Genomic DNA, 55,917 nt, shown 5'->3' with positions numbered 1-55,917 from the left:
CCTTGCCCAGCGGGCTGAAGGGGACGAAGCCGATGCCGAGCTCGGCGAGCGTGGGGAGCACCTCGGCTTCCGGGTCCCTTGTCCAGAGCGAGTACTCGGACTGGACCGCGGTGACAGGGAAGACGGCGTGAGCGCGGCGGATCGTCGCCGCTCCCGCCTCGGAGAGTCCGAAGTGACGGACCTTCCCCTCGGCGACGAGCTCGCCGACGGTGCCGGCGACGTCCTCGATGGGGACGTCAGGGTCGACGCGGTGCTGGTAGAACAGGTCAATAGTCTCCACCTTGAGCCGCTGCAGAGAGGCGTCGGCCACGCGTCGAATCTGTTCGGGCCGGGAGTCGGTGCCGCGCATACGGCCGTCGACGATGTTCCAGCCGAACTTGGTGGCGACGACGACCTGGTCGCGGACCGGCGCGATCGCGTCGCCGACGAGTTCCTCGTTCTCGTAGGGTCCGTAGACCTCCGCGGTGTCGATGAACGTGACGCCGTGCTCGACGGCGTAGCGCAGCACGCCGATCATGTCGTCCCTGTCGCCGGGGTTCGGCCCGTAGGACATGGACATGCCCATCGCCCCGAGCCCGATGGCGGAGACCTCAAGGCCTTGTCCGAGCGTCCTTCTGTGCATGGCTATCTCCTCCGTCAGGTGTGTGATGAGGAAACACTAGGCCCGACGGCGCAGGCTTTCGGCGTACTGCCAGTACACCGAAAGCCTGCCAGCGCCTCGGCCCTCACCGGTCGGCGACGGAGAGGGGCGTCGACGCGTAGTCGGAGAGCGGGAGGAGCCGGAGGCCAGCCGGATCGTCGACGACGGCGTAGATCCGGGCCGTCTCGTCGTCGCCTGGTTCCGCGCGGCCGATCGTGCCGAGGAGGACGTCGCGCACGGCGCCCGTCTCGGCGGGCGTGAGGAGACGCGGCGCCGACGCCTGCTCGGCGGTGGCGAGGACGACGAGCAGCAGGCCGCGGAGCCGCTCCATGCCCTCGCGGAGCGGCGGCTCGTAGTAGGGCATGTCGAGCACGGTCGCGCGGCGGCGCGCGTAGAACGCGAGACGTCGCTCCGGGTCCCCATGCTGCGGGTGCGCGGAGAACACGTCGGGTCGCTCGACCTCGCCGAGGACGACGGCGACGCCGTCCCTGCCGATCCAGCGGGCGAGCCCGGCGTCGAGGAGCAGGCCGCCGACGCCGCCGCCCCGCGTGCCGCCGCCGACGGCGAGCCAGTTCACAAGCACCCCGGAACCGTGCTGCGCGCCGACGATCACGCCCTGAATGCCGTCGTCGTCGGCGCGGGCCACGAGGACATCCAGGTCCTGGGCGGCGCCGGCCGCGACGAACTCGTCGCGCGTCACGAGTTCCGTGGGCGGAAAGCTCGGCTCAAGAACGTCGTCGTACACGCGCCCCAACTCGGTCGCGTCGGTCACAGCCTCGATCATGGCTCCCACAGTAGCCCGCCTGATGCGACCAACTCGGGCAGGCGAGCCAGCGTGGCTTTCGGTGCGCGCAGAGGGACTCGAACCCCCGACCCCCTCCTTGTAAGGGAGGTGCTCTAACCAACTGAGCTATGCGCGCGAGCGGACACAGGCTAGTTCATCGACGCGGTCGCGGGCCACTCGTCCGCGCCACTACTCGCCAAGGACGGCGAGGGCGTAGGCGTCCTCGACGTCGCCGGCGCGGGTGCGGTGGTTGCCGTCCGCCGCGCGGTAGGTGACGACCCAGCCGTCGGGCTGCTGCTCCAAAGCCACGAAATGCTCGCCCAGGAGGCTCCGCAGTTGGTCCTCGCGGGGGAGCCACAGCACGTCGTCCTTGGGGAGCGAGTCCAGCGCCCACTCCGTCGTCCCGTTGAACTTGACGGTCTCGACGCCGTGGTGGGTGTGCACCTCGACCGTCATCTCCGCGATGTGGAAGACCTCGTCGTCCATCTCCTTGTTGGGAATGAAGAACCGGTCACCGGGGGAGGGACGCCAAGCGACAGCGTCGCGCAACCGCTCGGCCAGGGCGTGAGAGAGCATCAGCCCAGCCGGGACCGGACGAGCGCCGCGATCTGCTTGCCCTCCGCGCGGCCCTCGGCGTTAACGCCCACGGCCTTCACGACAGCGCCCATGTGCTTCATCGTCGGCGGCTCGCCCAGCGCGGCGATGGCCTCGTCGACGAGCGCCACCAGTTCGTCCTCGGTGAGGGGAGTGGGGAGGTACTGGGAGATGAAGTCCGCCTCTGCGGTCTCCTTCTCGGCGAGGTCGGTCCGTCCGGCCTCCGCGTAGACGGCGGCGGCGTCGCGGCGCTGCCGCATCTCCTTGGTGACGACGGCGATCTCCTCGGCGTCGCTCAATTCACGGGCGGTGGCGCCGGCGACCTCGGCAACGGTGATGGCGCCCATCATCATCCGGATGTTCGTCTTGGCGGGCTCGTCCTTGGCGCGCAGCGCAGCCGCCAGGTCTCGCTTCAGCCGATCCTTCGTCGCAGCCATCTCAGGTCCTCTCACCCGTCACGCGATCGTGCGTGAACTCACACAGGGTACCGCCCGAGGTAGACTGCCCGACTGTGGCTAACGAAGACCTGACCGCTCGTATCTCGGACCTCGGCCGATCCCTCGATTCGATCGAGGCCGTCGCCGACCTCGCAAAACTCCGTGCCGAGATCGCCGAGCTGGAGGACCAGGTCGCCGCGCCGAATCTGTGGGACGACCAGGACAACGCCCAGCGCGTCACGTCCCAGCTGTCGTTCAAGCAGGGTGAGGTCGACAGGCTCGTCGGGCTGCGGTCCCGACTTGAGGACGCCGAGGTCATGCTCGAGCTCGCCGAGGAGGAGGGCGACGCCGACGCGCGCGCCGAGGTTAGCCGCGAACTGGAGAAGCTGGGTTCCGACGTCTCGGCGCTCGAGGTCCGCACGCTGCTCTCGGGCGAGTACGACCCGCGCGACGCGCTGATGACCATCCGCGCCGAGGCGGGTGGCGTCGACGCCGCCGACTTCGCCGAGATGCTCATGCGCATGTACATGCGCTGGGCCGACCGTCACGGCTATCCGGTCGAGGTCTACGACACGTCCTACGCGGAAGAGGCGGGCCTCAAGTCCGCAACGTTCGCCATCAAGGCGCCGTTCGCCTACGGCACGCTGTCGGTCGAGCAGGGCACGCACCGCCTGGTGCGCATCTCGCCGTTCGACAACCAGGGCCGCCGCCAGACGTCGTTCGCCGGCGTTGAGGTGCTGCCCGTCACGGAGGAGACCGATCACATCGACATCCCCGAGGGTGAGCTGCGCATCGACGTCTTCCGTTCGTCCGGACCCGGCGGCCAGTCGGTCAACACCACCGACTCCGCCGTCCGCATCACGCACCTGCCGACGGGGATCGTCGTCAGCTGCCAGAACGAGAAGTCGCAGCTGCAGAACAAGGCCGCGGCCCTCCGCGTGCTCCAGGCCCGCCTCCTTGAGAAGGCCCGCCAGGATCGCGAGAAGGAGATGAACGCGCTCAAGGGCGACGGCGGCAACTCGTGGGGCGCGCAGATGCGGTCCTACGTGATGAACCCGTACCAGATGGTCAAGGACCTGCGCACCGAGCACGAGGTCGGCAACCCGGAGGCCGTGTTCCAGGGCGACATTGACGGCTTCATCGACGCCGGCATCCGCTGGCGCAAGAAGAGCGAATCCGCCGCGTAAGCCTCACGGCCAGCCGCCTCGGCGACCGGCGCCCTGTAGGCGTGTCGGGTTGGGGGTCGCAGGGTCGTCGCATAGACTCGTCCGGTCTGAGAGTTTCTCAGATTCTTCCCCCACCCGTCGGAGCATCAGTGATCACGTTCGAGGACGTCACCAAGTTCTATCCAGGACAGGAGCGCGCCGCGTTGCGCAACATCAACCTGGAGATTGAGAAGGGCGAATTCGTCTTCCTCGTCGGCCAGTCAGGCTCCGGCAAGTCGACGTTCCTCCGCCTGATCCTGCGCGAGTACCGGCCCACGAAGGGCACGCTGTACGTGGCGGGGAAGAACCTCACGACTATGAACCAGTGGAAGGTGCCGCAGCTGCGCCGCCAGATCGGCACCGTGTTCCAGGACTTCCGGCTGCTGCCGGGCAAGACGGTCTACGAGAACGTGGCGTTCGCGCTGCAGGTGATCGGGACGCCCGCGAAGCAGATCAAGCGCATCGTGCCGGACACGTTGGAGCTCGTCGGGCTCTCCGGCAAGGAGGAGCGCCCCTGTGAGGAGCTCTCCGGCGGCGAGCAGCAGCGCGTGGCCATCGCGCGCGCGTTCGTCAACCGTCCCAAGATCCTCATCGCCGACGAACCCACCGGCAACCTCGATCCCGAGACCTCCGTCGGCATCATGAAGCTTCTCGACCGGATCAACCGGGCCGACACCACGGTCATCATGGCCACGCACGACTCGTCCATCGTCGATCAGATGCGCCGCCGGGTGCTTGAGCTGCGCTCCGGCGAGCTCGTGCGCGACCAGGCCAAGGGCGTCTACGGCACGGCGTAGGACAGGAGAACTCACGAACATGCGGCATTCACTGCGCGAAACCTGGTCCGGCCTTCGCCGGAACTTGGCCATGACCATCGCGGTCGTCGTCACCATGGGCGTCTCGCTCACCCTGCTCGGCGCCGGGTTCCTGACGGCGATGGAGGTCGGCCTCGCCAAGCGCGACCTCTACAGCAAGATCCAGATCTCGGTGTACCTCTGCACGGCCAACACCACCGGCGGCCTCTGCGAAGAGGGCAAGGACGCCACCGACGCCCAACGTGACACCATCCGCACCACCCTGGAGAACAACCCAGAGGTGAGCGAGGTCATCTACGTCTCGAAGCAGGACCAGTTCGAGGAGTTCCAGCGCGTGTTCGCGGACTCTCCTGCCCTGGCGTCGCGTACCGCCGATGACATGCAGGACTCGTTCAGCGTGAAGCTGGTGAACCCGGAGAACTTCGCCGGCGTCGTCAGCGAGGCCAAGGGGCTTCAGGGCGTCCAGAAGGTGCAGGACCTGCACACCATCCTTGAGCCGATGTTCAAGTGGTTGGGCGCTTTGCAGTGGGCGACGCTCACGATGAGCGCCCTCCTCCTACTGGCCGGCGCGCTCCAGATCGCGAACACGATCCGGATGGCGGCTTTCGCCCGACGACGTGAGATCGGCATCATGCGGCTCGTCGGCGCGTCGAACATCTACATCCTGCTGCCGTTCCTGCTGGAGTCGCTTGTCGCCGGCCTGATCGGCATCGGAATTGCCGCCATAGCCTTGACAGCGGGCTACTGGTTCGTCATCGTTGAGAACGCCAAACCCTCGATCTCTTCTTTACCCTGGATTGGGTGGGGAGACCTGGCAACTGCCATTCTGGCCGTCACGGCGGTCGGAATAGCCCTTGCGGTGATCCCCACGCTGCTGGCAACACGGAAGTACTTGAAGATCTAGGCGCCCAGGAGGACTCGAGAGTGAATCGGGAACCATCGCGCACGTCCCAGCGTCGGGGCGTGGCCTTGAAGTACGCACGGGGCATCGTCGCCGCAGCGCTCACCGTCGGACTTCTGGGAACCTGGCAACCGGCTCACGCCGACAAGCTGGACGACAAGAAGGACCAGCTGCAGCAGCAGATCGAGAAGCAGGAGTCCGTCGTTGACGCCGCGGTCGCCGAGCACGACGACGCCGTCGCGGCCGCGGAACGGGCAGAGGCCGACCTGGAGGCCGCCGAGCAGCGACTGGCCGCCGCCGAGCGGGAGCGCGAGGCCGCCGAAAAGCGAGACAAGAAGGCTGCGGCCGAGCTGGAGGCAGCGGAAGCCAAGCTGGCCCAGGCACAGGCGGATGTCGCCGCCGCGCAGGCCGCGCTCGACTCAACGAACCGCAGGCTCAACGAAGAGATCCTGGTCACGACCCAGAACACCGACGGCCTGATGAACCTGGCGCTGCTGTTCCACGACGTCGATACCAGCAACCTCAACGCCCGCGCCCAGCTCGCCGAGACCCTCTTCACGTCGTCGGCCAAGCAGTTGGACGAGCTGGAGGAGCGTCGGCTGGCGCTGGAGGCCGCGGAGGCGGTCGCGGCGGAGGCCGAGGCGGAGGCCACGAGGCTCCGTGAGGCGGCCGCGAAGCAGCTTAAGGAGCGCGAGGCGGCCGAGCGCTGGGCCGACGCGGCGCGCGACGACGTCGCCGACCTGCTCGCCGAGCGGCAGGAGATGGAACAGCGCGCGGCCAGCGTCGTGTCGGAGGCCGAGAAGGTTCAGGCCGACCTCGAGGCCGACGCCGCAGACGTCGAGCGCCGCATCAAGGACCGCATCGCTAGAGAGAACAAGCGCCAGGCGAAGCTGGAGGCCGACCGCAAGGCGGCCCAAGAGAAGGCCGACCGCGCCGCCCGACAGTCCAAGAGCAAGAAGTCGAACAAGAAGTCGTCGAGTTCCTCGAAGAGTTCGCGGGGCTCGTCGTCCAAGAGCTCATCGTCGAGCAGCTCGTCCGGCCGCTTCATCTACCCCGCGGGTGGCAGGATCACGTCGCAGTACGGCATGCGTCTGCATCCCGTCCTTGGGTACTGGAAGCTCCACGACGGCACCGACTTCGGTGCCGCGTGCGGCGCCCCGATCAAGGCGGCGGCGTCCGGTGTCGTGAGCGACCGCTACTACAACGCGGGCTACGGCAACCGGCTCATGATCGATCACGGCAAGGTCAACGGCCACTACGTGACGACCGGCTACAACCACGCGTCCAAGTACGTCGTGAGCGTTGGCCAGCGGGTCTCGCAGGGCCAGACCATCGGCTACGTGGGCAGCACCGGGTACTCGACGGGATGCCACCTGCACCTCATGGTGTGGGACAACGGCAGCCTGGTGAACCCGATGGCGAAGTGGTTCCGCTGATCCTCGGGTGACATACTGGACCGATGCCCAGGGAACAAGGACGAAAGCTCGTCGCGCAGAACAGGCGCGCGCGGCATGACTATGCCATCGAGGACGTCTACGAGGCCGGGCTGGTCCTGACAGGCACCGAAGTCAAGACCCTCCGCAACGGAAGGGCGACCTTGGGCGACGCCTACGCATCGATCGATGACAGCGGTGAGGCCTGGTTGATCAACGCCCACATCCCGGAGTATGAGTTCGGTACCTGGCGCAACCACTCGGCGCGCAGGTCGCGCAAGCTCCTCCTGAATCGTAGGGAGATCGCCAAGATCTCCCGGGCGTTGGAGGGCGCGGGCCGCACGCTGATTCCGCTGTCGCTGTACTTCAAGGACGGGTATGCGAAGGTCGAGATCGCCGTCGCCACCGGCAAGAAGGACTGGGACAAGCGCCGCGACATCGCCGATCGGGATGCGAAGCGAGAGGCTGAGCGCGCGCTCGCCACCCGGAACCGGTACAACCGTCGCTGAGTCCCAATCAAGGGTCTGATCAGGGGCTTTCCCGGTTGGCGCGCCGTCGGGGCGCGGACACACTTGTGGGTATGAGCCAGCCGTATCAGCCGCAACACACCCCGTACCTGATCTCCGACGACCAGCGCGAGCGCGCGGTCAATCACCTGCAGGCGCAGTACGCGAGCGGGACGATCGGGGAGGCCGAGTTGGACCGTCGCCTCGACCTTGCCCTCAACGCGCACGACCGGGTGCAGCTCAATCGGTCGCTGCAGGGCCTGGCGCGCATAGCTCCGGTGATGTTGCGGCCGACGGCGCCCGGGCAGCCCAGTCCCGCCGAAAATGTCGGCGGTGGCCTCGTTCAGCTGAGCGGGCTGCTCACGTCGTTCATCGCCCCGGCGATCGTGAAGGCGTCGACGCGCCCCGGCTCTGCGCTGTGGTGGGAGGCGTCGCGGGCGCTCAGCCTGCAGTTGACAGCGCTCGTGGCCGCGGTCGGCGCGCTGATCCTTTCGCAGCTGCTCGGGATCGGCGGCATCATGTTCATCGGCTGGCTGGCGTGGCTCACCGCGACGATCTGGGCTGGCGTGCGTGCTTTCAACGGCCAGCCCGGCACCCAGCCGTTCGAGGGGCTGCTGCTGTTCCGTCCGAAGCGCAGCGATGTTCGGCAGCTGGCCCGGACGCGCTAGACTGGGTGACTGACAACTCAACAGGGGGTGACTGGTTTCGACTTGGGGCGGTAGTCCCAGGGGAAGCGGGTCGAGGATCCACGTTTATCTCGTTAACGCTGCGTGGAAACCAATAAGTGCCAACAACAACCGCACTGACTTCGCTCTGGCTGCCTGATCAGCTAACGAAGGGTCAGCTCGGACGAGCCTTCCGTCCGACTCCTGGCCTCATCTAGAAGGCTTGCTGAGTAGCCCGCGTTTCAGGGGCTCCTCGGGACTTTACTGGAACTGGGTCCGTTTGCGACATGCCGACGTGAGTGCAAGGACCGAGTAAAACGCGCAGTCGGCTGCACCCGGAGAAGCCCTGGTTCATCCTTCAAGGACGCGGGTTCAATTCCCGCCACCTCCACGCCCTAGGGGTCGTCAGTTCGCTGACGGCCCCTTTTCCCTTGTCAGAGCCATATTGAGCGGTGAGCGCTAGTCGCACAACAGGGCCCAGATGGGCACTTCTATGCAGAAAAACGGTACCTGGGTACCGCAGGTTTCCAGGTACCGTTGGGTATCAGCAGGAGCCGAGGGGTGCGCATGGTGGCAGAGCAACTACCGAGAGGCGTATCGATCGTCCACCGCAGGCGCGGCGATCGAGACGTGATGCTGTACCAGGTCCGAGTCACCTGGGACGGCTCCCGCGAGCTGGTCGGACGCTTCGACACTCTGCGTGACGCACGAGCGGCGCTCGTCATCGCTCAGGCCGACGTACTGCGGGGCGTCTTCGTTCCCCCGTCGGCCGTCCGCGCTGAGCGCCGGCAGCGGGAAGCCCTCGAGCGCGGCGCCAAGCTGGACCGGTACAACGTCCGCGCCCTCGCCGCAGACTACTTGGAGCATGTCCGCCGCATGGGCCGCAAGCAGTCAACGCTCTACGACTACGGTCGCCGCATCGAGACTCACATCCTGCCCGCGTTCGCGATGCGCCCCATCGATGCCGTGACGCCGGAGGAGGTTCAGCAGTGGTTCGACCGCCTGGCCGCCGATCATGGAAACGGTGCCGCACGTGGTGCGTACATGGTGCTGGGCGGAATGTTCAACTTCGCCACAGGCCAACTGAAGGGGCTTCCCGCGGGCTTCAAGTCCAAGCTTGACCGGTCCCCCTGCCAAGTCGTCGGGGGCACGCAACACCGGCCCACCAGACGGCGAGAAGCCGGCGACCAGGTGGTGACGCGTGAGCAGATCAGCGCCATCGCTCGCGAGATGCCCCCCGGAGAGAAGCTCGCCGTTCTCCTGTCCGGATGGACGGCCTTGAGAATCGGCGAGGTCCTCGGCCTGCAGCGTCGCGACGTGCGGGGGGAGTGGCTGAGCATCGCGCGCGCCTTGCAGAGCCGCGGGAACGGTCTGGTCCTCGACACTCCCAAGACCAAGGCCGGGATACGACAGCTGCCTCTTGCCCCCGATCTTGAACTGACCGAAGCATTGGAGCAGCAACTCCGGCTGCGTGTGGCAACAGACCCTGAGGCTCCTCTCTTCCCCAGAGCCCCCCTGAGCCTCCAGTACCTGCACCCCAATGTCCTGCGGCGGCACTTCGGCCTGGCCATCGACAGGGCAAATGAGAAGCTGGCCGCCGCCGAACTGCCGCTGATAGCGGACGGATTCGTCTGGCATGGTCTCCGGCACTCGGCGCTCACCATGATCGCCGAGGCAGGGGCCACGACCGAGGAGCTGCTGACCTTCGGCGGGCACAGCGACGTACAGGTCGCCCAGCGCTACCAGCACGCGACCAAGACCAGATTGCATTCCCTGGTCTCGAAGCTATCGGCCGGCCGCCAGGTCGGCGGCTAACGACGGCTTTGCGCCGTGGCCAGCACTCACAGGGGTTACTACATGCAGACCAAGACGAAGGAGTTTGACATGTCGGCACCAGCCCAAGTACCTGAGCCCCAGTGGCTGTCCCTGCAACAGGCCGCCCAGGTCTACGGGGTCAGCGTCGACACGCTTCGTCGAAGCATTGCCGCGGGGGTCCTGCCGGCGGCTCGGTTCGGTGCACGGATCATCAGGGTGCGGGTCAAGGATCTCGAGCGCCAGTTCCGCCCCATCCCAACGGCGGGGGACTGGATGAGGCGAGGCCACCGCTGAACTGCCTGTCGAGCGCAAGCTGGGTAGCGCCGGCTGTCGTGCCATCTCGGAGAGCATACGGGTGTCGATTTCGATACAGGACTTGAACCTTGTTCGAAATAACTCTGACAAGTGTCAATAGCGAATCTACCCGTGATTCTGGCTCTTCGTGCGGCGAACGTGCGACGAAGGATCTGGGGTGGGTTCCCCGGGGGCGGGGTCGGTGGGGCTGAGGTCACGAGGGTTGGACCCATCGTCGGGTGGTGGGGTCCCAGGTGGCGTCCGGGGGGAGTCGAGTGAGGACTGGGTCGATGAACTTGGCGTCGGCCGCGATGATGGCGGTGAACTCATGGGGGAGTGCAAAGCCGATGGGTCCGAGTCCTTTGCGGTAGGCGGTGTAGGTCTCGGCTCGGAGTGCCCCGAGTCCTGCGGTGGCGTGGGCGAGTGGGCTGAGTGTCACGCCGCGGAACTGCGAGGTCGCCTCGACTGCGGCGCGTAGAGGCCCGCATTCCAGGGTCTGTGTGCCGGTGAGGAGGTGGATGTCGACGAAGTCGCGGACGCGGGTGTTGGCTTGGCCCAGTTCGATGGCGGTGACCAGCTTCTCAGCCAGGACTGTTTCGATGGGGTAGCCCAGGATTGAGGTGGGATCAGTGCCGGGGCGCAGGGATGGGAGCTCGACTTGACGCGGTGCGGGGGTGATGGGGTCGCCGAAGTTGATGTCGAGGCGGAGCTTGACCTGCGCGGTCGCTAGCTGCGCGACCATCGTGACGCGGACTCCTGAGTAGAGCGCGTCGTCGCGGATCGCGGCGGTGGTGATCGTCGCGGTGAGGAACTCGACGCCGTCGTTCGGGTCGGGGAGTGAGGCGATCTCGGCAACGCGTGCGGCGACGGTGTCGGCATCGGAGGCCATGTTCCTGGCCAGGGCGTCGGCGTCGACGGTGGGGCGACGGGCGCCGAAGGTTGCGAGCAGCATCCCGCCCTTGAGGACGAAGTCGTCTGCGTAGGGCGATGTGGACAGGCGCGCTAGCCACCGCTCTACGACGTACATGGTCAGCAGTTCCTGGGTACCGCGACGGTCCCGGCGTGCTCGGTTCTGCAGGTCGAGGTAGGCGCGGCCTGCTGGGCTGTCGCGCGTCGGGTTGTTCATCGGGCGTTGGCCACGTCGAGGGCTGTGCGCATGGGGCCGAACACGCCGAGTGCTTCGGCATAGTCCAGCAGTCGGGCCGGGCGGGCGCCGGGGGAGGCCAGATAGCGGTGGAGGGCTGCGTGGGCGACTGGTTCGCCGAGGCGTCGTCTGAATCGCATGAGGTCGACCACGGTGCGCGCCGGGTCGTAGATCCGCACGGGCTCGTCGGGGGCTGCGTCGAAGGAGGTGAGTCCGAGTTCGAAGATCGATTCGGCGAATCGGAAGACGGTCACCGGCGGGTAGTCGATGACGGGGGTGTGGGATCTGGCTGGCACGGCGATCTGCACGGCCGGGGGCATCTCGTCGGTGAGGTCGTGAACTGCTGCGGCCGACACGCAGCACACGATTGCCCGGGGCGTCCGGTACGCCACCGCCAGAGCGTCCGGGTGCGACGCTGGTGGGGCGTCAGCTCGACGGAAGACGCCACGCGAGAGTTCCACCACATGCCCGGCGTTCCGCCAGGCGTACAGGTCGCGTGGATGGACTCCCTGGAGTCTGGCGGTCTCGGTGGTGAATGTCGGAGGGAGGTCGTCACCGAGTTCCTTCATGGATCGAAGTCTTGCATGCCGATAGATAGAATGTGTGGATTCGATCCTCGCGTGTCGAGTGGCCTCTCGCCTGGGTCGTGACGCACCTGTTCAAGGCTTGTCAGCCCAACGAGGTCTTTAGCCTAGTCGGAATCGCATTCGTCAGCCGCTGATCGGGCCTCGTGCCAGATGCGATGTGGGAGTCACCCTGAACGGGCGGTGAGTGGTCATAGCTAGCCAGGCGCCGCCGCCCTCGTGCCGCGCAGGGCCGACATGAACTCGGACTGCGACTCGGGCGTCGAGCTGCCCGAGCCCCGTAGAAGTTGGCGGTGTCGCCTTCCCAAGCTGCAGCCTCAACTCCTCCTGGCCTGACCTTGTACTTCGTCCCAACTGAGTGCCCGCCTGCGTCTATCGAGACGGGTGGGCGTGTATGGGCCCGGTGGATGAGTGACAGCTGGGCGGGGCTTGGCCTGTCGTGTTACGCCACAGGGCGGCTACGGAATCAGGGTGTGAGAGTCGCCACTGCGGGCCCGCCTGCTCACTGGGTGAGCAACGTGTCGACGATGGAGCGGTCCTTCAGCGCCTTGACGTGGGGCGCGATCGGCAGCCCGCTGCCACGCCGGTCCCGGCTCGCTTCCGGCGGCTTGGCGCGCGTCGGCAGTTGCGTCGGCTCCGAGCTGCGCTGTCGAGCGATCGACGGCCGATGTGTGTGACGTTGCGGACATGCCCATGGTCGTGAACTCACGCTCATGCCCATGTCCGATTGTTCGGTGCGTCGCTCGACTCGCTGATCCGGGGACCGCCGTCACGCCCGAGAAATTCGATTGATTGGCGTGATGGGCCGCTCCTAAAGGAGGACATCTTTTCGTTGCCTTTCTGGAACTCGCTAACGGGAATCCAGAGCGTCTCGGTACATGGCGTAGAGGCACTCCTCGAGGTCGTCGATTGAATTGAAGGGCGTAGTAGTCAGATGCTCCAGGGCTGGTGTGTATACATGATATTCTCGATCCTTGCCCTCGATCCAGCCATCAATCCCATAGCTCCCAGGATTGGAGATCCGCGTCCATTCCCCCTCTATAGAAAGAACTAGGGAGCGGTCATGCATCCAGCCGATTACCGTATGCGAGGAGTTATACGCGTCAAACTCCCGACTTCTTCGCCTGATGTAGGTCAACATCCCTTCAACTTCCCCATCGTACAGTCCCCACCTGCGACGCCCGCCTTTCGGTAACTTGGGCTCAACGCGCACTAGTCCAGGATTTCCTGCCTCTCGCATCTCGCGGAGAAATCGTTCTACAGCCCCATGCGCAGAATCCTCGAACTCAGCACGCTTGATCTCAGCCTCCGCTTCACGAACACGTGCAGATTCGCGCTCAGCCGCCAACCGCTCCTCACTTTCCTTACGCTTTGCCTCGCGAGCAGCGGCTTCGCCCCGATACCGATCCGAGTAGTCCATAAGTCCCCCTTAAGACACCCATATTGGGTTTCACCGTTTGACCGACTCATGGCGATCTCCAGCAAGAATATACTCTAAGCCCCATCGTGATAGTTGACCCGTGCCCTCGGTGAGACTGGTGGCCACGGCTGTGGGCGCGAGCACCATCCACCGGCTTGCTCGACCAGCCAGATGCTCGTCACGTCAGGAGGGGCTGGGGTGAGTATGTCAACTGGCGAGGAGCTCCCTGCCTTCGGCCAGCCAGCCGCCGTCTCCGTGGCCTTCAAGAGGGATCTTGTCTTCGACGCAGCGCCCATTCCGTGTGGACGACGCCCGAAAACTGGTCGGTTTCGACTGGGCGAAGACTGGACGGTTCTGTGAGTCGAGAGTAGGGAAGTCTCGGACTCGATCACGTGGCGCCAGTCTGCCGGATCGCTCTTGACCCGTCGGAGCCTCATTCGACGACGTTGATGAAGTTGACGACCATTCGGATCAGCGGCCGCCGATGGCCTCCACGACGGGCTGCTGGCGAGGGCGGCCGATGCGAAGGTGCTGCGCTGTACCCGGGTGTGCGGTTCGACACCAGTGTGGTGCCGTCGAACGTGGCCTACCCGACCGACTCGGGCCTGGTCCGAGCCGGTCCGCAGGATCGCTGTGACCGGGAGAAACGTCCAGGCCGCGGGCGGCACAGCCCGCACCAGCACCGTGATCGGTCCCGGGCGGCTGGACGGCGGGCCCATGATCAGAACAGAGGCTCCGCAGCCGCAGCTCCGAGGGCCGTGACGAGATGCTGGTGCTGGCCCGCCGGAAGAACCCCGAACTGGCCGATCTGTCCGCCAGTGAGGCCCAGCGGCTGCTGAGCAACGCGAACCGAGCGCTGCACCAGGCCAGGAAGGCCGCCGATCTGGCCGCGGTCGGGCGGAAGGATGCGTTGCGGGCCGGCGGCGAGGTCGACTCGCCCGAGCAGACAACGACCTGACAGGACTTCTTGAGACTCGTGTCCTCGCCGGCCAGACCTGTCAACGGGTCGGTGGGGTGAGCCCGGCAGGGGCCACGCGCCGGTCCAGTCTCCGCGATCCCGACGCGCGGCCGATCGCTTGGGGCCGTCTCGGGAAACAGGTCGAGTTCAGCCACAAGGCGCAGGTCTGTGACAACGTCGACGGCGTCATCCTTGATCACGCTGTCCAGCCCGGGACCCCGCCGAAGCCCCACGCCCTGCATCGAGCGCGTCATCCAACGCACGGGCGCCACGTTTCTGAAATAATTAACCAGTAGCGGGTTTTAATTGTCCTCATCCGGGCTGGTCTGTTTGGGTTGATTGTGCCGCATGGCGCGGCGGGTGGCAATGCGGGTCGCGCGGGCGTCGGCTGGGCCGTCGCGGCGGGCCTTGCGGATCGCGTCGCCGCGGCCGTAGTGCTCGTCGGCGGGGGTGACGTAGCCGATGCCCTCGTGGAGTCTGACGTTGTTGTAGTGCTCTCTTCTGGCGTCTAGTTCGGTGCGCATGACGGCGGGGTCGTCGATGGTGTCCAGGTGTGGGTGTTCGGTCTTGAGGTGGCCGAAGAACGACTCGATCCACGCCTGGTCGTTCGGAGTGCCTGGGCGTCCGAAGTGCTGGGCGATGCGGGCGATGGCCATGAACTGCGCGGTGCGGTCGGATCGCATCTGGGGCCCGTTGTCGGAGACAGCAAGCAGCATCGGCACTCGTTCGTCGTTATCTGGGATCTCGCCTAAGGCCAGTTGGTCGACGAACGCCAGATCCTCGAGCAGCCAGCCCTTTCCGTCTGCCTCCAGAGCGTCGATGAACGCGTTCTCGACCTGCACCGATGTCTCCTCCGGGGAGAACACGGTCGCCAGCCAGTAGCGGGACACGACGTCCACGACGGCGAGCGCGCACCAGCCGGGCAGCGCCGAGAAGTGCGTGAAGTCGTAGATGTAGATCACCCCGGGGACCAGCTCGGCCCACTCCGGCCACGGCGTTTTCGGCCGCGGTGGGCGTGGCGGCAGGCCGGGCAGGTGCATCCCGGCCGCGGTCAGCACCCGTAGCACCGTGGACTCGGCCACGAACACCCGCTGAAGATAGGAACCGCGGTGGGCCAGCTTGCGGTGCGAGAGGTCCACCTGCTCCCAGTCCCGGACGATCTGGACGATCTCGTCGCGTTCCCAGTCCAACAGTGCATGCGACGCCTCCCCGGGCAGGGGGCCGGGCTGCGCGTCGGCCAGGTCGCCGCCGTCCGCTGCCCGGGACCGCCAGGTGAGCACCCGGGCGTGGTCCACGCCGAGCTGCCGGCAGGCCCACCGTGTGGAGAAGCCCTCCGCCACAGCATGATCGACCAGTCCAGCAGGGCCTTCTTGACCGGCGCATCCACACGGCTGGGAACGGCGCCGGCGATCATTCCCAACCGTCTTTTCCCTTCTCCAAATGCAGGGCGACGGCCTGCTCACAGATGGTGGCCTTGAGCCGCTCGATCTCCGCCCGGGCATCGTCCAACTCGGCCTGCTCGGCCGTCTTACCGCGCCGACCGGGCACCGCCGCCGCCAACGCGTCCAACGCGCCCTGCTTCGCGGTCGCGCAGATCGAACGGATCGTGGTCCGGTCGATGCCATACTTGTCGGCCAGCTCCCGCTGGGTCGCCGACGAGGTCAAGACCGAGGTGAAGACCTCGTACTTCTGCGACGGCGCGAGCCTCTTACGCTTGCGCCGCGACGCCCTGCCCGACTGGCCCGACTGGCCCGCCACCGATGGCTGCTGTGTAGTCATGATCTGATCTCCTTGTCCGGTTGATCCAACCAGCAAGGACGCGGACATTTAAAACCGGATCCTGGTTAGCGATCTCAGACGCGCAAAGGTCATGGCTGAACATGGTGGAGATCTTCTTCGGCATCATCACTCGTCAAGCCATCCGCCGAGGCACCTTCACCAGCGTCAAGGAACTCATCACCGCGATCGAGACCTTCATCGACGGCTGGAACCAACGCTGCGAACCATTCGTGTGGACCAAGTCCGCAGACGACATCCTCACCAAAGCCCACCGTAAACAGACTTCAAACACGCGACACTAGTGACTTCAATACCTCCGACCATCGGCCACGCGGAACGCTGTTTGGACTAGTAGGTCCGAACAAGGGTGCCTCGGGTGCATGCACCCGTCGGCCTGATTAGGGCTATGCGCGGCGTGTAAACCGCACGTCCAGGTGCGAATCTGACACGATGGGGTCATGGCAACCCCAGGCACACCCGGTGAAGAACCCAAGAGCATCTTCGTTATCTCTCCAATCGGGAAAGTGGACGATGATGGTTTCGATTTCACGAAGTTGTTCCTTGACGAGATCGTCAAACCCGCGGCAAAGGAAGCAGGAGGGTTCAAGGCGCCGGTGCGTGCTGACGAAGTACGGGCTCCTGGGTCGATCACGGCGAAGGTAGTCCGCGACATCGTCCATGCCGACGTATGCATCGCTGACTTGACCGGAAGGAATCCCAACGTCATGTACGAAGTTGCGATCGCACATGCTGCCGACAAACCAGTTATCCTGTTGCAGCAGGAAGCGGGTGGGCCCCCCTTCGACTTCACTGACGAGCGGGTGATTCGGTACTCGACCCGAGCGGACGAAGCCAACCCAGCTCGGGAGGCGCTCACAGACCACCTGATGAACGCCAGGCACGAGGACTCTGACGAACAGTTGAGGAACACTATGCATCCTGTACGCATGGTGTTCCGAGACCTCCAGACCCGCGCAAGTGCAACCGACCCGGAGCAGGCAATCCTAGAGCGGCTAGACGCCGTTACGCGTGGAGTGCAAGTGCTTGAGTCCGTTGTGATGGAGTCTATGGCCCTCTCGGATCGGCGTAGTAGAGAAGAATTGCGTGAGCGAGACCACCGGTACCGGATTGCCAGCCACGGGAAGCTGATCTCGTCACAAGCCGGGTTGATTGAACGTATTGATCAACTAGCGAAGCAACTGCTGGACAGAGGATCTTACGAGTATCTTTCCGGGCATCTCCGGAGCGATGCCAGAGACATGGATGCTCTCGAGCGCCTGTATATGCTCCTAAGGACTGCGGAAACCGAAGTAGACAGGGCGCCTAGTGAGCAGTCGTCGGCCCTTCGCGAGGCTGTAGCTCTGGCGACCTCGCTACCGCCGTTCTAGGCGACCGAAGGTTGGGAATGCCGCTATTGGACTCCTTTGGCGGCCGCCGGAATTACCTTCCTCCAAAGTTACAATCCTGACTTCTTGACGCCAAACTTCTCCTGGCTCGATCGAGCGGAGGAGTTCCGCCGAGGTCTCCCGCGTACGCGAACGGGTGACGCTTCCACGCCGCGAAGCCGCTGCGAATTGGCTTCAGCTTGCCCCGCAGCAACACGTGCTCGCACTCGACCTGTGAAGTCAGTTTCTTCACGCTTATCGTCAGCCAATCGTCCTTGGGGAGAACCTGTGCATCGAAACGGGTCGCCGCCACGTCGCCGGTCCTCAGGTCTATCTGCATTTGCACACTGAACTTGGCGTCTTTGACTGCGAGCGGACTGGCCGCGACCCGCTCGGCGCGTGCTAAGAAATTGGCCACGTTGGTCTTAAGGGCCAGGACAGCTGGGACCGCATGACGGCGCCTTTCACTGCTGGACATGTCGCGAGTCTACGGCCTTGCGCTGCGCGCTAACCCGAGACGAAAGCCGGCCTGTCCATCAAGTAGACCCCGCTGGTCACTGCAATCTGGGCCCCTCGATCCAGAAACCCCGTGTCCCGAATCAGCGAACTTGCACCCAACGTCAGTGCTGGCTGGCAAGATGGAGATAGCCCGGCCAAAGGAGGTGCAGTGGACAGCGACATCGTTCTCACCGTCGACGACGGTCGCGTCGCCGACGCAGCAAGTTTCTTCGCCGCCGGCGTGCACCTCCTGGACCTGCTTGACGACCTCGCGGAGAACGCTTCCGTCAGGTGGAGCGTGGCCGAGCTGCGCCGCGCTTCTGCCGTTTCCGGGCTCGTGGCCGACGGAGACTACCGCGAGGTGGGCGTGGCCGCTGCGCTCAGCGCCGTGCGCGGTCTCGCGGCCATCCGAGAAGGCCGAGGGCTGCCGCAGGACTGGACCCCCGAAGCGCTCACCCATGCCAAGGACCTGGTGCGCAGCTCCGGGGGCAACGCCAAGGTCGAGACCCGCGACAATGTCGTGTGGCTCGACGCCACGCTGCGAACCCGCATCGAAGAGATCGCTCCCTGGATGCGCGAGTACTTCGGCATGGTGCGCGGCCAACTGACCGGCGTCAACGTGACCCGCGGCAACCGAGCGTCTGTCAAGCCCCACGGGGGTGGCCGGGTGGTGCACGTAGGTTTTCCCTCCACCATCGCCCAGAAGTTCGCCGACGGGCTGTTCCAGTTCGTCGAGGTCGAGGGGATAGTCAAGCAGAACGAGGATGGTCGCGTATACCAGGTGACGGCTGAGAACGTGCGCGTGGTCGAAGAGTCCTCCGTCCCCTGGGAGGAGTTGTTCGGATACATGCCCGAGATCACCGACGGGCTATCGGTCGCCGACTACTTGGAGGGCATCCGTGGCGAAGAGTGACCTCAAGCGCGTGCTCTTCGACTCCAGCGCGCTGCTGGCCTTCATCAAGGGCGAACCTGGTGCCGCCCGCCTCATCCCCCTGATGGGTCTGGTCGACCGTGGTGAGGTTCAGGTCGTCGCGTCGGTTCTGACCTTGGCCGAGGTGTACAAGCAGTCCACCGCAACCGACGAGGCCGAACGCAACCGTCAGGATGCGATGTTGAAGACCGTCCGTCTCAAGCTGGAGGCCCGAGAGAGCCTCCTCCTCGACGTCACGATCCCGATCGCCCGGAAGGCCACTGAGTACCGCATCGCGCACGGCATGAAGGTCCCCGACGCCGTCCACCTCGCAACCGCCGTGCTCAACCGGTGCGACTGGCTGGTCACGCTCGACGATGACTTCCCCTCAGTCGTCGAGGGGGTGCAGGTAGTCCGAACCGAGCTGCTGAACGAGGCTGACGCTCTGCCCTGGGAGGGGCAGCCGCTCCAGCCGGACCTGTTCACTGACGATGACGCTGGTAACGTGGTGGCGTTCAAGCCGCGGGCCGTGGCTGAACGTGAGTGAAGCTCGTCCGTGATCTAGATTCCCCAAGAACCTGATGGAACCTGGCCGGTGCGCACCGTCGCCCTTCTTGTCGGGCCCCTCGATAGACCCTCTCGGAACGCTAGATCGGTCGCAGGGAAGCAGGGACCTGGCAGGAACCCCCTCGGCGCAACCGATGGGACTCCCGGCTTTCTTTGCAGGCTCGTGCCGTACCCGTCGGACGGGGCGAAATGCCTGGCAATAGTATCATGATTTCGTTATACTATTGCCATGGTGAGACTCTTGGCGCGCGATGAACTGTGGGAGACCGCGGACGCGCAGCATGGTTTCGTGACCGCTCAGCAAGCTGCTGATGCGGGGATCAGCAAGCAAGCGCTTCAGATGTTGGTGCACCGGGGCACGTTGGAGCGCGCTGCGCATGGGGTCTACCGATTCCCGCAGTATCCCGTTGGCGAGTTCGACCAGCTCATGCTGGCGGTGCTCTGGACGCGGGTGCCTGAGGCGGTGTTGTCGCACGAGACGGCGCTCGACGCTTACGGCATCAGCGACGTCAATCCCAACCGCATCCATGTCACCGTCGGCAAGGACCGCCGGTTCCGTCGTGCGAGCGGGGAGGGCTACGTCGTCCACTATCAGGACCTCACTCCCAAGCAGGTCGGGTGGTGGCAGGAGATCCCGACTGTGACCCCGGTGACGGCGATTGAGCAGTGCCTCGTCTATGGGACACCGACCTATCTGATTCGGCAGGCGATCGAACGCGGGTATGCGCAGGGGTACCTAAAGACGGCCGAGCGCGATGCTCTGGCGGAAGAGCTGGAGACTCGCTATGCCCGATGACCGTGTTGGCTCCAAGTTGGCCGCGCTGCTGAGGACGTTGAAGCCGAAGACGAAGGAGCCGGTCTCGGCCAAGGTCCTCAACACCTGGATCGCTCAAGCAGAAGGTCAGCTCGGTGATGAAGCCAAGGGCGGGCGGCTCGGCTGGTTGATCGCTTCATCGGTGGCCCTCGGCGCGGTCCAGCGTGCGCTGGATGAGGATGGACGCCAGTTGTTCCTACTCAAAGGCGGCACTCTGCTTCAGCACCGGCTCAACGTGACAGCCCGCACCACCAAGGATGTCGATGGTCTGGTCCGCGGTGACATGGATGCGTTCTTCGCGGTGCTTGAAGAGGTGCTTGATGAGCCGTGGGGGCCGCTGACGCTGCGCCGCGGTGAAGTCGAAGTGATCGATGTCCCGACGAAGCTCGTCAAGCCACGCAGGTTCGACATCATCCTCAACCTGCGAGGCGTGACGTGGCGACGTATCCAGTTCGAAGTCTCACCCGACGAGGCCGGTATTGGACGGGCGCGAGAGTTCATTGAGCCGCCTCCGTTGGCAGGCTTCGGGTTGCCCGATCCTGACGTGCTGGTGGGGATCGCGATGCGGTTCCAGATCGCGCAGAAGCTCCATGCCGTCTCCGACCCGCACGAGCCACCGGGATCGATCAACGACCGTGCCCGCGATGTCGTCGACCTGCTCCTGCTCCGCGACCTCATCGCTACGACCGGCATGCCGACGCTGGCAGAGGTGCGGGAGGCTGCTGTCGCCGTGTTCGAGGCCAGGGCCGTTGAGGCCGCCAAGCTTGGGCGACCGACAAGGAACTGGCCGCCGACCCTTGCCGCATACGCTCACTGGAAAGACGACTACATCCGAGCGGCCGCCTCCGGTGGTGTCGAGTTGTCACTCGAGGACGCGGTTGGCGAAGTGAATGCCTGGATCGGGGTGCTCGACGACTCCCAGTAGGGAGGTTGGTTGCGACCTCGGCGCGGGCGAGGGCCGGTTGCGCATGGTCACTCCGCTGCGGGAGGCGATCCTGGTGATCGTGGTTCGGTGGACTTCGAAGCGTTCCTCGATCTGCTGGACGGGCATCCCGGATGCGTAGGCGTCGAGGAGTTCCTGACGCTGCGGGTAGCTCAAACGAGTTTGAGATTTGAGTGCTTTGGTTGCGACCGGTCCGCGCTGATCGCGTCGGGAGGGTCGTCCGGGGCGAGCGATGGGGGAGCGCGTCTTGCGTTGACTACGGGCGATGAGTGATCTGAGTGGAGTGGAGGGGTTTGAGAGGCTTCTGCGGAGGGCCACCCCTGTCAGAGAGGCCCCGCCGACACGATCGGCGGGGCCTCTTGCCGTTCCTGACCACAGTCTGCCTGGCAGAAGTATCACGCTTTCGTTATACAAATGCCGGCCATGCGGAGAGTGTTGGGCCGAACCGCGGCCCTCCAGGATCACTGCGGCCTGCATGCGTCGGTTCTTTCGTCTTTTCGGGTTAGTGCGGCTGCACGCGTCGGCATAGCGACGGGAGCCGCCGCACTAAAGCTGTCGCTCGTGAGATGGGACCTGCCTCATGGCCCAGGTCGGGCAGCGAGGCCGAAGGCAACAGCGCAGCCGAGAGCGCAACCGGCGCATCGCCGCCGAACTCGAAGTCGCAGGTCGCATGACCGACGCCGGTCGCGCGGCGCTTGGTGTCTAGTCCGGCCAGGCGCTCAGAGAAGCGTCGCGAGCGACAAGCGGGAACGGAACGAGACACCGCAGACAAAGACCCGGATCTCGCACCCAGCGCCGCGTCGCCCGCGGCGCCTGATCACTGGTGGCGGTGGCCGGGGAGGTGGGCCTGTTCGCCGTCGTGGTCGAAGATGGTGAGGAGTTCCGCCGTTCCTCCGTAGGCGTCGATGCGATGCGGGGTCATGGTTGAGAACTCGACGGCTTGGCCGGGGTGCACCAGGATCGTGCGAGTCCCGAGCTGGAGCTTGATGGTGCCGCTGAGCACGGTGAACCACTCGTAGCCGGGATGCACGCGCGGCTCGCCCGCGTCGCGGTCTTCCGCGATCCGCATTTTGGCGATGGTCACGCCGCGGCGGTCACGTTCTCTGGACAGGAGCCAGAAGGTGGTGCCGTCCATCGACTCCGGTTCAGGGCGGATGACGACGTCGTCGTCGCCTTCTGGTTCCACGAGCTGATCGAGTGTGGTGCCGAGAGCTTTGGCTATGGCGACGAGTTGTTCGAGGGCGATGCGCTGGTGCCCGGTCTCGATGCGGCTCAGCGTCGACGGGGACAGGTAGCAGCGAGCAGCGAGGGTGTCGAGGGTCCAGCCTCGGGCGAGCCGGAGCCCGCGGACCCGTTGTCGAACGACCGTCTCCACCATTTCTTGCGTCATACGCAAGAGTCTATGCTCCATACGGGATTGCCGGGTAACCTCATCGACATGACGAATCCCCACCACCACAAGAACGCCCCTCACGTCGGCGGTAGCCACCATCAGGACCCTTGGCGCGACGTCCCGGAGGCCTTCGTTGAAATCCTTGAGCGCGAGTCCCGGCTTAGCGCGCCGGTGCGGGAAGCGGCTCTGGCCGCCGTCGCCATGGCGCTCCATGACGAACTGCGCCAGATCGTCGACCTGGGATCGGGCGTCGGGGCCGACGCGGTCATGCTCGCGGAGCGCTTCCCGACTGCTGAGGTGCACGCGCTCGACCTGTCCAGCGTCCTGCTCGAACGGGTGAGGGCAGCTGCTGAGGCTGCCGGGGTTCAGGACCGGGTCGGCGTGCACTGCATTGATCTAGACGACGACTGGCCGGCCGCGATTCCGCAGGGCGTCGACCTTGTCTGGGCGTCCTTGGCGCTGCACCACGTCGATGATCCGGCACGGGCGCTACGGCAGGTCTTCACCGCGCTCCGCCCCGGTGGCGTCCTGGTGTTGACGGAGCTGCGTGGCGAGGTTCGCCTTGCACCGGCCGACCTCGGCACGGGAATGGAGGGACTAGCCGACCGCATCGCACCGGTCTTGTCGGCGCCCGCTCAGTACCTGAGCATCGACTGGCTCAGCCTGCTCGCAGAGGCAGGGTTCACGTCGGCGTCGCACTCCGAGCACGACGTCACCGTTGATGCCAGCACGCCCGACGGTGCCGCGTTCCTCCAACTACGGCTCGGTGCGCTGCGAGAACGCGCGGCAGATGACCTCCCGGAGGAGGACATCGCCGCCGTCGAGGCCGTGGCCGAAGCCCTCCCGGTCGCAGGATCGAGCATCTCCCTCGCCTCCACGCGGAGCCTATGGGTAGCGGTGCGCGCGGCTTCTGGGCCGGACACGGCGGCCGTCCCGTCCGAGAGCCTCGAGGCCGACGTGGCCGTTGTCGGTGGCGGGTCGGCGGGGCTTGCCGCTGCGATCGCTCTCGCGCGCTCGCGCCGCACCGTGGTCGTGGTCGATGCGGGCCGGCCCCGCAACGCTCCGGCCGAGGGCGCGCACAACGTGCTCGGGCAAGAAGGCATCCCGCCGCGTGAGCTCCTCGCGAAGGGCCGGGCGGAAGCCGAGTCGTACGGCGCGCGGATCGTCCCCGGCCACGCAACCGCGATCACGGGCAGCATCGACGGCTTCACCGTCGATGTCGATAGCGGCGCGCACCGGGTGCAGGCGCGCAGGATCATCCTCGCGTCTGGCCTTGAGGACGATCTCCCCGGCATTCCCGGCGTGGCCGAGGGATGGGGGCGATCTGTACTCCACTGCCCCTTCTGTCACGGCTGGGAGGTCCGCGATCAACGCGTCGCTATCCTCGCCCGCGACGCCGTGGCGCTCCACCAAGCCGTGCTGTTTCGCCAACTCAGCGACCGGGTGACCGTGTTCCTCCACGACGCCCACGACCCGACGGTCGACGAACAAGAGCAGCTCGCGGCACTGGACGTTGCTGTCGTCCGTCCGAGAGTCGAGCACCTCGTCATGGACGGCTCACAAGTACGGGGCGTGGCGACCGCGGACGGCCGCGTCTTCGACGTCGACGCGGTGGTCGTCGTGCCTCGGTTCAACGCCCGCACGGCGTTGTACGAGTCGCTCGGTGGGGTAGCGGAGGACTTCCCCTTCGGGAAGCAGATACCCGCCGATCCTCGTGGGATGACCAGCGTCCCCGGCGTCTGGGCGGCGGGCAATGCGAACAACCCGATGGCCATGGTGGTCGCGGCCGCGGCGGCCGGTGTCGCTACCGGCGCAGCGGTACACGGCGACCTGTGCATGGCAGACCTCGACCGAGCGGTCCAGGAACGCCGGGCGCATACGGATCCCGCCCGCTGAGTGACATGATCGACCGGACGTAAGGAGCCACCATGTCACTCCAGGCCTACCTCGACACGATTGAGAAGAAGACAGGCCTCACACCCCGTGAGTTGCTCGACCAGGCAAAGGAACGCGGCTTCGAGGGACCGGGCGTTACGGCAGGCGACGTCCGCGCTGGCTCGACGGCATCACGACAAAGCCCAGCTGAGCGCCACAGTTGAGTTCGCGCGACGTCCTTCGCCAGCCGGCATTTGCCTACTTCTGGAGCGCGACGACGATCCGGGCCTTCGGCGGTGCGATCGCGGGGGTCGCGTTTCAGGTGCTCATCGTCACGGTCGTAAACGCGACCCCGCTGCAGATCAGCGTGCTGAGCGCACTCGGCGTCGTGCCGTATCTCTTCCTCGGGCTGATCGTCGGCGCGTTGATGGACCGGTGGCGCCGCCAACGCACGCTGGTGCTCACCACCATCGGGCGCGCGGTAACGCTCGCCTCGATCCCTGTGCTGCTGCTTCTGGACGCGCTCGACTTCTGGTCCTTGGCGATCGTCGTCCTGGTGCTCGGTGTGCTCACGCTGTTCGCCGACTCTGCGGCGCAGCCGCTGCTGCCGCGCATCGTGCCCAGAGGCTCGCTCGTGGCGGCGAACGCGCGGCTCGGCCAGAGCCAGACCGTCGCCGAGACCGCGGGGCCTGCGCTCGGCGGCGCGCTGTTCGACGTCCTCGGGGCGCCGGTCCTCTTCGCGTTCGAGGCGGTCATCACCACGATCGCCGCTGTTCTTCAGGCGCGCATCGATGTCGACGAGCCTGCGCCCGAGCCGCGGCCCGCCGGTCGACATGTGGGTCACGACATCGCCGGGGGCATGCGGTACACGTACCAGCATCCGACTCTGCGGCCCCTCGCGCTCTCGGTGCACGTCTGGTTCCTCGGCAACAGCATCGTCGCGACCGTGTTCGCCGTCTTCGTCCTGCGCGAGCTGGCCCTTCCGTCGTGGGCGTTCGGTGTCTCCCTCGCGGTCGGGGGCGTCGGCGGCTTCCTCGGAGCGATGACCGCACCCCGCGTCGGCTCCCGGCTAGGCGCCGGCCGGGCGATCCTGCTCGGCCGTGCCTTGGTCGTCGTCCCGTGGCTCATGCTCGCTCTGGCTCCGCTCAGTGCCGGCAGCGGCATCGCCGTCGTCCTGGTTGTCGTCGCGGCCGCGCAGTTCCTCTACTGCCTCGCGATGGGCATCGAAGACACCAACGACATCTCCTACCGTCAGTCGGTCGCGCCAGACGGCATCCAGGGACGAATGAACTTGACAATTCGCACCGTGAACCGTGTTGTGTTCTTCTTCGGCGCACTGCTGGCCGGCCTGCTCATGACCCTTCTCGGCTACCAGCTGACGATCGGCATCGGCGCGGGCGTCTTCGTCGTCGCTGCGCTCGTCATCGTGTTCTCGCCGCTGCGCGACGCCCGGCACGAAGATGCTGCGACGGGAGACGCACAGCAGCGATAGCCTGTCGACATGCCAGAAGAACGGGTGAGCGCGCCAACGATTGCCGACGAGCGCGCCGCGCTCGCAGGATGCCTGGACTTCTTGCGTGCGACGGCGATCATGAAGACCACCGGACTCGACGACGACGTCGCATCCTCCCGTCCGACGCGGTCCGCGATGAGCCCGCTCGGCATCCTGAAGCACCTGACTCAGGTGGAACACGCGTGGTTTGCTCAGCGGCTCGATGGCACCGGTGAGCCGCTGCTGTTCAGCACCATGGACGATCCCGAGGCGGACTTCCGGATCGAGCCCGGCGAAACCGTCGAGACGGTAACCGCCCGCTACCGGGAAGTCTGTGAGCGGTCGCGCCGGATCCTGGCACGGCATGATCTGGACGACCGGTTCGACGATGGCCGCGGCGAGGTGATCGACGCCCGCTGGGTCGTCATTCACATGATTCAGGAAACCGCCAGGCATGTCGGTCACCTCGACATCCTCCGCGAGCAACTCGACGGCTCCACAGGCGAGTAGATCCCCGCTGAGGACTAGGTCCGCAGCATCCGAACGCTGTCCACGCGGCGCGCAGAGCGCCAGTGATCAGGCAGCAGCCTTGCCGATCCGCCAGTAGCCGACGAACTCGATCCGCGACTTGGGCACGCCCATCGCCACCAAGTGACGGCGACCGCCGGTGGCGAGTGCCTGCTCGCCGACGACGTAGGCGGACAACGTCGCGGGGTGCTCCGGAGTGAACGTGTGCAGCGCCTCAAGTGCCTTCACCCCGGGAACGTCGTCGGCGTCTCCTCGCGGCAGCCAGCGGACTTCGACCCCGTCAGGATTGTCAACGGGTTGGATGTCGTCGATCTCGGGCACCTCGATGAGGGCCAGGCCGCGCGCATCGCGGGGGAGGTCGCGCAGGATGCCGGCGATGGCGGGCAGGGCCGACTCGTCGCCGGCCAGGAGGTGGAAGTCGGCGTCGGGCAGAAGATCGAAGCCGCGGCCTTGGTCGAGGATTGCCACGCGGTCGCCCGGTTCGGCCCGGGAGGCCCACGGTCCGGCGATGCCGCGGTCGCCGTGCACCACGAAGTCGATGTCGAGTTCGCCAGTTTCCGAGCGGAGTTCGCGGACGGTGTAGCTGCGGAACACCGGACGCGTCCCGGCGGGGGAGGTCAGAAATTTCAGGTAGCTGCCCAGGCCGAGCTGCTCGGGCACGTGCGAGAAGTCGACCGCGCCGTCGTCGCGCGGCAGGAACAGGCGAAACCAGTGGTCGAAGCCGTGCCGAGGCAGGCTCGCGAGGCTGTCCCCGGCCACCGTGACGCGAACGACGTGCGGCGACACCTGTGTCCGTCTCACGACCTCGGCCAAGTAGAGCCCTCGTCCCTTGCGTGCGTCCTTGAATGCCACCGTGCGCCTCCCATCTCAGAGCCTCATCCTAAATAGGACACGGCGGTATTGCGTAATGGTGTCCAGCGCCGCCTATCTGGGGCAGCGGGTCAGGAGTTGCTCGGCGGACCAGGCGATCAGGCCGTGATCCATGGCGTAGTACAGCGCGTAGAGGCAGCGATACGCGTCGATCAGCCAGGCGTCGGGGCCGAGACGGCCCCGCAGCTCGTCCTCCAGCCAGGCGGCGTCGGAGGTGTTGCCCGCGTAGGGCGTCGTCTCCAGGAACGCGACGGCGCCCACTTGGTCCAGGACCGCGTCCGCCGCGACGGCGTGCACGCTGATGTCCAGCACCGCGGTCAGGTGGCCGTCGTCGTCGACGAGGACGTTGGCGGGCACGAGGTCGGCGTGGCAGAACGACGGCGTGACCTCCCGGCTGCTCAGGAGGTCGAGGAGGGCAGAGACTCGGTTGTCGAGGTCCGGCACTGCCTGCGCGAGCAGACCGTCGCTGTAGTGGATGCCGATCTCGATCTGGGCCGCGAGCAGTTCTGTCAGCGAACCGTGCGCCGCGGAACCGCCCAACACCCGCCGGAACCCTGGCTGAGGGAGCGGCAGCTCGCGAAGCCGCTCGGAGACGTCGAGCAGGCTGGTCAGGGCGGCCTGCCGTCGGTCGGCATCGGCCGTCTCTGCAAGCCAACGCGACAGTGGAATGCCAGCGAGGCGGCGCTCGATGCTGTAGTTCTGCGCACCGAGCCGGCACTGGCTCAGCATCTGTGGGAGTGCGACTCCGACATCGCAGCCCGACCAGGAGTCCAGCAGGTCCGCGAGCTCGCGATCCGGCGCAGAGTCGCCGGGCCCTTGGATCCTCAGCACCCGCTCGCTGTCCAGCGCAAAGACGCGCGCCTCGCCGCCACTGCCCAGCAGGGCCGCATCGTCGACGCCGAACCGCGCGAGGATCGCGGGCTCGTCCCCGCCGGCCTGCGCATAAGTCTGCTCAATCACGTCCTCAGTTTCCCAGCTGCAGGATCCGCGAATCGGCTTTGGGCGCTCCCCGAACGCATCTCGTCGGCTGCGAGGGTCACGGTGCCTGCCGACCCGTCGACGACGACGCGGGCGCCGTCGGGTAGGGCTGTCGCTCGTCCCGCGCCCAAGACGGCCGGGATCCCGTACTCACGGGCGACGATCGCCGCGTGCGACAGCGGTCCGCCCGAGTCGGCGACGACGCCGCCCGCGAGCGCGAACAGCGGCGTCCAGGTCGGGTCCGTGTAGGGGCAGACCAGGATGTCGCCGGGCTGCAGGAGGTGGAACTCCTCGGGGGAGCGGATCACCCGCACGGTGCCGACGGCGCGCCCGGCGCTGGCCGGAAGACCTTGCAGGACGTGGCCGCCGTCGGCGACCTTGCCGCGGTCCCACCAGATCGCCTCGGCAGCGCCACGCCGACGACGACGCCGCGCCACCACTGCCTGCCGTGGCCGAGCATCGGCGACGGCGGCCTCGACCTCGTGGAAGTAGAGGAAGCGGATGTCGTCGGCGCGATCGAGCTGCCGTCGGGACACGAGGCGACGGGCGAGTTCGTCGATGCCGATGCGGGCGACGCAGAAGAACTCCTCGATCAGGTAGACCGTGCCCTCGCGGCCGACGTGGAGGGCGCGCAGCCGTGCGGTGTTGGCGCGCCAGCGTCGCCTGAGGGCGCGGGGGAGGCGTTGCTCGACGACCTGCGCGGGATCGACGTCATGGGCCGGCTCGAGCGGGACGCCCCGCAGCGTCGCGGCGAGCAGCGCGTAGAAGACCTCGGGGTCCTCCCGCCAAGAGCGGTTGGAGAAAGGCAGATAGAGCCGGGCCGTCCGCGCGCCGTGATCCGCGAGAAACCCATCGACGACGGCGCCGAACGCTCGTCCCTCCGAGGTCGCGGCGAGAGCCGTGGTCACCGATCCTTGAGGCGCCTCGACGATCGTCGAGGCGACGCCGGCCTCGCGGGCAGTGGTGGCCAGTCCGTTGATCGCCGCCGTGATCTCGGCCGTTTTGTGGGCAACCCCGGCGTACAGGTCCTCAGGAGTCGTCTCCTTCACGCGGGCGAGCGCGATGAGCCAGGATGCGAGGTTGCGGTGGGTCATCATCGGCGCGAGATAGTGGATGAAGCGGTCGGTGGTGATCGTCGCCACGTGGGCGAGGGCGTCGCGCACCAGTGCGAGCACGGCGCCATCGCTCGCCGAGGCGCAGCTGTTCGCCCTCTCCGCCAGCTTGTCCAGCTGGTGTCGATACGCGGCCACCTCGCTCGGCCACGCGGCGGGGTCATGCCGGCTCCCGCGCGTCAGCAGGGCGGGGAATCGGGTGGCCATGGCCAGGGTTGGCCGGGGTCGCGTGACGGAGATGCGGATGACGCCTTCGTCGTCGCCGCTCACGAGCGACGACACAGGCGCGGCCCGCAGGCCCGCGGTGCCCATCAGGTCCTGAACCACGCCCTGCACGTGATGGACGGCGTAGAGATCGAGCGGAAACGGTGCCGGGAAGTGCTCGATGATGTCGTCGCGGAGCGTGTGCTCCAGTCGGCCCTTGACGGGGGCGTGTCCTTCGAGAGCCTCGGCGCTGGTCGTGATCGGGCGAGCTTGCAGGAGGAAGAGGTCGTCGCCCACGAACGCCCACTCGATGTCCTGGCCCGCGCCGTAGTGCTGCTCCACTCGCTCGCCCAACTCGACCAGGCGCTGCAACTGCTCGTCGGCGAGGCTCGCCCGGGCGCGATCCGCGGCGGGCACGACGGAGGTGACCGTTCCACCGTCGGGCATGGGGTCGATCCGAGTCTCCTTGCCGCCGATCTCGCGGGCCAGCACGGCCACCGGCTTGCGCGAGAGCGTGAACGTGTCGGGTGTGACCAGGGCGCCGACCACGGACTCGCCCAGCCCGTAAGACCCGCTGACGAGCATCGACGTGTCGTCGCCGGTCACCGGATTGCGGGTGAACAGCACACCGGCGGTGTCGGCGCGGACCATGGCCTGAACGACCACCGCCAGCGCCAGGCCGTCGTCCTCGATGCCTTGCTGGTGCCGATAGTCCACCGCGCGGTCGGTCCAGAGCGACGCCCAGCATCGCCGCATGGCGTCGAGCACGGCGTCGATGCCCGTCACGCCAAGGTAGGTGTCCTGCTGGCCGGCGAAGCTCGCTTCGGCCAGGTCCTCCGCCGTTGCAGAGGATCGCACCGCGACCGGCCCGCCGCCCAGATGCTCGTAGGCTTCGGCGACCAAGGTCCTCAGCTCATCGGGGAGCGGGAGATCGAGGATGCGCTCGCGGGCCGTCGCGGCCCGGCCTCGTGCGGCATCCGCCGCCAACACGCGCGACAGGCCTCTGGTCGCTTCCCGATAGACGTCGGTGCTCACGCAGAAGCCCGGCGGCACCGGCAACCCGGCGCGACGACACGCACCCAGGTTCGCGGCCTTGCCTCCCACGCGCGCGCCGTCATCAGGAGTGATCTCGTCGAACCAGATGATCACCGGCGGCCCTCCTCTATGGTCATAGAGGCACCATACTCTATGGTTATAGAGGGCTGATCGGGCAGACGAAGGGACTAGAGAGGGTGAGCGACCGTCGCACACAGATCGCGGAAGCGGGAGTGCGGATCCTCGCGTCCCAGGGGGCCCGTGCACTGACGCACCTGAACATCGATCGCGACCTCGGGCTGGCCAAGGGATCGACGTCGTACTACGCGCGGACGCGCCACGACCTGATCGCCTTGATCGTCGAGCATCTCGCCACACGGGTGCTCCCTGATCTGGTCGCTTCTCCAGCCCCGGAGCAACTGACGCCCGAGGGCGCCGCCCGCCTCGTCGTTGCTGGACTCGACGTCACCATGCGCCGAGAGAACGAGCATCGAGCGCGGCTGGTCCTGCTGCTCGAGTGCCGCAGCGATCCTCGGCTTGCGGGCTCCCTCGCCTCCCGCCCGCAGGTGCGCGAGGCTGTCGTCGCCGAAGCCGGCGAGTTGCTGCGCAGGCTCGGCATCGCCAACTCCGACGCTCATGCGAGAGATCTTGCGGCGCTCATGGACGCCCTGCTCATGCAACGCATCATCCGTACGGCCCCGATCGACGAGGAGGCCGTGCTCACCGCATATCTACGCGGGCTTACTGGTCGTGCCTGACGGCGATGGGGTTCAGGGAGGCCTCTTTCAGGCGGCACCGTCATCCCGTGGCCGCCACGAGGTAGGCTGCAAGCGTTCGTGATCCCATCCGCGAAGACGCATCGACGAGGGAGTAGCAGTGTCAGACGCAGACGTGCCGGAAATCATCGTGTTCCAGACCCATCTCGACGATTTCTCGGTCTTGGGCAATGAGAACGTCCTCACCGAGTCATCGGATTTCGGTGGCTTCTGGACGGACTTCTTCGGTATGGGTGGGTACGAACCGATCCTCCCGTTCGCGACGGATCAACGCCCCGTAAACGTCTGGTACACCAATCGCGCCGGGCAGCGGATCTATCTTCAGGGGCTGATTGTCGGGGATGTGGACACTGTCCCTGCTGGGTACCGAGTGGCGCATTTCCCGGCCAGCGACTTCCTCGTCGTCACCACCGACTGGATGGATTCGAATGAAGACGCCGTCGGCGAGAGCGGAAATGGTCGATGCAACCGGTACGCGGAAACCGTCGAGATGCCTGAGGGCTATGTCAGGAATGACGGCGCCGGCGGCCCGATGACGAAGATGGAGCTGGAGAACGCGGGCACCCCCAGCGGCAGCAGGTACGAGGTGTGGGTGCCGATAGTTCGAGACCAGCTCTGACGAGCAGCAAGGCGCCGGACTCGACATGGCCAATACTGACGCGAGTGCCAGAGATCTCGCGGCGCTCATAGACGCCCTGCTCATGTAGCGCATCATCCGCACGGCCGAGATCGACGAACAAGCCGTCCTCACGGTGTATCTGCTTGGGCTTACGAGTAGGTGCTGACGAGGCTGGTCTGCGGGATGGTGCTCAGCCGACGTTGTCCTCCGGCGGCCGCCACACGTCCGCCTTCGCCCGTATCGCGGCGGCCCGCTCGTCCGATCCCTCGGCCTCGCGGAGCCTGGCCAACATCCCCAACGACCACACGAGCTGATCCGCGTAGGCGGCAGGCATGGTCTCAGCGAGTTGCAATGAATCTCGACTGCTTCGTGGGCGGGGTCGACGGCCTCGTCACAGCGGCCCACATCGGCCAGCCGGTTGGCGTAGTTGTTCAGCGACCTTGCGAGGTCGGGTTTGTATGCGGCTGGGTTGGTCTCGGCGAGTGCCCGGTAGAGGGTGACGGCTTCGAGAGCGGGTTCGAAGGCCTCCTCGCGGCGCCCGACCTCGGCCAGCGAGACGGCGTAGCTGTGTAGTGCATCTGACCGGGTAGGCGTGTCGGGTACAGGGTCAGTAGCGTGAACGGCGGCGTGGTCAATAGCGAGAGCCAGTGGAGTGAGAAGCCGGTTGCCCAGACCGAGGAGTCGCGAAGCCTTGAGGAGTTGCTCGACCTGGCAGCGCCCCCCGTGGTCTCGACCAGGGCGGTGAGTGCCTCAACGATGGGTGACGATGCCCAGGGAGCTGGGGTGGATGCAAGGTTGTGGCATTGCTCGCACCAGGCGACGAGGAGTTCGTTGACGAGGGGGACAGCCACCGATTCTAGGTTCTCGTAGTCGGTGCAGGCGCGGGCGAGGACGGTGAAGGGACGAATCCACTGCGCGGGCGGGGGATCGCTCTGGATTGAACGCGGCGGCGATCAGTTCCGCTCGGCTGCTCACCTCCTGGGTCACGAGGTACTCGCCGAGGCGGTCGGGGAGGAGTTGCCCCCAGTACGATGCGCCCTGACCGGGATAGAGCTGCCGCAGCCAAGCCAGTGCACGATCTCGGCAGCGCGAATTGGCGTCGCCGGCCAAGAAGGCGACCTGGTTGAGAAGCTCGCGTGCCTCGTTGTCATCAGTGGCGTCTGTCAGGGTGGCCAGGGCTACCAAGAACCGAAGCTCGGGCTCGGTGAGGTCAAGCTTGATGTGCGGGAGGGCCGCGGTGCTTAGCCAATACTCGGCCTCGTGTTCCAACACCCCTTCAAACAGGGCTGCGGGGCCGTCTGTGGCGTTGAGGGTGCCGACCAACTGCAGGTACGCGGCCATCACGACGTAGAGCGGCTGAGCGAACTCCGGGCGGCCGAGGAAGTGGGTGTCGACCGTGCCGGAGAGTGACTCTTCGGGGAGCCCTAGATACGGCGGGAGTTGCGCGAGGGCTTTCTCGAACAGGGTTATCCGTTCTGTATCCCAGAAAGGTGCGGCGTCGAGCAGCGCGCAATGGGCATCGTCCAGCAGTTGATTGGCGTCCTCCCGGCGGGTGGCGCGCACAGCGTCGACCCAGGGTCGGGCGTCGTCCAGCGAGGCGGGCGTGCCGGAGGGATTCCGTACCAGCAACAGCACTCGCACCGGTTCTAGCGAGGTGGCCGAATCGGGCAGCGTCTCCAGCACCTCGGCGACGTCGACGGTACGGGTCTCGGCGTAGTCCATGACGATCAGCCGACCACCGGGGAGCGTTGTCAGGGCGCTGAGCGCCGCGGGGAGCCTGTTGGCGTCGGCGCCGAGGAACCCGGCCTTCCAGAAGTCGCCGCGACGCAGGAGAGCGCGGCACAGCTTGACGGCCAAGCGGCTTTTTCCGCTGCCGCCTGACCCGCCGAGGATGCGGACGCTGAAAGGGCTGGGGTCGTCGACCCAGGTGACGAGCTCTTCGAGAAGGCCGCCGCGGTCGACGAACGGGAACGCACCGGAGGTCGGAACCAGCAGCCGCGACGGCTCGATCTTCCGGCCCGGGAGGACTGTCGATTGCAGTCGCAGCACCTTGCCCTCACTGCAGCCTCCAGGACTGCGCGGAAGGCCGCCTGGGCCGGGGAGCTGAGGAGCTTTGTCTCTTCCTCGGCGGCCCGGTCCTTGAGCAGGACTGTTAGCGCATCGGTGTCGCGGATCACAGCGAGCAACCGCTCGCTGGCGGGCACGGAGCCCAACACCCGGGCAACCGCTTCATCGGCGGCCTTGACGTCGCCGTCGTCCGCCTCCGCGAAATTCCCGGGTAGCCAGCATCGCCGTGATGGCGTCTTCGCGCCTCCTGTTCTCGCGGCTGTCCTTCGTCCGGGCGACGATGCGCTCAAGCACACCGGCGCTTGGAGTCAGGTAGCCGGGGAGCGCGGGCTGACCGGCGGCGCGCAGCAAGAGGTTCCCGGTAGCCACCGCGGCGTAGGTGACGACAACCAGTGACATCGGCGACCCCTTCCGCGGCTCTGACGGACACCCGAACCCTAGCGCAGAGGACTCCGTCAACTTTGCGAGGAGACGTTGTCGGTGAGGCCTGACACAATGGGCCGATGCTGCTGACCATCACGATGACCGGGCCCGACGCTGCCGGGCTCGGGTTCCTGTTGCACAAGCATCCGGACCGGGTCCAGAAGTTCTCGCTGCCCGTGGGTGAGGCGACGGTGTTCTACCCTGAGTCGATGGCGGAGCGCGTGACGGCGGCGCTGCTGCTGGAGATCGACCCGATCTCGATGGTGCGGCGCCGGCTGAAGACCCGCGAGGGGCTCTCCCTGACCGACTACGTCACGGACCGGCCGTATGCGGCGTCGTCGATGCTCGCCGTCGCGCTCGGCCGGGTGTTCACGACCGCACTCAACGGCAGGTGCGACTCCCGTCCCGAGCTCGCCGCGACCCAGTTGCCGCTCGTGCTCCGGGTTCCCGCCGTGCCCGCGCGGGGCGGCGATGCGCTGGTCCGCGCGCTCTTCGAGCCGCTCGGCTGGGAGGCCCAGACGAGCACTGCGCCCTTCGGTCCGAACGGCGAGTGGGGCGACGCGCCCTACGTCGACCTCACCCTCACCGGCACCGTGCGCCTCGCCGACGCGCTCTCGCAGCTCTACGTCCTGCTCCCCGTGCTCGACAACGCGAAGCACTACTGGGCGAGCTCCGACGAGGTCGACAAGCTGGTGCGGCGCGGCGAGGGCTGGCTCGCTGAGCATCCGCAGCGGGAGCTGATCGTGCGCCGCTACCTCCGTGCGCGGCGCTCCTTCATCGAGGACGCTACGGCGCGCCTGAACGCCCTCGACGACGTGGTCGAGCCGGAGGAAGCCGACGACGACCGGACAGACGACGATCCCACGGCCGCCGAGCAGCGGACCCCGCTTCGGGTGCATCGCTTGGAGGCCGTGATGGCCGCGGTGCGCGAGGTAGGGGCACGGCGCGTCGTCGATCTCGGCTGCGGCGAGGGCTACTACCTGAGGGCGCTGATCGAGGAGCCGTCGGTGACCGAGATCGTCGGCATCGACGTCTCGCCGCGCGTCCTCGAGTACGCCGAGCGGAAGCTCAACCTGGATCGGCGCCCGGACAAGCAGCGGGACAAGCTCACACTGCGGCAGTCATCGGTGACCTACCGCGACGACGCGATCGAGCGCTTCGACGCCGTCCTGCTGATCGAGGTGATCGAACACCTGGAACCGGACCGGATCGCGTCGCTGGAGAGCAGCGTCTTCGGTGCGGCACGGCCGAAGCACGTCATCCTCACGACGCCCAACCGCGAGTGCAACAGCATCTACGAGCTGGCCGACGGCCAGTGGCGGCACCCTGACCACCGGTTCGAGTGGACGAGGGTCGAGCTGGAGGCCTGGGCGACCCGCGTGGCGGACGAGCACGGCTACCGAGTCGCGTTCCGCACGGTCGGCGACGTCGACCCTGAGTTGGGCGCGCCCACGCAACTCGCCCTGTTCACCGACGCCCGCACGCAGGAGCCTGCCCATGACTGAGCTGCACATCCCCGGCCTCAGCCTCGTCGTGCTGATCGGCGCGTCGGGCTCCGGCAAGACCACCTTCGCGCGCCGCGCCTTCGCCCCCTTCGAGGTGATCAGCTCCGACTACTGCCGCGCACTGGTCAGCGGCGACGAGAACGACCAGTCCGCCAGCGGCGACGCGTTCGACGTCCTCCACTACATCGCGGGCAAGCGCCTCGACCGCGGGCTGCTCACCGTCGTCGACGCCACGAACGTGTCCCGGGAGTCACGTGCCGCGCTGGTGCAGGTGGCCCGCGACCACGACGTGCTCCCGGTGGCCATCGTGCTCGACGTTCCGCTGGAAGTCGCGCTCGAGCGCAATGCGACGCGCCCGGATCGTGACTTCGGGCCTGGACCGGTCAAGCGGCAAGCGACGATGCTGCGCAAATCGCTGCGCGGGCTGGGCCGGGAGGGCTTCCGCAGCGTGCACGTGCTGAGGTCGGTCGACGAGGTCGACGCGGCCACCGTGGTGCGCGACCGCCTCCTCAACGACTACTCGGATCAGCACGGTCCGTTCGACATCGTCGGCGACGTCCACGGCTGCCTTGACGAGTTGCTCGCCTTGTTCGGCGTCCTCGGCTACGAGATCCGCCGCGACGACCAGGGCCGCGCCGTCGACGCCGAACATCCGGCGGGGCGAAGGGTCGTCTTCGTGGGCGACCTCGTCGACCGCGGGCCGTCGTCGGTCGGCGTGCTGCGCCTCGCGATGGGCATGACCGCGGCTGGTCACGCGCTCGCGGTGCCGGGCAACCACGAGGCCAAGCTCGTCCGGGCGCTCGACGGCCGCAAGGTCCAGGCCACCCACGGCCTGGAGACGACGCTGGCGGAGCTGGCCGAGGAGCCGCAGGAGTTCCGCGACGAGGTGCGCGAGTGGTGCCGCGGGCTCGTCTCGCACCTCGTCCTCGACGACCGACGTCTCGTCGTGGCGCACGCCGGGCTGAAGGAGGCCTACCATGGCCGCGCCTCCGGCCGGGTGCGCTCGTTCGCGCTGTACGGCGACACCACAGGCGAGACCGACGAGTACGGCCTCCCCGTGCGCTACCCGTGGGCCGAGGAGTACCGGGGTCGCGCGATGGTCGTCTACGGCCACACCCCGACCCCAACCCTCGAGTGGATCAACAACACGCTGTGCCTCGACACCGGATGCGTGTTCGGCGGGAGCCTCTCGGCCCTGCGCTATCCCGAGCGTGAGACCGTGCAGGTGCCCGCGACGGAGGTGCACTACGAGCCGGCAAAGCCGTTTCTGACGTCGGCCCCGCAGCGCGGAGAGGACGAGCTGCGGCTGACCGACGTCGTCGGGCGGCGCTCCGTCGAGACCGAGACCATGGGACGCGTCACCATCACAGCGGAGAACGCGGCGGGTGCGTTGGAGGTGATGAGCCGGTTCGCACTGCATCCGCGCCTGGTTCCGTATCTCCCGCCGACGATGTCGCCGGTCGCCACCTCGACCCGCGGCGGTTACCTCGAACACCCCGACGAGGCGTTCGCCCAGTACGCGGAATGGGGCATCGGCCAGGTGCTCTGCGAGGAGAAGCACATGGGCTCGCGCGCCGTCGTCTACCTCACGCCCGACGGCGGCTCGGTGTACACGCGCACCGGCCGCGCATTCTTCGACGCCAATCTCACGACGCACCTGCTGGACCGCGTCCGCGCCGCCGTGCGCGAGTCGGGCATCGACAGGGAGCTGGACACGGACTGGCTGCTTCTCGACGCCGAACTGCTTCCCTGGTCGGTGAAGTCGCAGGGGCTGCTGCGCGAGCAGTACGCGCCCGTCGGATCGTCGGCCCTGCTGGCGCTGCCACCCGCGGTGGAGGCACTCGCCACCGCCCAGGCGCGCGGCGTCGATGTCGAGGCCCTCCTCCGTCGGACCGAGTCGCGGCTGGCCAATGCCCGCGCCTACGACGCCGCCTGGCAGCGTTATGTCTGGCCGACCAACGGGCTCGACGGCGTGCAGCTCGCCGTCTTCCAGGTCCTTGCAGGCAAGGTTTCGAGCTACGCGGACCGCGACCATCTGTGGCACCTCGACCTCGCGGACCGGCTCGTAGCGGCCGATCCCGGCCTCTTCCGTCACACGCGGCGACGGGTGGTCGACACCCGCGATGCCGCGAGCCGGGCGGACGGCATCGCCTGGTGGGAGGAGCTCACCGCCGACGGGGGAGAGGGCATGGTGGTCAAACCACTGGCCAACCTCGTGCGGACGTCGAAGGGCAAGGCCCCGCAGCCCGGGTTGAAGGTCCGCGGCCGCGAGTACCTGCGGATCATCTACGGTCCCGACTACACCGAACCCGAGAACCTCGAGCGGCTGCGGCAACGCAACCTCGGCCGCAAGCGGTCGCTCGCGCTGCGCGAGTACGCGCTGGGGCTCGAGGCCGTGCAGCGGCTCGTCGCCGGTGAGCCGCTGTGGCGGATTCACGAAGCGGTCTTCGGAGTGCTCGCGCTCGAGTCCGAGCCGGTCGACCCCAGGCTCTGAGCGCCGATGTCCCTCAATCCCCGCGTTTCGGGGTCGCCGACAGCGCCGCCGCACTAGGCTCGCTGGGGTGGAGTACGCAGGGGCCATCGCCGTCGGGCAGCTGCTCGTAGCGACCGAACCCGGACGGGGCGGCTTCTTCGACCGCACCGTCATCCTGCTCATCTCCCACAACGAGAGCGGCACCATCGGGCTGTGCCTGAACCTGCCGCCCGATGAGGAGGCGGCGCCCGGATCGCCGCTAGCCCAGGTCAGGGAGCACTTCGGCGGCCTGCTCAGCCCGCCGGGCGAGGTGATGACCGGTGGTCCCGTCAATCCTGAGGTGGTCGTGCTCCTGGGCGAACCCGTCTCCGCGGAGCAACCGCCGCCGGGTTGGGAACGCGTGCTGGGCGACGTCGGAGTCGTCGACGTCAACTTCCCTCGGGAGCTGCTGGCGACGTCGTTTGCGCAGCTGCGCGTGTTCTCCGGCCTTTCCGGCTGGGCGCCCGGCCAACTGGAGGGTGAACTCCTGCGCGGGTCCTGGTTCCGCACGAAAGCCACCGCCACCGACGTCTTCGGCGCCCCGGAAGGACTGTGGCGGCGCGTGCTCCGAAGAATGGGCGGCGCCACCGGCCGGTGGTCGACCTGGACCGAGGAACCGAGGCTCAATTGAGTGCGACAACCAACCCCACGCGGTCATCTGACCGGCTCGGTACCATGGCAGGCAACGACGCGGGAGTCCGCGGCAGTTACCTAGGTAGGGGGATCCAGTGAACGAGGCGAAAGGCAGGGCGCGCATCCTCGTCGTCGACGACGACGCCGCGTTGGCCGAGATGCTCCAGATCGTATTGCGGCAGGAGGGGTTCGATACGGCGCACTGCGCCGCGGGCGACGCGGCGCTGCATGAGTTCCGCGCGTCGCGCCCCGATCTCGTGCTCCTCGATCTGATGCTGCCCGGCCGCGACGGCGTTCAGGTCTGCCGTGACATTCGCACCGAGTCCGGCGTGCCCATCATCATGCTCACGGCGCGCTCTGACACCTCCGATGTCGTCGCAGGCCTCGAGGCAGGCGCGGACGACTACGTGCCGAAGCCGTTCAAGGCCAAGGAGCTGATCGCCCGCATCCGCACGCGACTGCGCCGCAACTCCGGCGACGGCGGCGCGGACCGGCTGCCCATCGGCGACCTTTCGATCTCCGTCTCCTCTCACCAGGTCAAGCGCGGCGACCATCTGCTGAGCCTGACCCCCCTCGAGTTCGACCTTCTCCTCGCGCTCGCCAAACGGCCGACCCATGTGTTCACCCGCGAGGCGCTCCTCGACGAGGTTTGGGGCTACCGCAACGCTGCCGACACGCGACTGGTCAACGTGCACGTGCAGCGCCTGCGGGCCAAGGTGGAGCGCGATCCCGAGAAGCCGGAGATCGTGATCACGGTCAGGGGCATCGGGTACCGGGCCGGTGAACCGGTCGCGTAGGCGTCGCCATGGATTCCGGCGGCTGTGGTGGAGTTCGCTGCCGCTGCGGGTGCTCATCTCGACGCTGACGCTTTCCGTGGTTCTCTTGTTCCTGGCGGGTGTCGTCCTGCTGCAGCAGGCGACGGTGGGCGTCGTCGATGCGAAGCGGGAGTCGTCGCTGAACGAGGCCGCGAGCGTTTACGCATTCATGCAGGAACAGCTGCGCACGCCCGACGCGCGCGGCACCTCTGCCCATGAGGCGTTGAACCGCCTCGCCGACCTCGCTGACGCCCAGGCCGCGCAGTACCGCGTCGTCATTCAGGGACCGGCGTCGAGCCTTGTGTCGTCGGGCATCCAGGCGGAGTCGGTGCCTGACGCGTTGCGTCAGCAGGTGGAGTTGACCGGCGGCATGTACGTGACGCCGACAGAGGTGCGGTTCACTGACCCTGCCGCGGAGCCCGAGCCGGGGTGGGCGATCGGCGCCTCCCTGATCGGGCCGACGGGGGAGCGGTTCCCGGTCTACTACATCTTCCCGATGACCACGGAGCTGCGCACGCTGCAGTCGCTGCGCGATGCCATCCTCGGTACCGGCGGCGTGCTGGTGCTGGCGCTGACCCTCGTCGCCTATCTCGTCACGGCACAGGTCGTGCGGCCCGTGCGCCGGGCGAGCATGACGGCCTTGAAGCTCGCGTCCGGGCAGCTCGACGAGCGGATGCAGGTGCTCGGCACCGACGACCTCGCCTCGCTCGCCCGCTCCATGAACCGCATGGCGGCTCAGCTCCAGCAGCGCATCCGCGAGCTGGAGACGCTGTCGACGTTGCAGCAGCGGTTCGTCAGCGACGTCTCGCACGAGCTCCGCACGCCGATGACGACCATCAAGATGGCGGCCGACGTGCTCTACGACGCGCGCGGCGAGATGGGCCCGAGCGAAAGCCGGTCGGCTGAGCTCATGAGCACAGAGATCGACCGGTTCAACACCATGCTCGCTGACCTCCTCGAGATCTCCCGCTTCGACGCGGGGGCAGCCGTGCTCGCGCTCGACGAGAGCGACGTCGCGTCCCTGGTCGAAGCTGAGGTCGCCGCGAACACCGGCATGGCGCAGAAGCTGGGCGTTGAGGTGACCGTCGAGTGCCTGACCGACGACACGACGGCGTCGGTCGACTCCCGACGGATCCGCCGACTGGTCCGCAACCTCATCACCAACGCGCTCGAGCACGCGGAGGGCAAGCCCGTTCACGTCACGGTCGCGGCCGACGACGTCGCGGTGGCCGTCACGGTCCGCGACCATGGGATCGGCTTCGCGGCGGAGGATGCCGCTCGGGTGTTCGACCGGTTCTGGCGCGCGGATCCCAGCCGCACCCGGATCGTCGGCGGCACCGGCCTCGGGCTGGCGATCTCGATGGAGGATGCGCGCCTGCATCGCGGCTGGCTGACGGCGTGGGGCCGCCCGGGCCGTGGTGCCCAGTTCCGGCTGACACTGCCGCGCGAGCCGGGGCACGAGTTGACCGGCTCGCCTCTGCCGGTCATCCCCGTCGATGACATCCCTGCGGCGAAGGGAGGCCGCTCATGAAGCGACTGATCGGCATCATCATGGGCCTGGTGGTCGTCCTGGCGTCGGGGTGCAGCAACATCCCCACGACCGGCCCCGTCGAGGAGGTTCCCTACTCGCCGCAGCCGCGCGGGATCGACATCGCGCCCGAGCCGCCGGCGGAGGGTGTCACGCCGATCCGCCTGGTGGAGGGCTTCCTCCAAGCCATGGCGGATCCCGCCGAGGACTACGCCGTCGCGCGGCAATACCTCACGACGGACGCGGCCTCGCAGTGGGACCCCGAGACGGCCCAGGTCGTGCTGACGACCGTGACCACGGAGGCGGAAGGCGGGGTCCGGGTCGAAGGAGACCTTCTCGGCGAGCTGGACGATGCGGGTCGGCTGACGTCCGCGTACCGCCCGTTCACCTACGAGTTCGGGCTCGTACGTGAGGACGGCGAGTGGCGGATAGGCACCGCGCCGGAGGGGCTTCTCCTTTCGCGCTACATCTTCGAGCGGTACTACTCCCATGTGCCGCTGTACTTCATGAGCCGTGCGGGAACCCACGTCGTGCCGGACCTCCGGCACGTTCCCGAGGCGCTGCTCACACCCACGTGGGTGGTCGACGCGCTGCTCGATGGCTCGTCGCCGCAGCTGGTGCGCACGGTGTCGAATGCCTTCCCCTCGAACGTCACCCTCGGCCCGGATATGGCGAAGATCGACAGTCAGGGTGTTGTCACCGTCGACCTGCTCGGCCTCGACACCGCGATGACCGGCGATGCCCGCAGAGCGCTCGGGGCTCAGCTGATCTGGTCCCTCACCTCCATCCCGAGGGTCACTGGCCTGGTGATCACGCAAGGAGGCGTCGGCTTCGCGCTGCCGGGATCCAACGCGGCCGGGGTGCTGGAACTCGCGGGCCAGCTCGGCTATCAGGTGCTCTCGCGGGGAGCGACGCCGAATCTGTACGGCATCCGTGAGGGGGTGCCCGGGCGAGTGAGCGAGGAGGCCCAGTTCGTACCGTTGACGCCGCAGGCCGACGGGAGCGCGGATGTCGCAGTCTCCCTGGACGGCGTCTCCGTCGCCTATGTCGACGAGAGCAGGACGGGCCTGAGCCTCGGTCAGCTCGGCGGGCAGGTCTCTCCAGTGAAAGCCGAGTTCACGAACCTCCGTGCGCCGCAGTTCGCGCTCGGCGCCCTCTGGCTGCTGGGCGACGGCACTGACGGCGTGACGCGGCTGCTGACCCTCGACCGTTCGGAGCACGTGGTCGCCGTCGGGACCACCTTGCCGGAGGGCGCGGTCGTCGAGGCCTTCGCGGTGTCCCCAACGAGGGCCCGCCTCGCGCTCGTCGTGCGCTCCGGGCAGGTGCGGACGCTGAGCCTGACCGCGGTCCTGCCGAGCGGGACCGAGACCGACGGGTCGTGGCCGCTGCACATGGTGAGCCCGCGCGGCTCGGAGATCACCGACGTCACCGCGGTCTCCTGGCAATCGGAGACGGCGCTCGCCTTCATCGGGTCGAGCGCCTCTGGGCGATCGGTTTTCCTGGCCCAGTCAGACGGATCGCTCGTCGAGGACCTCGGTCCGGTGGTCGGCGACGTCGCGGAGATCACCGCGATGGCCCGCCTCGGCGGGGGCTCAGTCGCGATCCGGAATGAGGCGGGAATGGTGTGGCGGTTCGAGGCGCGGACGCGCTGGAACCGCATCATAGAGGACATCAGCGCGATCAGCTTCGGTGCTTGACCCGAGCGTGGCCTGTGGATATCCGGTGAGCGGGTCCTCGTTCTTGCCATAACGAGGGTATGAGGGCTCTCTTCGATGCCGCCGCCGATCTCCTCCTCGGCTCGGCTTGCCCAGGCTGCGACCACCCGGGCTGGGGCGTGTGCGCCACCTGCCAATGGGCGCTGCGCGGGCCGCCGCTCGAGGTGGCCCATGGCTCGCCTCGGATCGTGGCAGCATGCGACTACCGACCGCTCCTGGCCCGCATCATCCCGCGGTTCAAGGACGACGGCGCCCTGCATCTCGACCGGTTCCTCGGCGGTTTGCTCGCCCGTGCTATCGGCGAGCTCGCGCCGCCATCGTCGACGGCGCTGGTTCCCGTTCCGTCGCTCCGCGGCGCCGTGCGGAGGCGCGGCTTCGACCATGCAGGCAGGATCTGCGCCGCCGCGGCGGCGCGCACCAGCCTCCCGCGGCGCGCCTTGCTGTCGCGCGCCGCGCGCGGCGCAGACCAGCGCGGGCTGGGCCGCGAGGACCGTGCGGCCAACCTCGCAGGATCGATGGTGGCGGCCCTGCACACAGGGCCGGTGGCGCTCGTCGACGACGTGTACACCACCGGGGCGACGGTCGCCGAGGCGCTCAGGGCGCTGCGCGAGGCGGAGGTCGAGGTCGTAGGAGTGGCGGTGATCGCGCGCGCAGACAAACCCCTGACCAGTTGGTGAAAGACACTGACATGGCCTTTCTCAGGGGAGTAGCGTTAGTGCATGGAGACGCCGCAGGTCCGAGATTTCTCGGGTCACCTGCGGCGTTGCACCATTCACTCGCGGGACTTCCCCACGGGTGGGAGCTGGGCCATGTGGTCCCACGACAGACGGAGGAACTGATGGACATCGTCGTCACCGGTCGGCACTGCACGATCAACCCTGAACTCAAAGAGCTCGTTCACGAGAGGATCGCCACCGTCGAGCGATTGCGTGACCGGGTGATCCGGGCAGAGGTTGACTTCACCGCAGATGACGCGACGAAGGATCCCTCCCACGCGATCAATGTGCAGCTGACGCTGCGCAGCCGCGGCCCCGTCGTCCGGGCGGAGGCCCGGGCGAGCGACAAGACGGCCGCTTTCGAGATGGCGCTCGATCGCTTGAAGGCGCAGCTGCGCAAGGCGGCCGACCGCCGCAAGACGCACCGCGGCCTGCGAACCGGGCCTGCGCAGGACGCGGCGGCCCTCGTCGCCGCCGTCGAGGTCGAGGATGACGCCCCGCAGACCGTCGAGGTCGCGGGACTGGTCGTCACCGGGGACGGCCCGCTGGTGGTGCGGGTCAAGGAGTTCGACACCGAGCCGCTGACGCTTGCCCAGGCGCTCGACGAGATGGAGCTCGTCGGCCACGACTTCTTCCTCTACCAGGACAAGGAGACCGGCCGTCCGTCGGTCGTGTACCGCCGCAAGGCCTACAACTACGGCGTGATCCACCTCAACGTGTCCTGACCGCCTGAGCGCAGAACGCCCACCCAGCCACCGGCTGGGTGGGCGTTCTGCGCGTGTTGGCCGCGCGCGTTAGGATGGCGGGCGGCATAGCCGCAGCCTCTTCGGGCTCGGCCCTTGATCAAGCAAGAAGGACAACACTCGTGGGATTCATGGAATTTCTGAGCGGCCTCGGCTCCGGAGCCCAGCTCCGCAAGCTGCAGAAGGTGGCCGATCAGGTCAACTCCATCGAGGAGGACTTCAAGGCGATGTCGGATGCCGAGCTACGCGCGGAGACCGACCGGTTCCGGGCCCGCATCGCCGACGGCGAGTCGCTCGACCGACTGATGCCGGAGGCGTTCGCCACGGTGCGCGAGGCGTCGGTTCGGGTGCTGCACAAGCGCCACTTCGACGTACAGATCATGGGCGGTGCCGCGCTGCACTGGTGCAACATCGCCGAGATGAAGACCGGTGAGGGCAAGACCCTTGTGGGTACGCTGCCCAGCTACCTGAACGCGCTGAGCGGTAACGGCGTACACGTCGTCACCACTAATGACTACCTCGCCAAGTACCAGTCGGAGCAGATGGGCCGTATCCACCACTTCCTGGGTCTGGAGGTCGGCGCCATCCTCTCGGAGATGACTCCCGAGGAGCGCCGCGCGGCCTACGCCGCCGACATCACCTACGGCACCAACAACGAGTTCGGCTTTGATTACCTGCGCGACAACATGGCACTCCGCAATGCGGACATGGTTCAGCGCGGACACCACTACGCGATCGTCGACGAGGTCGACTCGATCCTCGTCGACGAGGCCCGCACCCCGCTGATCATCTCCGGCCCCGCGGAAGACAACCACGAGTGGTACCCGGTATTCGCCCGCCTGGCGCGCACCCTGACCCGCGACGTCGACTACGAGGTCGACGAGAAGAAGAAGACCATCGCCGTTCTCGCGCCTGGTATCGAGAAGGTCGAGGACCGCCTCGGCATCGAGAACCTCTACGAGTCGGCCAATACCCCGCTGATCTCCTACCTGAACAACTCCATCAAGGCCAAGGAGCTGTTCAAGCGCGACAAGGACTACGTCATCGCTGGCGACGGCGAGGTCCTGATCGTCGACGAGCACACCGGCCGCACGCTGCATGGCCGCCGCTACAACGAGGGTCTCCACCAGGCGCTCGAGGCGAAGGAGGGCGTGCAGATCAAGGACGAGTACCAGACGCTCGCGACGATTACGCTGCAGAACTACTTCCGCATGTACGACAAGCTGGCCGGCATGACGGGCACCGCGAAGACGGAGGAGTCCGAGTTCCAGAAGATCTACGGCCTCGGCGTCATCCCGATCCCGACCAACCGGCCCATGATCCGCGCCGACCGTCCCGACCTCATCTACCGCACGCAGGAGGCCAAGTACGAGGCCATCGTGGCCGACGTCGTCGAGCGTCACGCGAAGGGCCAGCCGATCCTCATGGGCACGGCGTCGGTGGAGAAGTCGGAGCTGCTCAGCGGGCTGCTGAAGCGCGCCGGCGTGCCGCACCAGGTGCTGAACGCCAAGCACCACGAGCGCGAGGCCGCGATCGTCGCCGAGGCGGGCCGCAAGGGCGCGGTCACCGTGTCGACGAACATGGCCGGCCGTGGCACCGACATCATGCTCGGTGGCAACCCCGAGTTCCTGGCAGACCTCCAGCTCCGCAAGCAGGGGCTGGACCCCGTCGAGACCCCCGACGAGTACGAGGCCGCCTGGGCCGACGCTCTCGCCGCGCTCGAGGACCAGGTGGCCGCGGAGCACGACGAGGTGGTGGAGGCCGGTGGCCTCTACGTGGTCGGCTCCGAGCGCCACGAGTCCCGGCGCATCGACAATCAGCTGCGCGGCCGGTCCGGCCGCCAGGGAGACCCGGGCGAGTCCCGCTTCTACTTGTCGCTCAGTGACGATCTGATGCGCCTGTTCCGGCCCGAGCTGCTTGAGCGCGCGCTGCTGATGATGAAGGTGCCTGACGACGTGCCGATCGACATGAAGTCGGTCTCGAAGTCGATCGAGGGCGCGCAGAAGCAGGTCGAGGCGCAGAACTTCGAGATGCGCAAGAACGTCCTGAAGTACGACGACGTCATGAACCGCCAGCGGCACGCCATCTATGGCGACCGCCGCCGCGTCCTCGACGGCGTCGACGTCTCGGAGCAGCTGCGCGGCACCTGCTCCCGTGTCGTGGCCGACGTCGTGCGCACCCACACATCCGGAATCCCGGAGGAGTGGGACATCGAGACGATGCTCACCGAGCTGAAGACGCTGTACCCCGTCACCATCAAGGTCGACGACGTGGCCGAGGAGTTGCCCGAGCAGCACGAGCTGATCGAGCTCGTGCAGGAGGATGCCCTTGCCGCGTACGACGCGCGCGAGGAGCAGCTGGGCACCGAGACCATGCGCGAGTTGGAGCGTCAGGTGCTGCTGACCGTGCTGGACCGGAAGTGGCGCGAGCACCTCTACGAGATGGACTACCTCCGCGAGGGCATCGGCCTGCGTGCCATGGCGCAGCGCGATCCGCTGGTCGAGTACCAGCGTGAGGGCGGCGACATGTTCAACGCCATGATGGAGGCCTTCATGGAGGAGGTCGTGGGCTTCCTCTTCAACCTGGAGGTCACCGTCCGCAAGCCGGTCGAGGAGCCGGGGGTCGCGTTGGTGACCAACGACGAGGGCGACGCGGTCACGGTCGGCGACCTGACCGCCTCGCTTCAGACCGAAGAACCGCGCACGCCCGAGAAGGTCGACGAGCACGCGCCGCTGGCGAAGGGCCTGGAGCGCAAGGCGGACAAGAACCTGACCTACTCCGCGCCGGACGAAAGCGGCGAGGCCACCAAGTCTGGAGCGAAGCAGGCGACGGCGACCGCGAAGGTGGGCCGCAACGCGCCCTGCCCCTGCGGCTCCGGCAAGAAGTACAAGCTCTGCCACGGCCGCGCCGCCTGATTCCTACGCCGCCCGGAGCGCGGGGAGAGCCAGGGGCGCCAGCACGGAGACCTCCGTGCAGCACCATGGCCCTTGTCCGAGCCGGTCGAGGCGGAACACGCAGGTGACCCAGCGGGAGGCCGTCATCAGCCGGAGGCTGGCTTCGACGGCCGCTGACGTCGGCATCTGGGTCCGCAGCCCTGCGGCTTTGGTATGCCGGAAGGATCCGGAATCGGCGTAGTCGACAAGCGTGAGGAATGCCCGCTTGTTCAGGTGCGGACGCAACTGGTGCAGCGGGCGTCGCCCTGCCATGGCTTCGACGAGGGCGGTGATGAGGACCACGACGGGAGCGGGTGCCGGCTCGGGAGGCCGTGGCGACTCGTACGACGGCGAAGGGACAGGCGGCGGGAACAACGACGGTGCGAACATGCAGGCCAGCCTGCTGATCCGACCTGGTTGGCGCCAGACCTCACGAGCTCCGGACAACACCTACCCGGACTCGGACAACACCCTGTGAGTTCCCTGTGAGGCGGCGTCAGCCGCCGAACATCAGGACCAAGCCGCCGACGGTGAAGGCCACCATCACCGAGAGGAGCGGGAGATGCACCGTCGCGCCGACGGGGGCGGTGCGCAGCGCGATGTCGTGCGTCACGAGGACGCCGAGCGCGTGTCCGGCAACGATGAGGACGACCTGCGCGACCGCGATGACAGTCGGAAACGCGAGGAGGCTGGTGTCAGGGGCGGCCTCAATGAGGCCGAAGAGGTTCGACCCCTTGCCGAGCGGGTCGCTGAACCGGAAGAGGGTGCGCTGGCCCTCGAGGTAGAGCATCGTCCCGTAGTGCGCGAGCGCGTAGCCGACCACCAACGGCACAAGACCGGGCGCGAGCTCGTCCATCGACAGTCCCCGGTAGGCGAGCGTGCCCAGCCGGAACAGGCCGAAGACCAGCGCCATGCAGCCGAGCAGCGCCGCGGTCGCCAGCGCCGTCGTGCCGTCCTGCAGTCCCTGGGTGCCGCGTACCCACCAGGTGGTGTTCGAGAGCGCGTCGAAGAGGGTCCCGCCTAGGAGAACCGACGACATGGCCGCCAACCCGCGCGGCGCGCGCCAGGCCGCGAGATTGCGCAGCGGGTTGGTCCACATCAGCAGTCCTCGGGCCGATCGTGCCCACGGCGACAACCGCGCGACGGTGGTGGCGAAGGCCTCGAACGGGTCCGCCCGCGCGATCCAGGTCGGTGTGACGAGCGCGCCGACCACGACCCAGAGCACCCACGCCGCCGCATACCAGCGCAGCACCGGGACGGTCGCGCCGCCGGGCTGCACCAGCTCGAGGAACAGGAACACGGCCAGCGCCCCGGCCGCGGGCAACAGTGATCCCGTCGGCTCGTCGTGCGAAGGGACACTGGCGCCACGGAACCACAACAGCGTCCGCAGCGGGTTGGTACGACGGTGCACCTGGCCGAACAGCAGCGCCGCGGGCACGAGGCCCACCCACAGCCAGACGTAGACGAACCCGATGGACGGGTTGTCGATGCGATCCACGCCGAACGAGAGCGCGGCAGCCGCAAGGCCCCAGACGAGCAGCCCGACGGCGCGGAGCGACCCGCTGAACCAGCGCGCGTCGACGAGACGGGTGAGCCGCGGGAGTTCGGTTCCCTGCTCTTCGCGGTAGCGCGGCGAGCGCCACGCGAACAGCGCGACCCAGAACGTGATCACCAGCACGGCCGCGCCCGCGGCGACGACCAACCCGAAAGGTAGGGGGAGGTCGTGCCGGGAGGCGATCCCGTGCAGGAGGGTCACGACACGACCAGGTTGAGCCACACGGCTTCTGTGATGTGCGATTCCAGCTCGTAGCTGCCAGACATGTTCGCGGTGAAGGTCAGGTCTGTTGGCACGCCGGCGGGAACGTCCAGCTCGACCTCGTAGCCGTGGAGGTGCGCCTCGTCGTCCTTGGGCGTCGTGATGACGATCGTCACCTCCGCGCCCAGCGGGATCTTCACCTCCGCCGGCGGCGCCGGGGGATCGGTCACGACCAGCTGGATGGTCTGCGGCGCAGGGGGAGCGGAAGACCCGCAGGCGGCCAGCGATACCGCGAGGACAAGGAACAGGAGCGAAGTCACGATCTTCATGGCGGCTTCGAGCCTACCGTGTGGCATAGGCTGGGTCCGTGAAGCGTCAACTGGTGTTCCTGCCCATCGCCGCGTCCGAGATGGACGTGCTGAGCGGCGAGATCGCCGTCGCCGACCGTGTGGCCTACACGGTTACGCCGCGCCTGCTCGAGGAGCTGGGATACGGCGAGAACGACTCGGAGGACGCCGAGTACGCGGCCTTGGTGCTGGCATCGGTGGCGGCCCTGACCACGCACGGTGAGCGGCTCGTCGTCGTCGCGGAGGTCGACCCGGCCCTCGTCCGGGCCGGAGACGACCCCGACAACGGGCAGATCGTCCTGACGAGCTGTCCGGCCTCGGCGATCACCGCATGGTTCGCCGACGAACCGGGTACCGACGTGGCGGACGCCGCAGCCCTCTCGAAGGGGCTGACCATCGACGAGGCCTGGGACCTGCCCCAGGTGCAGGCCCTGCTGCACGAGCACGACCTGCTGTGGAACGACGTCGTCGAGTATCGCAGGGGATAGGAGCAAACCATGCCAAGGGCCATTTGGAAAGGGGCCGTCTCCTTCGGCCTCGTTTCCATCCCCATCCGGCTCTTCGCCGCAACCGAGGAGAAGGACGTGGCGTTCCGTCAGGTGCACTCCACTGACGGGGGACGCGTCCGCTACCAGCGCGTGTGCGAAAAGTGCGGCGAGGTCGTGGCCTATGCCGACATCGCGAAGGGCTACGAGGCCGCCGACGGCCGCATGGCGGTCCTCACGGACGAGGACTTCGCACAGCTTCCGCTCAGCACGCTGAAGGCGGTCGACGTCGTGCAGTTCGTGAACGAGGACGAGGTGGACCCGACCTTCCTCGACCGCTCCTACTTCCTCGAGGCGGAGGCTGCCGGCCAGAAGCCGTATGTGCTGCTCCGGGAGGCGCTGTCGGCGGAGGGCAAGGTGGCCATCGTGAAGGTGGCGCTCCGCAGCCGGGAGGCGCTCGCGATGGTGCGGCCCAAGGGCGACCTGCTGATCATGCACACGATGCGCTGGCCCGACGAGTTGCGCGACGGCGAGTTCGCGGCCCCCAACGCGGACATCGCGATCACGGACGCGGAGATGGCGATGGCGAAGCTCCTGATCGACCAGCTCGTCGGGACCTTCGACCCGGATGCCTACACCGACAGCTACCGCGAGGCGTTGATGGAGGTCGTGAACGCGAAGCTCGCGGGGGTCGAGATGCCCGAGAGCGCCGACACCTCGGCCCCCGTGGGCGATGTCGTCGACCTCATGGCGGCCCTCAAGGCTTCGGTCGAGGCGGCCCGCAAGCGCCGCGAGGAGGCGCAGCAGGCAAAGGCCGGCTAGCGGGACAGCCAGTCTGCAGCGCGGCGCTCGAGGCCGTCGAACGCGTCGCGGATGAACGGCTCGAGCTGCGACTCGACCTTCTTTCCCACCAACGGGATGCGCACCGTCAGCGTGCCCGTGTAGTGCGCCCGCGTGCCGTCGGCGACCGGTGATAGCAGCGCGTTGGCCTGCACCTCCACCGGCATGCCGGGGACGTCGACGTCGACGGTGCCACGGATGGAGCCGTCGGGGCCGGGCGCCTGGAAGCGGAAGGTCTGGGTGAGCTGAACGGTCTGGCCGACGAACTTCGTCAGGTGGGAGGGAACCGGAAGCTTCATGCCGAGCACGGTGGCGTCGTTGCCCAACTCGACCGAGTGGGAGACGGCGCCGGCATGGGTGGCGACATCGGTGAGGAAGGCCTCAGTGCGGAGGAGGTCGACGACGCGGGTGGGCTCGGCGGCGTAGGTGTGGGTGTAGGCAAGCTGCATGCGGTGAAGAGTAGTCGCCCCAGGCCCGCGTGCAAGGGAGGTTCCTTCTAGGATGTGGCCATGAAGATCGACCTTCACACCCATTCCAGCGTCTCGGACGGCACGGACACCCCCACGGGTCTGGTGATGAAGGCGATGCAGGCCGGGCTCGATGTCATCGCGCTCACGGACCATGACACGTTCGACGGTGTCGCGGAGGCCCAGGAGGCGGGCAAGCGGATCGGCGTGCGGGTCGTCGCGGGGATCGAGATGTCGACCGAGCACGGCGGCCGCTCGGTGCATCTTCTCGGCTATGGCTGTGACCCCTTCGACCGCACGCTCCTCGACGAACTCACCCGCATCCGGGTCGACCGCAGCGCGCGCATCCCGGAGATGGTGCAGCGGTTGACCGCGCTGGGACTGGAACTGACCATCGAGGACGTGCAAGCCGCGGCAAAGGGGGCACCCGCTGTCGGGCGTCCACACGTCGCCGACGCGCTCGTGGCGCGCGGCCACATCGAGCATCGCGACGAGGCCTTCGCCCGCTGGATCGCCGACGACGGTCCGGCCTACGTGAGGCGCTACGCGTGTCCGTTGGAGCGCGCGATCGACCTCGTCCACGGCGCCGGCGGCGTGGCAGTCATCGCGCACCCGTGGGCCCGCGGCGGGCGCGACGTGCTGTCCGCGCCCTACATCGAGAGGCTCGTCCACGAGAACGGCCTGGAGGGCATCGAGGTCGACCACCCGGACCACGACGACGACACGCGCTCGCTGCTGTTCGAGATGGGTGCTCGCCTGGGCTTGGTGCGGACCGGCTCAAGTGACTACCACGGGTTGGGGAAGCGAAACCACCCGTTGGGCGCGAACCTGACCCGCCCGTCGGCGTTCCGCGACCTGATGTCGCGGATCAAGCGCCGCGGCGGTGTCGCCTGACCGCGCAGGTTTGGATCGCAACCCTTGAGGTCAGGTTTGCTCGTTCTCGCGCGGTGCCGCGCTTCCTAGGCTCCTTGTGGGTGGCGGGCGATGATGCGCCGCCGGAAACGAGGAGAGGTCAATGACGAACCGAATCAAGGTGCTGAAGGTCGCGGCCGTGGCCGCTGCCGCGGCGGTTGCGCTCGCCGGATGCGGCGGGGGAGGCGGCGGCGCGTCGACCTCCGACGGCAAGAAGGTGATGAACGCCATGTTCATCGGCGGAACCGCGGACAAGGCGCTCATCGACGTAGTCCGCGAGGTCACCGACGAGTTCAACGAGAAGAACGAGTTCAACGTCGAGATGCGGATCGAGACGTACGAGAACGAGCAATACAAGACGAAGCTCGCGTCGTTGATGGCGTCCAACTCGCAGCCCGACGTGTTCTTCACCTGGAGCTCCGGCTATCTGCGGCCGTTCGTGGCGGGCAAGAAGGTCCTCGACCTCACGCCCTTCCTTGAGGCCGACGCCGAGTGGAAGGGCCGGTTCAATGACGGCGTCTTCGGGCCCGTGACCTTCGACGACAAGATCTATGCCGTCCCGCACGGCGCGGCGGTAGCGGTCATGTACTACAACACCAAGATCTTCGCCGACCAGGGCCTCGAGGCACCGACGACGTACGCAGAGTTCGTCGACGTCGTCACGAAGCTCAAGGCCGCGGGCATCACTCCGCTGTCGGCGCCGGTGAAGGACGCGTGGATCGCCGGACAGTTGCTGCAGCAGATCGGAAATGCCGACGCCGGCATCGCGCTCTTCGACGAGACGGTCGCCTTGACCGCGAAGTGGAACGACCCGCGGTACGTCGCGGCGGGCGAGAAGCTGAAGGACCTCCAGGGACTCGGCGCCTTCCCTGACGGCTACCTCGGGATGACCAACGACGAAGGCCGCGACCTGTTCACCTCCGGCAAGGCCGCCATGTACTACATGGGCTCCTGGGACATGTCCGCGCTCACGGGCGACGGGGTCGCGATCAAGGACGACATCGACGTGTTCAATATCCCGCCGGCCAACCCGGGCGAGAACGTGGCCGTCGGCGACGTCGACCTGGCGTACGCCGTCGGCGCCAACACCAAGAACGCGGACGCCGCGGCGGCCTACATCAAGCTGTTCTCCGACACGACGGCGCAGGAGGGCTTCGCGTACGACGCGAGCTACCTGATCTCCACGAACACGGAGTTGGACGAGGCGAAGCTCAACCCGCTGTTCATCAAGATCAACGCGCTGCAGCAGGACCTCACCGCCGTGACTCCGTGGTTCGACCGGGTCTTCGGTGCCGGCGAGGGCGTCGAGTTCAACAACGCCGCGCAGGCGATCATCGCGGGCCAGGATCCCGCCTCGCGGCTCGACGAGCTGCAGACCTTCGCCGAGGCCAACGCCGAGCGCTGAGCACTCGGAGCCGGGGAGCCGCTGAGCCGGCTCCCCGGTCTCCTCGCGCCCGTCTTTCAGAGGAGCACCTCGTGCAACAACTGCTGCGCCGCAAGCGCTACATCGTCTTCTTCGTCGGCCCCGCCCTGCTGATGTTCCTGGCCTTCGGGCTCGTCCCGATCGGCTACAACGTCGTCCTGAGCTTCTACCGCACCGACCTCATGTCGCCCGGCACCTTCATCGGCTTCGACAACTACAGGAATCTGCTGAACGACTCCATCTTCCTGCGCAGCGTCGGCAACAACCTGATCCTCGTCGTGGGCTCGCTGCTCGCGCACCTGCCGCTCGCGCTCCTCCTGGGCAACATCCTTTTCCACAAGGTGAGGGGCGGGCACTTCTTCCAGTCCGTCTATTTCCTGCCGTCGGTGGTCTGTGGCGTCGCCGTCGGCCTGACGTGGACGTTCATCTACAACTCCGAGTTCGGGATGGTCAACAAAGTCCTCGAGCTGCTGAACCTCGCGCACTTCCAACGGGCGTGGTTGTCGGAGGAGAGCACCGTGATGCTGGCGATCATGGTGGTGGTGATGTGGCAGTTCGTCGGCTATCACCTCGTGATTCAGCTGGCCGCCATGCGCGCCATTCCCGGGGAGCTGTTCGAGTCCGCGACCATGGATGGGGCGTCGTCCTGGAACCAGTTCTGGAGGATCACCTTCCCGTTGATCCGGCCGATGCTGAAGGTCGACGCCATCCTGATCGTCACCGGTTCGCTGAAGTACTTCGACCTCGTCTTCGCGATGACGCGGGGCGGGCCCAACCACGCCTCCGAGGTCATGTCGACGTACATGTTCACCACCGCGTTCCGGACCCTGAAGTTCGGCTACGCCTCGGCCATCGCCAACGCGCTGCTTCTGCTGTGCGTGCTCGCGATCGTCGCAAGCAACTACCTGTTCAAGTCCGAGAAGATCGAGTACTGAGGGCCGACCCATGACAGCCAAGTTCTCCCGTGCCTGGGCCCCGCCCGTCTACCTGCTGCTGATCTTCTTCGGCATCGTCTTCCTGTATCCGATCCTCTGGCTGGTCATCAACTCCTTCAAGACCCAGGAGGAGCTGTTCGCTTCCCCGTGGGGCCTCCCGATGCACGCGACGCTCGACAACTACTATCGCGCGTTTGTCGAGGGCAACATCGGCCGCTACTTCGTCAACTCCGTCATCGTGACCGGCGCGGTCGTCATCGCCGCGACCCTGCTGTCCGGCATGGCGGCCTTCGGGATCACGCGTCTGAAGTGGAAGCTCGCCAAGCCTGTCTTCGCGCTCTTCCTGCTGGGCATGACCATTCCGATGCATGCCGCGGTGGTGCCGCTGTTCGCGATCTTCAACCAACTTCAACTGATCAACACCTACTGGTCGGTGATCATCCCGCACGTCGTGTTCGCCATGCCGATCGCGATCCTGATCCTCGTCGGCTTCTTCCAGGCGATTCCCTCGTCGATCGAGGAGGCAGCGGTGATAGACGGCTGCTCGGTCCCGATGGTGTTCTTCCGAATCATCGTGCCGATGTCCGTGCCCTCGCTGGTCACCGTCGCGGTCATCACGTTCATCACGGCGTGGAACGACCTGCTCTTCCCGCAGATCTTCCTCGCCGATCCCGACATGATGACGCTGCCGGTGGGATTGACGTCGTTCCAGAGCAGGTACAGCACTGACTACGTCGGCATGATCGCCGCCGTCGTCATCACGATTCTGCCTACTGTTGTCATCTACTCGCTTCTGCATCGCAAGATCATCAGCGGCATGACGGCCGGAGCGGTGAAGGGATAGCCTCATGATCAGCCTGTGCGTCGCCGACGACGAACCGGTCATCCGCCAAGGTCTCGTTTCGCTCCCGTGGGGGAGCATCGGCGTCGACCTCGTGGCGGAGGTGGGCAACGGCGTGGACGCCGTCGAAGTACTCCAGACCGAGGTCATCGACGTCATGCTGGCGGACATCAGGATGCCCGGGCTCGACGGCATCGAGCTCTCCCGGTTCATCGTGGAGGAAGGACTGAGCACCAGCGTCGTGCTACTGAGCGGATACAGCGACTTCGAGGTGGCGCGGGAGGCGATCACCTACAAGGTGGCCTCCTACCTGCTCAAGCCTGCGAGCCCGGACGAGATCCTGACGGC

General features: G+C 67.1%; 56 protein-coding genes, 1 tRNA gene, 1 other RNA gene and 3 pseudogenes (2 of these 61 only partly in view). 38 read left to right on the top strand and 23 right to left on the bottom strand.

Translation table 11 applies throughout. The annotated features are described in order from the left end of the window. From IPJ61_RS04990 to IPJ61_RS04970, 5 genes are all read right to left on the bottom strand, one after another. Positions 1 to 622 carry the 5' portion of an aldo/keto reductase gene (locus IPJ61_RS04990; protein WP_297103769.1) on the bottom strand. Its footprint begins 365 nt before the window's first position, so 622 of the gene's 987 nt are visible here — the first part of the coding sequence; its start codon is at positions 620 to 622; the stop codon falls past the left edge of the window. A 103-nt stretch (positions 623 to 725) separates the two neighbouring features. After that, positions 726 to 1,424 (bottom strand): hypothetical protein, encoded by a 699-nt coding sequence (locus tag IPJ61_RS04985; protein WP_297103767.1) that lies wholly within the window; start codon positions 1,422 to 1,424, stop codon positions 726 to 728. A gap of 62 nt (positions 1,425 to 1,486) precedes the next feature. Next, positions 1,487 to 1,560 (bottom strand) — tRNA-Val (locus IPJ61_RS04980). Between the two features lie 53 nt (positions 1,561 to 1,613). Then, complete coding sequence (locus tag IPJ61_RS04975; protein WP_297103765.1) at positions 1,614 to 2,000, bottom strand: pilus assembly protein CpaE; 387 nt, start codon at positions 1,998 to 2,000, stop codon at positions 1,614 to 1,616. Beyond that, positions 2,000 to 2,455: a GatB/YqeY domain-containing protein gene (locus IPJ61_RS04970; RefSeq protein ID WP_297103763.1), complete on the bottom strand. Its 456-nt coding sequence runs from the start codon at positions 2,453 to 2,455 to the stop codon at positions 2,000 to 2,002. Before IPJ61_RS04970 ends, IPJ61_RS04975 begins: the two co-directional genes overlap by 1 nt. Positions 2,456 to 2,529: 74 nt before the next feature. Between IPJ61_RS04970 and prfB the strand changes: the two genes are divergently transcribed. From prfB to IPJ61_RS04925, 9 genes are all read left to right on the top strand, one after another. After that, entirely contained in the window at positions 2,530 to 3,642 is a 1,113-nt protein-coding gene (gene prfB, locus IPJ61_RS04965) for a peptide chain release factor 2 (protein ID WP_297103761.1), read from the top strand. Positions 3,643 to 3,770: 128 nt separating this feature from the next. Continuing rightward, a complete protein-coding gene (gene ftsE / locus IPJ61_RS04960; protein WP_297103759.1) occupies positions 3,771 to 4,457 on the top strand; it encodes a cell division ATP-binding protein FtsE in 687 nt (228 codons plus the stop codon). 19 nt (positions 4,458 to 4,476) lie between these two features. Next, a complete protein-coding gene (gene ftsX, locus IPJ61_RS04955) occupies positions 4,477 to 5,379 on the top strand; it encodes a permease-like cell division protein FtsX (protein WP_297103757.1) in 903 nt (300 codons plus the stop codon). Between the two features lie 59 nt (positions 5,380 to 5,438). Further along, positions 5,439 to 6,812, top strand: coding sequence for a M23 family metallopeptidase (locus tag IPJ61_RS04950; protein WP_297103755.1), 1,374 nt, complete (start codon positions 5,439 to 5,441; stop codon positions 6,810 to 6,812). Between the two features lie 23 nt (positions 6,813 to 6,835). Further along, the gene (gene smpB / locus IPJ61_RS04945) at positions 6,836 to 7,318 is read left to right on the top strand and encodes an SsrA-binding protein SmpB (protein ID WP_297103754.1); all 483 of its coding nucleotides are present in this window, start codon (positions 6,836 to 6,838) and stop codon (positions 7,316 to 7,318) included. 71 nt (positions 7,319 to 7,389) lie between these two features. Next, on the top strand, positions 7,390 to 7,983 hold the full coding sequence (locus tag IPJ61_RS04940) for a DUF1707 and DUF4870 domain-containing protein (RefSeq protein ID WP_297103752.1): 594 nt from the start codon (positions 7,390 to 7,392) through the stop codon (positions 7,981 to 7,983). Positions 7,984 to 8,006: 23 nt separating this feature from the next. Continuing rightward, positions 8,007 to 8,374, top strand: a transfer-messenger RNA (tmRNA) gene (gene ssrA / locus IPJ61_RS04935). A 173-nt stretch (positions 8,375 to 8,547) separates the two neighbouring features. After that, the gene (locus IPJ61_RS04930; protein WP_297103750.1) at positions 8,548 to 9,795 is read left to right on the top strand and encodes a tyrosine-type recombinase/integrase; all 1,248 of its coding nucleotides are present in this window, start codon (positions 8,548 to 8,550) and stop codon (positions 9,793 to 9,795) included. A gap of 69 nt (positions 9,796 to 9,864) precedes the next feature. Next, positions 9,865 to 10,089 (top strand): helix-turn-helix domain-containing protein, encoded by a 225-nt coding sequence (locus IPJ61_RS04925; RefSeq protein WP_297103748.1) that lies wholly within the window; start codon positions 9,865 to 9,867, stop codon positions 10,087 to 10,089. Between the two features lie 214 nt (positions 10,090 to 10,303). On the opposite strand, the gene IPJ61_RS04920 is transcribed toward IPJ61_RS04925, so the two are convergent. The 3 genes from IPJ61_RS04920 to IPJ61_RS04910 form a co-directional block, all read right to left on the bottom strand. After that, entirely contained in the window at positions 10,304 to 11,215 is a 912-nt protein-coding gene (locus tag IPJ61_RS04920; RefSeq protein ID WP_297103746.1) for a nucleotidyl transferase AbiEii/AbiGii toxin family protein, read from the bottom strand. After that, on the bottom strand, positions 11,212 to 11,802 hold the full coding sequence (locus IPJ61_RS04915) for a type IV toxin-antitoxin system AbiEi family antitoxin domain-containing protein (protein WP_297103745.1): 591 nt from the start codon (positions 11,800 to 11,802) through the stop codon (positions 11,212 to 11,214). Before IPJ61_RS04915 ends, IPJ61_RS04920 begins: the two co-directional genes overlap by 4 nt. An 865-nt stretch (positions 11,803 to 12,667) precedes the next feature. Beyond that, positions 12,668 to 13,237 (bottom strand): hypothetical protein, encoded by a 570-nt coding sequence (locus IPJ61_RS04910; protein ID WP_297103743.1) that lies wholly within the window; start codon positions 13,235 to 13,237, stop codon positions 12,668 to 12,670. 369 nt (positions 13,238 to 13,606) lie between these two features. Here IPJ61_RS04910 and IPJ61_RS04905 point away from each other — a divergent pair. Further along, a pseudogene (locus tag IPJ61_RS04905) lies at positions 13,607 to 14,416 on the top strand (ISNCY family transposase); the annotation flags it as partial. 81 nt (positions 14,417 to 14,497) lie between these two features. On the opposite strand, the gene IPJ61_RS04900 reads toward IPJ61_RS04905, so the two are convergent. Both IPJ61_RS04900 and IPJ61_RS04895 read right to left on the bottom strand, forming a co-directional pair. Further along, positions 14,498 to 15,535 carry an integrase core domain-containing protein gene (locus IPJ61_RS04900; protein ID WP_297103741.1) on the bottom strand — a complete coding sequence of 346 codons (1,038 nt, stop codon included), beginning with the start codon at positions 15,533 to 15,535 and terminating at the stop codon, positions 14,498 to 14,500. 70 nt (positions 15,536 to 15,605) lie between these two features. Beyond that, positions 15,606 to 15,974 carry a hypothetical protein gene (locus tag IPJ61_RS04895; RefSeq protein WP_297103262.1) on the bottom strand — a complete coding sequence of 123 codons (369 nt, stop codon included), beginning with the start codon at positions 15,972 to 15,974 and terminating at the stop codon, positions 15,606 to 15,608. Between the two features lie 89 nt (positions 15,975 to 16,063). Between IPJ61_RS04895 and IPJ61_RS04890 the strand changes: the two are divergent. Both IPJ61_RS04890 and IPJ61_RS04885 read left to right on the top strand, forming a co-directional pair. Then, positions 16,064 to 16,276: pseudogene (locus tag IPJ61_RS04890) on the top strand (IS630 family transposase); the annotation flags it as partial. Between the two features lie 156 nt (positions 16,277 to 16,432). Next, complete coding sequence (locus IPJ61_RS04885; RefSeq protein WP_297103739.1) at positions 16,433 to 17,362, top strand: hypothetical protein; 930 nt, start codon at positions 16,433 to 16,435, stop codon at positions 17,360 to 17,362. A gap of 52 nt (positions 17,363 to 17,414) precedes the next feature. On the opposite strand, the gene IPJ61_RS04880 is transcribed toward IPJ61_RS04885, so the two are convergent. Beyond that, positions 17,415 to 17,837, bottom strand: coding sequence for a hypothetical protein (locus IPJ61_RS04880; protein ID WP_297103737.1), 423 nt, complete (start codon positions 17,835 to 17,837; stop codon positions 17,415 to 17,417). A 189-nt stretch (positions 17,838 to 18,026) separates the two neighbouring features. Between IPJ61_RS04880 and IPJ61_RS04875 the strand changes: the two genes are divergently transcribed. From IPJ61_RS04875 to IPJ61_RS04860, 4 genes are all read left to right on the top strand, one after another. Then, positions 18,027 to 18,770, top strand: a complete 744-nt coding sequence (locus IPJ61_RS04875) for a hypothetical protein (RefSeq protein WP_297103735.1) — start codon at positions 18,027 to 18,029, stop codon at positions 18,768 to 18,770. After that, on the top strand, positions 18,757 to 19,314 hold the full coding sequence (locus tag IPJ61_RS04870; RefSeq protein ID WP_297103733.1) for a type II toxin-antitoxin system VapC family toxin: 558 nt from the start codon (positions 18,757 to 18,759) through the stop codon (positions 19,312 to 19,314). The genes IPJ61_RS04875 and IPJ61_RS04870 overlap by 14 nt, the downstream gene beginning before the upstream one ends. A 261-nt stretch (positions 19,315 to 19,575) precedes the next feature. After that, positions 19,576 to 20,130: a type IV toxin-antitoxin system AbiEi family antitoxin domain-containing protein gene (locus tag IPJ61_RS04865; RefSeq protein WP_297103731.1), complete on the top strand. Its 555-nt coding sequence runs from the start codon at positions 19,576 to 19,578 to the stop codon at positions 20,128 to 20,130. Between the two features lie 16 nt (positions 20,131 to 20,146). Further along, complete coding sequence (locus IPJ61_RS04860; RefSeq protein ID WP_297103729.1) at positions 20,147 to 21,073, top strand: nucleotidyl transferase AbiEii/AbiGii toxin family protein; 927 nt, start codon at positions 20,147 to 20,149, stop codon at positions 21,071 to 21,073. Between the two features lie 835 nt (positions 21,074 to 21,908). Here the strand turns inward: IPJ61_RS04860 and IPJ61_RS04855 are convergent. Beyond that, a complete protein-coding gene (locus IPJ61_RS04855) occupies positions 21,909 to 22,481 on the bottom strand; it encodes a helix-turn-helix domain-containing protein (protein ID WP_297103728.1) in 573 nt (190 codons plus the stop codon). A gap of 48 nt (positions 22,482 to 22,529) precedes the next feature. Between IPJ61_RS04855 and IPJ61_RS04850 the strand changes: the two genes are divergently transcribed. From IPJ61_RS04850 to IPJ61_RS04835, 4 genes are read left to right on the top strand one after another with little or no spacing between them, the layout of a single operon-like run. Beyond that, positions 22,530 to 24,380 carry an FAD-dependent oxidoreductase gene (locus IPJ61_RS04850; protein WP_297103726.1) on the top strand — a complete coding sequence of 617 codons (1,851 nt, stop codon included), beginning with the start codon at positions 22,530 to 22,532 and terminating at the stop codon, positions 24,378 to 24,380. A 32-nt stretch (positions 24,381 to 24,412) separates the two neighbouring features. After that, positions 24,413 to 24,583 (top strand): DUF4287 domain-containing protein, encoded by a 171-nt coding sequence (locus IPJ61_RS04845; RefSeq protein ID WP_297103725.1) that lies wholly within the window; start codon positions 24,413 to 24,415, stop codon positions 24,581 to 24,583. Next, entirely contained in the window at positions 24,580 to 25,851 is a 1,272-nt protein-coding gene (locus IPJ61_RS04840; protein WP_297103724.1) for an MFS transporter, read from the top strand. The genes IPJ61_RS04845 and IPJ61_RS04840 overlap by 4 nt, the downstream gene beginning before the upstream one ends. A 9-nt stretch (positions 25,852 to 25,860) precedes the next feature. Beyond that, positions 25,861 to 26,361 (top strand): DinB family protein, encoded by a 501-nt coding sequence (locus IPJ61_RS04835; protein ID WP_297103722.1) that lies wholly within the window; start codon positions 25,861 to 25,863, stop codon positions 26,359 to 26,361. Between the two features lie 66 nt (positions 26,362 to 26,427). Here IPJ61_RS04835 and IPJ61_RS04830 read toward each other — a convergent pair whose 3' ends face one another. From IPJ61_RS04830 to IPJ61_RS04820, 3 genes are all read right to left on the bottom strand, one after another. After that, on the bottom strand, positions 26,428 to 27,231 hold the full coding sequence (locus tag IPJ61_RS04830) for a siderophore-interacting protein (RefSeq protein WP_297103720.1): 804 nt from the start codon (positions 27,229 to 27,231) through the stop codon (positions 26,428 to 26,430). A 72-nt stretch (positions 27,232 to 27,303) separates the two neighbouring features. Next, positions 27,304 to 28,209 (bottom strand): aminoglycoside phosphotransferase family protein, encoded by a 906-nt coding sequence (locus tag IPJ61_RS04825; RefSeq protein ID WP_297103718.1) that lies wholly within the window; start codon positions 28,207 to 28,209, stop codon positions 27,304 to 27,306. Then, the gene (locus tag IPJ61_RS04820) at positions 28,206 to 30,692 is read right to left on the bottom strand and encodes a PEP/pyruvate-binding domain-containing protein (protein ID WP_297103716.1); all 2,487 of its coding nucleotides are present in this window, start codon (positions 30,690 to 30,692) and stop codon (positions 28,206 to 28,208) included. The genes IPJ61_RS04825 and IPJ61_RS04820 overlap by 4 nt, the downstream gene beginning before the upstream one ends. An 83-nt stretch (positions 30,693 to 30,775) precedes the next feature. Between IPJ61_RS04820 and IPJ61_RS04815 the strand changes: the two genes are divergently transcribed. Both IPJ61_RS04815 and IPJ61_RS04810 read left to right on the top strand, forming a co-directional pair. Next, complete coding sequence (locus IPJ61_RS04815) at positions 30,776 to 31,336, top strand: TetR/AcrR family transcriptional regulator (protein ID WP_297103714.1); 561 nt, start codon at positions 30,776 to 30,778, stop codon at positions 31,334 to 31,336. 118 nt (positions 31,337 to 31,454) lie between these two features. After that, a complete protein-coding gene (locus IPJ61_RS04810) occupies positions 31,455 to 31,973 on the top strand; it encodes a hypothetical protein (protein ID WP_297103712.1) in 519 nt (172 codons plus the stop codon). A gap of 190 nt (positions 31,974 to 32,163) precedes the next feature. On the opposite strand, the gene IPJ61_RS04805 is transcribed toward IPJ61_RS04810, so the two are convergent. The 4 genes and pseudogenes from IPJ61_RS04805 to IPJ61_RS04795 form a co-directional block, all read right to left on the bottom strand. Then, on the bottom strand, positions 32,164 to 32,307 hold the full coding sequence (locus IPJ61_RS04805; protein ID WP_297103710.1) for a hypothetical protein: 144 nt from the start codon (positions 32,305 to 32,307) through the stop codon (positions 32,164 to 32,166). Positions 32,308 to 32,333: 26 nt separating this feature from the next. Further along, positions 32,334 to 32,408 (bottom strand): annotated as a pseudogene (locus tag IPJ61_RS22165) (hypothetical protein); the annotation flags it as partial. A 315-nt stretch (positions 32,409 to 32,723) separates the two neighbouring features. Further along, a complete protein-coding gene (locus IPJ61_RS04800; protein ID WP_297103707.1) occupies positions 32,724 to 33,830 on the bottom strand; it encodes a hypothetical protein in 1,107 nt (368 codons plus the stop codon). 372 nt (positions 33,831 to 34,202) lie between these two features. Then, a complete protein-coding gene (locus tag IPJ61_RS04795) occupies positions 34,203 to 34,439 on the bottom strand; it encodes a hypothetical protein (protein ID WP_297103705.1) in 237 nt (78 codons plus the stop codon). 104 nt (positions 34,440 to 34,543) lie between these two features. On the opposite strand from IPJ61_RS04795, the gene IPJ61_RS04790 reads away from it, so the two are divergent. The 9 genes from IPJ61_RS04790 to secA all read left to right on the top strand — a co-directional run bounded on the left by IPJ61_RS04790 (position 34,544) and on the right by secA (position 47,545). After that, a complete protein-coding gene (locus IPJ61_RS04790) occupies positions 34,544 to 35,968 on the top strand; it encodes a 3' terminal RNA ribose 2'-O-methyltransferase Hen1 (protein WP_297103703.1) in 1,425 nt (474 codons plus the stop codon). Further along, positions 35,961 to 38,462, top strand: a complete 2,502-nt coding sequence (locus tag IPJ61_RS04785) for a polynucleotide kinase-phosphatase (protein ID WP_297103701.1) — start codon at positions 35,961 to 35,963, stop codon at positions 38,460 to 38,462. The genes IPJ61_RS04790 and IPJ61_RS04785 overlap by 8 nt, the downstream gene beginning before the upstream one ends. Before the next feature lie 67 nt (positions 38,463 to 38,529). Then, a complete protein-coding gene (locus IPJ61_RS04780) occupies positions 38,530 to 39,111 on the top strand; it encodes a YqgE/AlgH family protein (RefSeq protein ID WP_297103699.1) in 582 nt (193 codons plus the stop codon). 97 nt (positions 39,112 to 39,208) lie between these two features. Next, positions 39,209 to 39,910, top strand: a complete 702-nt coding sequence (gene mtrA, locus IPJ61_RS04775) for an MtrAB system response regulator MtrA (RefSeq protein WP_297103697.1) — start codon at positions 39,209 to 39,211, stop codon at positions 39,908 to 39,910. Positions 39,911 to 39,974: 64 nt separating this feature from the next. After that, a complete protein-coding gene (mtrB, locus tag IPJ61_RS04770; protein WP_459251262.1) occupies positions 39,975 to 41,459 on the top strand; it encodes an MtrAB system histidine kinase MtrB in 1,485 nt (494 codons plus the stop codon). After that, positions 41,456 to 43,153: a GerMN domain-containing protein gene (locus tag IPJ61_RS04765; protein ID WP_297103695.1), complete on the top strand. Its 1,698-nt coding sequence runs from the start codon at positions 41,456 to 41,458 to the stop codon at positions 43,151 to 43,153. Before mtrB ends, IPJ61_RS04765 begins: the two co-directional genes overlap by 4 nt. A 59-nt stretch (positions 43,154 to 43,212) precedes the next feature. Further along, entirely contained in the window at positions 43,213 to 43,848 is a 636-nt protein-coding gene (locus tag IPJ61_RS04760; RefSeq protein ID WP_297103692.1) for a ComF family protein, read from the top strand. Between the two features lie 161 nt (positions 43,849 to 44,009). Further along, a complete protein-coding gene (hpf, locus tag IPJ61_RS04755) occupies positions 44,010 to 44,612 on the top strand; it encodes a ribosome hibernation-promoting factor, HPF/YfiA family (protein ID WP_297103690.1) in 603 nt (200 codons plus the stop codon). 140 nt (positions 44,613 to 44,752) lie between these two features. Then, positions 44,753 to 47,545, top strand: a complete 2,793-nt coding sequence (secA, locus tag IPJ61_RS04750) for a preprotein translocase subunit SecA (RefSeq protein ID WP_459251249.1) — start codon at positions 44,753 to 44,755, stop codon at positions 47,543 to 47,545. A gap of 3 nt (positions 47,546 to 47,548) precedes the next feature. Here the strand turns inward: secA and IPJ61_RS04745 are convergent, their stop codons facing one another. The 3 genes from IPJ61_RS04745 to IPJ61_RS04735 form a co-directional block, all read right to left on the bottom strand. After that, positions 47,549 to 47,953 carry an Rv3235 family protein gene (locus IPJ61_RS04745; protein WP_297103686.1) on the bottom strand — a complete coding sequence of 135 codons (405 nt, stop codon included), beginning with the start codon at positions 47,951 to 47,953 and terminating at the stop codon, positions 47,549 to 47,551. Positions 47,954 to 48,059: 106 nt separating this feature from the next. Beyond that, positions 48,060 to 49,319, bottom strand: coding sequence for a hypothetical protein (locus IPJ61_RS04740; RefSeq protein ID WP_297103684.1), 1,260 nt, complete (start codon positions 49,317 to 49,319; stop codon positions 48,060 to 48,062). Further along, a complete protein-coding gene (locus IPJ61_RS04735) occupies positions 49,316 to 49,648 on the bottom strand; it encodes a cupredoxin domain-containing protein (protein WP_297103682.1) in 333 nt (110 codons plus the stop codon). Before IPJ61_RS04735 ends, IPJ61_RS04740 begins: the two co-directional genes overlap by 4 nt. A 38-nt stretch (positions 49,649 to 49,686) precedes the next feature. On the opposite strand from IPJ61_RS04735, the gene IPJ61_RS04730 reads away from it, so the two are divergent. Together IPJ61_RS04730 and ku are read left to right on the top strand one after the other, a co-directional pair. Beyond that, a complete protein-coding gene (locus IPJ61_RS04730; RefSeq protein WP_297103679.1) occupies positions 49,687 to 50,154 on the top strand; it encodes a DUF6912 family protein in 468 nt (155 codons plus the stop codon). A 9-nt stretch (positions 50,155 to 50,163) separates the two neighbouring features. Then, a complete protein-coding gene (gene ku, locus IPJ61_RS04725) occupies positions 50,164 to 50,973 on the top strand; it encodes a non-homologous end joining protein Ku (protein ID WP_297103677.1) in 810 nt (269 codons plus the stop codon). Here the strand turns inward: ku and IPJ61_RS04720 are convergent. Beyond that, positions 50,970 to 51,440 carry a DUF2505 domain-containing protein gene (locus IPJ61_RS04720; protein ID WP_297103674.1) on the bottom strand — a complete coding sequence of 157 codons (471 nt, stop codon included), beginning with the start codon at positions 51,438 to 51,440 and terminating at the stop codon, positions 50,970 to 50,972. The two genes, ku and IPJ61_RS04720, sit on opposite strands and share 4 nt — an antisense overlap. 60 nt (positions 51,441 to 51,500) lie before the next feature. On the opposite strand from IPJ61_RS04720, the gene IPJ61_RS04715 reads away from it, so the two are divergent. From IPJ61_RS04715 to IPJ61_RS04695, 5 genes are all read left to right on the top strand, one after another. Then, positions 51,501 to 52,352, top strand: a complete 852-nt coding sequence (locus tag IPJ61_RS04715; RefSeq protein WP_297103673.1) for a PHP domain-containing protein — start codon at positions 51,501 to 51,503, stop codon at positions 52,350 to 52,352. 121 nt (positions 52,353 to 52,473) lie between these two features. Next, positions 52,474 to 53,775 (top strand): extracellular solute-binding protein, encoded by a 1,302-nt coding sequence (locus IPJ61_RS04710; RefSeq protein WP_297103671.1) that lies wholly within the window; start codon positions 52,474 to 52,476, stop codon positions 53,773 to 53,775. Positions 53,776 to 53,846: 71 nt separating this feature from the next. Continuing rightward, positions 53,847 to 54,728, top strand: a complete 882-nt coding sequence (locus IPJ61_RS04705) for a carbohydrate ABC transporter permease (protein WP_297103669.1) — start codon at positions 53,847 to 53,849, stop codon at positions 54,726 to 54,728. Between the two features lie 10 nt (positions 54,729 to 54,738). Continuing rightward, positions 54,739 to 55,572 carry a carbohydrate ABC transporter permease gene (locus IPJ61_RS04700; RefSeq protein WP_297103667.1) on the top strand — a complete coding sequence of 278 codons (834 nt, stop codon included), beginning with the start codon at positions 54,739 to 54,741 and terminating at the stop codon, positions 55,570 to 55,572. Positions 55,573 to 55,576: 4 nt separating this feature from the next. After that, a protein-coding gene (locus tag IPJ61_RS04695; protein WP_297103665.1) for a response regulator transcription factor crosses the window boundary here: on the top strand, positions 55,577 to 55,917 show its 5' portion. 514 nt of this gene lie beyond the right edge of the window; the window shows 341 of its 855 coding nt (coding positions 1-341); its start codon is at positions 55,577 to 55,579; the stop codon falls past the right edge of the window.

It is taken from the genome of Tessaracoccus sp., from assembly GCF_016714275.1.
GTDB lineage: Bacteria > Actinomycetota > Actinomycetes > Propionibacteriales > Propionibacteriaceae > Arachnia.
Note: the sequence above shows the minus strand (reverse complement) of the source record. Positions and strands in the feature narration are given on the sequence as shown.

Bases quoted from the DNA above. Each gene is read 5' to 3' on its own strand.
- IPJ61_RS04985 (WP_297103767.1), bottom strand. From the start codon at position 1,424: ATGATCGAGGCTGTGACCGACGCGACCGAGTTGGGGCGCGTGTACGAC.
- IPJ61_RS04975 (WP_297103765.1), bottom strand. From the start codon at position 2,000: ATGCTCTCTCACGCCCTGGCCGAGCGGTTGCGCGACGCTGTCGCTTGG.
- IPJ61_RS04970 (WP_297103763.1), bottom strand. From the start codon at position 2,455: ATGGCTGCGACGAAGGATCGGCTGAAGCGAGACCTGGCGGCTGCGCTG.
- ftsX (WP_297103757.1), top strand. From the start codon at position 4,477: ATGCGGCATTCACTGCGCGAAACCTGGTCCGGCCTTCGCCGGAACTTG.
- smpB (WP_297103754.1), top strand. From the start codon at position 6,836: ATGCCCAGGGAACAAGGACGAAAGCTCGTCGCGCAGAACAGGCGCGCG.
- IPJ61_RS04940 (WP_297103752.1), top strand. From the start codon at position 7,390: ATGAGCCAGCCGTATCAGCCGCAACACACCCCGTACCTGATCTCCGAC.
- IPJ61_RS04930 (WP_297103750.1), top strand. From the start codon at position 8,548: ATGGTGGCAGAGCAACTACCGAGAGGCGTATCGATCGTCCACCGCAGG.
- IPJ61_RS04925 (WP_297103748.1), top strand. From the start codon at position 9,865: ATGTCGGCACCAGCCCAAGTACCTGAGCCCCAGTGGCTGTCCCTGCAA.
- IPJ61_RS04920 (WP_297103746.1), bottom strand. From the start codon at position 11,215: ATGAACAACCCGACGCGCGACAGCCCAGCAGGCCGCGCCTACCTCGAC.
- IPJ61_RS04915 (WP_297103745.1), bottom strand. From the start codon at position 11,802: ATGAAGGAACTCGGTGACGACCTCCCTCCGACATTCACCACCGAGACC.
- IPJ61_RS04910 (WP_297103743.1), bottom strand. From the start codon at position 13,237: ATGGACTACTCGGATCGGTATCGGGGCGAAGCCGCTGCTCGCGAGGCA.
- IPJ61_RS04895 (WP_297103262.1), bottom strand. From the start codon at position 15,974: ATGACTACACAGCAGCCATCGGTGGCGGGCCAGTCGGGCCAGTCGGGC.
- IPJ61_RS04885 (WP_297103739.1), top strand. From the start codon at position 16,433: ATGGCAACCCCAGGCACACCCGGTGAAGAACCCAAGAGCATCTTCGTT.
- IPJ61_RS04880 (WP_297103737.1), bottom strand. From the start codon at position 17,837: ATGTCCAGCAGTGAAAGGCGCCGTCATGCGGTCCCAGCTGTCCTGGCC.
- IPJ61_RS04855 (WP_297103728.1), bottom strand. From the start codon at position 22,481: ATGACGCAAGAAATGGTGGAGACGGTCGTTCGACAACGGGTCCGCGGG.
- IPJ61_RS04850 (WP_297103726.1), top strand. From the start codon at position 22,530: ATGACGAATCCCCACCACCACAAGAACGCCCCTCACGTCGGCGGTAGC.
- IPJ61_RS04845 (WP_297103725.1), top strand. From the start codon at position 24,413: ATGTCACTCCAGGCCTACCTCGACACGATTGAGAAGAAGACAGGCCTC.
- IPJ61_RS04835 (WP_297103722.1), top strand. From the start codon at position 25,861: ATGCCAGAAGAACGGGTGAGCGCGCCAACGATTGCCGACGAGCGCGCC.
- IPJ61_RS04805 (WP_297103710.1), bottom strand. From the start codon at position 32,307: ATGCCTGCCGCCTACGCGGATCAGCTCGTGTGGTCGTTGGGGATGTTG.
- IPJ61_RS04795 (WP_297103705.1), bottom strand. From the start codon at position 34,439: ATGTCACTGGTTGTCGTCACCTACGCCGCGGTGGCTACCGGGAACCTC.
- IPJ61_RS04790 (WP_297103703.1), top strand. From the start codon at position 34,544: ATGCTGCTGACCATCACGATGACCGGGCCCGACGCTGCCGGGCTCGGG.
- IPJ61_RS04785 (WP_297103701.1), top strand. From the start codon at position 35,961: ATGACTGAGCTGCACATCCCCGGCCTCAGCCTCGTCGTGCTGATCGGC.
- IPJ61_RS04765 (WP_297103695.1), top strand. From the start codon at position 41,456: ATGAAGCGACTGATCGGCATCATCATGGGCCTGGTGGTCGTCCTGGCG.
- IPJ61_RS04760 (WP_297103692.1), top strand. From the start codon at position 43,213: ATGAGGGCTCTCTTCGATGCCGCCGCCGATCTCCTCCTCGGCTCGGCT.
- hpf (WP_297103690.1), top strand. From the start codon at position 44,010: ATGGACATCGTCGTCACCGGTCGGCACTGCACGATCAACCCTGAACTC.
- IPJ61_RS04745 (WP_297103686.1), bottom strand. From the start codon at position 47,953: ATGTTCGCACCGTCGTTGTTCCCGCCGCCTGTCCCTTCGCCGTCGTAC.
- IPJ61_RS04735 (WP_297103682.1), bottom strand. From the start codon at position 49,648: ATGAAGATCGTGACTTCGCTCCTGTTCCTTGTCCTCGCGGTATCGCTG.
- ku (WP_297103677.1), top strand. From the start codon at position 50,164: ATGCCAAGGGCCATTTGGAAAGGGGCCGTCTCCTTCGGCCTCGTTTCC.
- IPJ61_RS04720 (WP_297103674.1), bottom strand. From the start codon at position 51,440: ATGCAGCTTGCCTACACCCACACCTACGCCGCCGAGCCCACCCGCGTC.
- IPJ61_RS04715 (WP_297103673.1), top strand. From the start codon at position 51,501: ATGAAGATCGACCTTCACACCCATTCCAGCGTCTCGGACGGCACGGAC.
- IPJ61_RS04710 (WP_297103671.1), top strand. From the start codon at position 52,474: ATGACGAACCGAATCAAGGTGCTGAAGGTCGCGGCCGTGGCCGCTGCC.
- IPJ61_RS04700 (WP_297103667.1), top strand. From the start codon at position 54,739: ATGACAGCCAAGTTCTCCCGTGCCTGGGCCCCGCCCGTCTACCTGCTG.